Origin of the sequence: Corynebacterium lubricantis DSM 45231, assembly GCF_000379425.1 — a bacterium.
GTDB lineage: Bacteria > Actinomycetota > Actinomycetes > Mycobacteriales > Mycobacteriaceae > Corynebacterium > Corynebacterium lubricantis.
On the sequence record NZ_KB902181.1, the window covers coordinates 230,687 to 281,027 of the forward strand.

44 protein-coding genes and 7 tRNA genes (1 of these 51 only partly in view) are annotated in these 50,341 nt (G+C 57.1%); 29 read left to right on the forward strand and 22 right to left on the reverse strand.

The features are described 5' to 3' along the window. The 6 genes from thrS to A37O_RS0101135 all read right to left on the reverse strand — a co-directional run. Positions 1-1,998, reverse strand: partial view of a threonine--tRNA ligase gene (gene thrS, locus A37O_RS0101115; RefSeq protein WP_018295651.1) — the 5' portion only. 69 nt of this gene lie to the left of the window's left edge; only the first 1,998 of its 2,067 coding nucleotides appear in the window; it begins with the start codon at positions 1,996-1,998; its stop codon lies off the left edge, out of view. A gap of 115 nt (positions 1,999-2,113) precedes the next feature. Further along, complete coding sequence (locus A37O_RS0101120) at positions 2,114-3,397, reverse strand: Dyp-type peroxidase (RefSeq protein ID WP_018295652.1); 1,284 nt, start codon at positions 3,395-3,397, stop codon at positions 2,114-2,116. A 46-nt stretch (positions 3,398-3,443) separates the two neighbouring features. Then, positions 3,444-4,055, reverse strand: a complete 612-nt coding sequence (locus A37O_RS0101125; protein WP_018295653.1) for a copper chaperone PCu(A)C — start codon at positions 4,053-4,055, stop codon at positions 3,444-3,446. Between the two features lie 24 nt (positions 4,056-4,079). After that, complete coding sequence (locus A37O_RS0101130; RefSeq protein ID WP_018295654.1) at positions 4,080-4,649, reverse strand: copper resistance CopC family protein; 570 nt, start codon at positions 4,647-4,649, stop codon at positions 4,080-4,082. Between the two features lie 113 nt (positions 4,650-4,762). After that, positions 4,763-5,068 (reverse strand): hypothetical protein, encoded by a 306-nt coding sequence (locus tag A37O_RS16355; RefSeq protein ID WP_156802450.1) that lies wholly within the window; start codon positions 5,066-5,068, stop codon positions 4,763-4,765. 86 nt (positions 5,069-5,154) lie between these two features. Beyond that, a tRNA-Val gene (locus A37O_RS0101135) sits at positions 5,155-5,226 on the reverse strand. 225 nt (positions 5,227-5,451) lie between these two features. Here A37O_RS0101135 and A37O_RS0101140 point away from each other — a divergent pair. The 9 genes from A37O_RS0101140 (at position 5,452) to msrB (ending at position 8,359) form a co-directional block, all read left to right on the forward strand. Further along, positions 5,452-5,524: transfer RNA gene (locus A37O_RS0101140), tRNA-Gly, on the forward strand. A 31-nt stretch (positions 5,525-5,555) separates the two neighbouring features. After that, positions 5,556-5,630 (forward strand) — tRNA-Val (locus A37O_RS0101145). A 19-nt stretch (positions 5,631-5,649) separates the two neighbouring features. After that, a tRNA-Gly gene (locus tag A37O_RS0101150) sits at positions 5,650-5,725 on the forward strand. Between the two features lie 33 nt (positions 5,726-5,758). Then, positions 5,759-5,832 (forward strand) — tRNA-Cys (locus A37O_RS0101155). A gap of 11 nt (positions 5,833-5,843) precedes the next feature. Continuing rightward, positions 5,844-5,918, forward strand: a tRNA-Val gene (locus tag A37O_RS0101160). A gap of 21 nt (positions 5,919-5,939) precedes the next feature. Further along, positions 5,940-6,015 (forward strand) — tRNA-Gly (locus tag A37O_RS0101165). 44 nt (positions 6,016-6,059) lie between these two features. Further along, complete coding sequence (locus A37O_RS0101170; RefSeq protein ID WP_018295655.1) at positions 6,060-6,740, forward strand: dihydrofolate reductase family protein; 681 nt, start codon at positions 6,060-6,062, stop codon at positions 6,738-6,740. Positions 6,741-6,744: 4 nt separating this feature from the next. Next, positions 6,745-8,007, forward strand: a complete 1,263-nt coding sequence (locus tag A37O_RS0101175) for a glycosyltransferase family 87 protein (protein WP_026196024.1) — start codon at positions 6,745-6,747, stop codon at positions 8,005-8,007. Then, positions 7,958-8,359, forward strand: a complete 402-nt coding sequence (gene msrB, locus A37O_RS0101180) for a peptide-methionine (R)-S-oxide reductase MsrB (protein WP_018295657.1) — start codon at positions 7,958-7,960, stop codon at positions 8,357-8,359. The genes A37O_RS0101175 and msrB overlap by 50 nt, the downstream gene beginning before the upstream one ends. An 85-nt stretch (positions 8,360-8,444) precedes the next feature. On the opposite strand, the gene hemQ is transcribed toward msrB, so the two are convergent. Further along, on the reverse strand, positions 8,445-9,113 hold the full coding sequence (gene hemQ, locus A37O_RS0101185; RefSeq protein WP_051077927.1) for a hydrogen peroxide-dependent heme synthase: 669 nt from the start codon (positions 9,111-9,113) through the stop codon (positions 8,445-8,447). A 240-nt stretch (positions 9,114-9,353) separates the two neighbouring features. On the opposite strand from hemQ, the gene A37O_RS0101190 reads away from it, so the two are divergent. Both A37O_RS0101190 and A37O_RS0101195 read left to right on the forward strand, forming a co-directional pair. Continuing rightward, positions 9,354-9,992 (forward strand): DUF3000 domain-containing protein, encoded by a 639-nt coding sequence (locus tag A37O_RS0101190; RefSeq protein ID WP_018295659.1) that lies wholly within the window; start codon positions 9,354-9,356, stop codon positions 9,990-9,992. A gap of 10 nt (positions 9,993-10,002) precedes the next feature. Then, on the forward strand, positions 10,003-11,187 hold the full coding sequence (locus tag A37O_RS0101195) for an HRDC domain-containing protein (protein WP_018295660.1): 1,185 nt from the start codon (positions 10,003-10,005) through the stop codon (positions 11,185-11,187). 3 nt (positions 11,188-11,190) lie between these two features. On the opposite strand, the gene dxs is transcribed toward A37O_RS0101195, so the two are convergent. The 4 genes from dxs to dut form a co-directional block, all read right to left on the reverse strand. After that, entirely contained in the window at positions 11,191-13,113 is a 1,923-nt protein-coding gene (dxs, locus tag A37O_RS0101200; RefSeq protein WP_018295661.1) for a 1-deoxy-D-xylulose-5-phosphate synthase, read from the reverse strand. Positions 13,114-13,180: 67 nt separating this feature from the next. After that, a complete protein-coding gene (locus A37O_RS0101205) occupies positions 13,181-14,413 on the reverse strand; it encodes a class I SAM-dependent RNA methyltransferase (RefSeq protein ID WP_018295662.1) in 1,233 nt (410 codons plus the stop codon). Further along, entirely contained in the window at positions 14,410-15,276 is an 867-nt protein-coding gene (locus tag A37O_RS0101210; RefSeq protein WP_018295663.1) for a DUF3710 domain-containing protein, read from the reverse strand. The genes A37O_RS0101205 and A37O_RS0101210 overlap by 4 nt, the downstream gene beginning before the upstream one ends. A gap of 31 nt (positions 15,277-15,307) precedes the next feature. Further along, positions 15,308-15,784 (reverse strand): dUTP diphosphatase, encoded by a 477-nt coding sequence (gene dut, locus A37O_RS0101215; protein WP_018295664.1) that lies wholly within the window; start codon positions 15,782-15,784, stop codon positions 15,308-15,310. Positions 15,785-15,836: 52 nt separating this feature from the next. On the opposite strand from dut, the gene A37O_RS0101220 reads away from it, so the two are divergent. Beyond that, a complete protein-coding gene (locus A37O_RS0101220) occupies positions 15,837-16,388 on the forward strand; it encodes a DUF3093 domain-containing protein (RefSeq protein ID WP_018295665.1) in 552 nt (183 codons plus the stop codon). An 83-nt stretch (positions 16,389-16,471) separates the two neighbouring features. Here the strand turns inward: A37O_RS0101220 and A37O_RS0101225 are convergent, their stop codons facing one another. Together A37O_RS0101225 and A37O_RS0101230 are read right to left on the reverse strand one after the other, a co-directional pair. Further along, on the reverse strand, positions 16,472-16,762 hold the full coding sequence (locus tag A37O_RS0101225; RefSeq protein WP_018295666.1) for a DUF4193 domain-containing protein: 291 nt from the start codon (positions 16,760-16,762) through the stop codon (positions 16,472-16,474). Between the two features lie 146 nt (positions 16,763-16,908). Next, positions 16,909-17,790: an inositol monophosphatase family protein gene (locus tag A37O_RS0101230; protein WP_018295667.1), complete on the reverse strand. Its 882-nt coding sequence runs from the start codon at positions 17,788-17,790 to the stop codon at positions 16,909-16,911. 65 nt (positions 17,791-17,855) lie between these two features. Between A37O_RS0101230 and ppgK the strand changes: the two genes are divergently transcribed. Then, positions 17,856-18,614: a polyphosphate--glucose phosphotransferase gene (gene ppgK / locus A37O_RS0101235; protein WP_018295668.1), complete on the forward strand. Its 759-nt coding sequence runs from the start codon at positions 17,856-17,858 to the stop codon at positions 18,612-18,614. A gap of 197 nt (positions 18,615-18,811) precedes the next feature. After that, positions 18,812-20,251 carry an RNA polymerase sigma factor gene (locus A37O_RS0101245; protein ID WP_018295670.1) on the forward strand — a complete coding sequence of 480 codons (1,440 nt, stop codon included), beginning with the start codon at positions 18,812-18,814 and terminating at the stop codon, positions 20,249-20,251. A 77-nt stretch (positions 20,252-20,328) separates the two neighbouring features. On the opposite strand, the gene A37O_RS0101250 is transcribed toward A37O_RS0101245, so the two are convergent. The 4 genes from A37O_RS0101250 to A37O_RS0101265 all read right to left on the reverse strand — a co-directional run bounded on the left by A37O_RS0101250 (position 20,329) and on the right by A37O_RS0101265 (position 24,444). Then, positions 20,329-21,600 (reverse strand): DUF418 domain-containing protein, encoded by a 1,272-nt coding sequence (locus A37O_RS0101250; RefSeq protein ID WP_245533763.1) that lies wholly within the window; start codon positions 21,598-21,600, stop codon positions 20,329-20,331. Between the two features lie 14 nt (positions 21,601-21,614). Continuing rightward, the gene (locus A37O_RS15755; RefSeq protein ID WP_018295672.1) at positions 21,615-22,346 is read right to left on the reverse strand and encodes a hypothetical protein; all 732 of its coding nucleotides are present in this window, start codon (positions 22,344-22,346) and stop codon (positions 21,615-21,617) included. A 95-nt stretch (positions 22,347-22,441) separates the two neighbouring features. Further along, positions 22,442-24,196, reverse strand: coding sequence for a DEAD/DEAH box helicase (locus tag A37O_RS0101260; protein WP_018295673.1), 1,755 nt, complete (start codon positions 24,194-24,196; stop codon positions 22,442-22,444). Next, a complete protein-coding gene (locus A37O_RS0101265; protein WP_018295674.1) occupies positions 24,193-24,444 on the reverse strand; it encodes a DUF3039 domain-containing protein in 252 nt (83 codons plus the stop codon). The genes A37O_RS0101260 and A37O_RS0101265 overlap by 4 nt, the downstream gene beginning before the upstream one ends. Positions 24,445-24,492: 48 nt before the next feature. Here A37O_RS0101265 and A37O_RS0101270 point away from each other — a divergent pair, with 48 nt between their 5' ends. The 6 genes from A37O_RS0101270 (at position 24,493) to galE (ending at position 29,885) form a co-directional block, all read left to right on the forward strand. Beyond that, positions 24,493-24,981: a DUF3099 domain-containing protein gene (locus tag A37O_RS0101270; RefSeq protein ID WP_026196027.1), complete on the forward strand. Its 489-nt coding sequence runs from the start codon at positions 24,493-24,495 to the stop codon at positions 24,979-24,981. 30 nt (positions 24,982-25,011) lie between these two features. Further along, positions 25,012-26,538: a DUF7782 domain-containing protein gene (locus A37O_RS0101275; RefSeq protein ID WP_018295676.1), complete on the forward strand. Its 1,527-nt coding sequence runs from the start codon at positions 25,012-25,014 to the stop codon at positions 26,536-26,538. Positions 26,539-26,547: 9 nt separating this feature from the next. Then, positions 26,548-26,982, forward strand: coding sequence for a D-aminoacyl-tRNA deacylase (gene dtd, locus A37O_RS0101280; protein WP_026196028.1), 435 nt, complete (start codon positions 26,548-26,550; stop codon positions 26,980-26,982). Between the two features lie 91 nt (positions 26,983-27,073). After that, positions 27,074-28,063 carry a sigma-70 family RNA polymerase sigma factor gene (locus A37O_RS0101285; RefSeq protein WP_018295678.1) on the forward strand — a complete coding sequence of 330 codons (990 nt, stop codon included), beginning with the start codon at positions 27,074-27,076 and terminating at the stop codon, positions 28,061-28,063. A 133-nt stretch (positions 28,064-28,196) separates the two neighbouring features. Then, positions 28,197-28,883: a metal-dependent transcriptional regulator gene (locus A37O_RS0101290; protein ID WP_018295679.1), complete on the forward strand. Its 687-nt coding sequence runs from the start codon at positions 28,197-28,199 to the stop codon at positions 28,881-28,883. Between the two features lie 9 nt (positions 28,884-28,892). Then, positions 28,893-29,885, forward strand: coding sequence for a UDP-glucose 4-epimerase GalE (galE, locus tag A37O_RS0101295; protein WP_018295680.1), 993 nt, complete (start codon positions 28,893-28,895; stop codon positions 29,883-29,885). Positions 29,886-29,901: 16 nt separating this feature from the next. Here the strand turns inward: galE and A37O_RS0101300 are convergent, their stop codons facing one another. After that, positions 29,902-31,083 (reverse strand): DUF4192 domain-containing protein, encoded by a 1,182-nt coding sequence (locus A37O_RS0101300; RefSeq protein ID WP_018295681.1) that lies wholly within the window; start codon positions 31,081-31,083, stop codon positions 29,902-29,904. Between the two features lie 231 nt (positions 31,084-31,314). On the opposite strand from A37O_RS0101300, the gene A37O_RS0101305 reads away from it, so the two are divergent. The 3 genes from A37O_RS0101305 (at position 31,315) to A37O_RS0101315 (ending at position 38,549) form a co-directional block, all read left to right on the forward strand. Further along, complete coding sequence (locus tag A37O_RS0101305) at positions 31,315-32,385, forward strand: PAC2 family protein (protein WP_018295682.1); 1,071 nt, start codon at positions 31,315-31,317, stop codon at positions 32,383-32,385. Between the two features lie 85 nt (positions 32,386-32,470). Further along, positions 32,471-34,999, forward strand: a complete 2,529-nt coding sequence (locus tag A37O_RS0101310) for a DEAD/DEAH box helicase (RefSeq protein ID WP_033377642.1) — start codon at positions 32,471-32,473, stop codon at positions 34,997-34,999. 100 nt (positions 35,000-35,099) lie between these two features. Then, the gene (locus tag A37O_RS0101315; RefSeq protein ID WP_018295684.1) at positions 35,100-38,549 is read left to right on the forward strand and encodes a bifunctional proline dehydrogenase/L-glutamate gamma-semialdehyde dehydrogenase; all 3,450 of its coding nucleotides are present in this window, start codon (positions 35,100-35,102) and stop codon (positions 38,547-38,549) included. Here A37O_RS0101315 and A37O_RS0101320 read toward each other — a convergent pair. Then, positions 38,546-38,986 (reverse strand): Lrp/AsnC family transcriptional regulator, encoded by a 441-nt coding sequence (locus tag A37O_RS0101320; protein WP_018295685.1) that lies wholly within the window; start codon positions 38,984-38,986, stop codon positions 38,546-38,548. The genes A37O_RS0101315 and A37O_RS0101320 overlap by 4 nt on opposite strands. Before the next feature lie 130 nt (positions 38,987-39,116). Here A37O_RS0101320 and A37O_RS0101325 point away from each other — a divergent pair, with 130 nt between their 5' ends. Both A37O_RS0101325 and A37O_RS0101330 read left to right on the forward strand, forming a co-directional pair. Then, positions 39,117-40,352: an NAD(P)/FAD-dependent oxidoreductase gene (locus A37O_RS0101325; RefSeq protein WP_018295686.1), complete on the forward strand. Its 1,236-nt coding sequence runs from the start codon at positions 39,117-39,119 to the stop codon at positions 40,350-40,352. Positions 40,353-40,502: 150 nt separating this feature from the next. Then, entirely contained in the window at positions 40,503-41,459 is a 957-nt protein-coding gene (locus tag A37O_RS0101330; protein WP_018295687.1) for a hydrogen peroxide-inducible genes activator, read from the forward strand. A gap of 9 nt (positions 41,460-41,468) precedes the next feature. Here A37O_RS0101330 and A37O_RS0101335 read toward each other — a convergent pair whose 3' ends face one another. After that, complete coding sequence (locus A37O_RS0101335) at positions 41,469-42,488, reverse strand: hypothetical protein (protein WP_018295688.1); 1,020 nt, start codon at positions 42,486-42,488, stop codon at positions 41,469-41,471. A 99-nt stretch (positions 42,489-42,587) separates the two neighbouring features. Here A37O_RS0101335 and hrpA point away from each other — a divergent pair, with 99 nt between their 5' ends. Next, on the forward strand, positions 42,588-46,478 hold the full coding sequence (hrpA, locus tag A37O_RS0101340) for an ATP-dependent RNA helicase HrpA (protein WP_018295689.1): 3,891 nt from the start codon (positions 42,588-42,590) through the stop codon (positions 46,476-46,478). Between the two features lie 14 nt (positions 46,479-46,492). Here the strand turns inward: hrpA and nrdR are convergent, their stop codons facing one another. Then, positions 46,493-46,951: a transcriptional regulator NrdR gene (nrdR, locus tag A37O_RS0101345; RefSeq protein ID WP_026196029.1), complete on the reverse strand. Its 459-nt coding sequence runs from the start codon at positions 46,949-46,951 to the stop codon at positions 46,493-46,495. Positions 46,952-47,676: 725 nt separating this feature from the next. On the opposite strand from nrdR, the gene lexA reads away from it, so the two are divergent. The 3 genes from lexA (at position 47,677) to A37O_RS14360 (ending at position 50,092) form a co-directional block, all read left to right on the forward strand. Further along, complete coding sequence (gene lexA / locus A37O_RS0101350) at positions 47,677-48,360, forward strand: transcriptional repressor LexA (RefSeq protein ID WP_018295691.1); 684 nt, start codon at positions 47,677-47,679, stop codon at positions 48,358-48,360. Positions 48,361-48,534: 174 nt separating this feature from the next. Continuing rightward, positions 48,535-49,314 (forward strand): DeoR/GlpR family DNA-binding transcription regulator, encoded by a 780-nt coding sequence (locus tag A37O_RS0101355; RefSeq protein ID WP_018295692.1) that lies wholly within the window; start codon positions 48,535-48,537, stop codon positions 49,312-49,314. Positions 49,315-49,495: 181 nt separating this feature from the next. Further along, complete coding sequence (locus A37O_RS14360; protein WP_018295693.1) at positions 49,496-50,092, forward strand: PfkB family carbohydrate kinase; 597 nt, start codon at positions 49,496-49,498, stop codon at positions 50,090-50,092. A gap of 37 nt (positions 50,093-50,129) precedes the next feature. On the opposite strand, the gene A37O_RS15970 is transcribed toward A37O_RS14360, so the two are convergent. Beyond that, on the reverse strand, positions 50,130-50,341 hold a 212-nt coding region (locus tag A37O_RS15970; protein WP_018295694.1), incomplete at its 5' end, for a transposase.

Below are 50,341 nucleotides of genomic sequence, written 5' to 3' on the forward strand. Positions count from 1 at the left end.
GATCAGATCGACTGCTTCTGCAACTGGAACGCCGTTGACCTGAGTGCCATCGAGGAAGCGGAAGCTCACTGCGTCAGCTTCAACGTCGCGTGCGCCTGCGAGCAGCATGAATGGAACTTTTCCGGTGGTGTGCGTGCGAATCTTCTTCTGCATGCGATCATCGGAGGTATCCACGTCGGCGCGGACGCCGCGCTTGCGCAGTTCCGCAGCGATCGTCTCCAGGTGAGGCGAGAAATCATCGGCGACGGGAATGCCCATGACCTGGTGTGGTGCCAGCCATGCCGGGAAAGCACCTGCGTAGTGCTCAAGCAACACGCCGAAGAAGCGCTCGATCGAGCCAAACAGCGCACGGTGAATCATGATCGGCTGCTTCTTGGTGCCGTCCGAGGCGGTGTATTCAAGGTCGAAGCGATCTGGCATGTTGAAGTCCAGCTGAACCGTGGACATCTGCCAAGTACGGCCGATCGCGTCGCGAGCCTGCACCGAAATCTTCGGACCGTAGAAGGCGGCACCTTCTGGGTCAGGAACGAGTTCGAGCCCGGAGTTGGTAGCCACACGGTTCAGGATTTCAGTGGAACGCTCCCAGATCTCATCGGAGCCCACAGACTTCTTTGGGTCGCGGGTGGACAGCTCGAGGTAGAAATCATCCAGGCCGTAGTCGCGCAGGAGCGACAGGATGAAGTCCAACACAGTGGTCAGCTCTTCTTCAAGCTGGTCCTCAGTGCAGTAAATATGCGCATCATCTTGGGTAAAGCCACGCGCACGAGTCAGGCCGTGGATTACGCCCGACTTCTCGTAGCGATAGACCGTGCCGAACTCGAACAGGCGCAACGGCAGCTCACGGTAGGAGCGACCACGAGAGTCGAAGATCAGATTGTGCATGGGGCAGTTCATCGGCTTGAGGTAATACTCTTGGCCCGGCTTGGTTTCGTGGCCGTCCTCGTCGTATTCCGCATCAACGTTCATTGGCGGGAACATGCCTTCTTTGTAGAAGCCCAGGTGGCCGGAGCGTTCGTACAGGTCGCCCTTGGTGATGTGCGGGGTGTTCACGAAGGAGTAGCCCGCCTCGATGTGGCGGCGACGGGAGTGGTCTTCCATCTCATTGCGCACGATGCCACCGTTGGGGTGGAAAACTGGCAGGCCCGATCCCAGATCATCCGGGAAAGAGAACAGGTCCAGCTCAGTGCCTAGACGACGGTGGTCGCGCTTCTCAGCCTCTGCCATCATCGTCTGGTACTCGTCGAGCTTTTCCTTCGACTCCCACGCAGTACCGTAGACGCGCTGCAAGTCAGCGTTGGCTTGGTCGCCGCGCCAGTAGGCTGCAGACGAGCGGGTAATGGCGAATGCAGGGATGTACTTGGTCGTTGGCACGTGAGGGCCACGGCAAAGATCGTGCCACTCGACTTCGTCGGTACGAGGGTTAACATTGGCGTAGTAAGTCAGCTCACCGGCACCAACTTCGGTTGCTTCATCAGAATTCGGGTCAACATTGCCTTTGTCTTGAACAAGCTCCAGCTTAAACGGCTCGTCCTTGAGGTCTGCAGCGGCTTCCTCAGAAGAGGCGTACACACCGCGCACGAACTTCTGCCCCGATTTGATGATCTTCTTCATCCGCTTTTCCACGGTTTTCAGATCCTCTGGGGTAAACGGTTCTGCAACATCAAAGTCGTAGTAGAAACCGTTCTCAATCGCTGGGCCGATGCCCAGCTTTGTTCCAGGAAACTCAGCCTGTACTGCCTGCGCCAGCACGTGCGCACAGGAGTGACGAATCACGCCACGGCCGTCCTCACTGGAGGCGGGAACCGGGGTGAATTCTGCGTCTTGTTCTGGAACGTGGGAAAGATCTTTGAGGTTGCCCTCAGAGTCTTTGACACACACGATTGCGTTCTCGCCTTTATTCGGGAGATCGCGCTCGCGCATGATTGCGCCGACGGCAGTGCCCGCGGGAACCGTGAAAGATGAAAGATTGACGGGCGACGAAGCCAGATCGTTAGCCATAGATTGTGCGCTCCTTTTGCGCTCACGCGTTCGCGGCATACCTGGCCGCGAACGCTCAACTAGCAAATAGACCCCTATTGGGTACTCGCACAGTCTACTCGTAGGCCCCGAAACTTTAGGACTCAGCGTCGGGTTTGGCTTCGTCGATAAGCAATGACTCTGCCCAGAACTTGTCGCGCTCGCCGTCGACCGAGACCCCTGGTGGTACCCAGTACACGGCAGACCCGATATGCGAGATCCAGGTGTTCAGGCGATCTGATTCATCCAATCGCTGCTGCACGGGAACGTACTGCACGTCAGGATCCTTTTGGAAAGCGATGAACACGAGTCCTGCGTTAGACAATTGCCCAAGCGCTGGGTCGGGTTGAATGTCGTAATTGTAGGGTCGGCGCTTGAATTTTTGCTCCGGGTGATCGTATGGAGCCTTTGCCCGCGCCATGTGACTGTTCTTATCAATCACCGGTAGACCGTATTTGTCAATGGCGTCGTAATCTGGGTCGTCGAACTCATCAGTGCCGGTGAGTGGAGCACCATTGGTCAGGTTGCGTCCCATCGAGTTTTCGCGTGAGACCCGATCCAACATCTCCCACGTATCCAGGTTCATGTTGATCCGGCGCACGATCATCGATGTGCCGCCTCGGGTGAAGTCGGCACCCTCATCGATCCACACCTGCTCGGAGTATTCTTCGTCGATACGCGGATTAACCGTGCCATCGACTTGGCCGAACAAGTTGCGTGGCGTGGAGTCTTTGGGCAGGGCGCCGTCGGCAGACAGGAAGCCTTGCTGCAGCCACCCCGTGTCCACATAGTCCGTGCCGGAGCGCACCATGTGACGCATAGCAAAAGAGGCGGTAGTGGGATCATCGGAACAGATCTGGAGGACCAGATCCGACTGTCCCCACTTGTCCTCCAACTGGTCCAAGGAAAACTCCGGCAGCGGCTTCAGCCAACCGGGCTTTTGATCGCTTACATCCGCGGCATCGAAAGCACCCGGGCCGAAACCCACCGTGATGGTGAGGTTCGCAGGGGTCTGCGCCATCTCAGGCTCAAGAGAGCCCAGCGGAGGATCACCAGCGCACAACGCGCGCGCATCTTCCGTCCACAGCCGCATGAGGCGCCGCAGACCTGCACGGTCCACATCGTCCTTGAGGTTGAACGCCACAAGGTTGAGGTGGGCCGGTTGTGCAGTGGCGATTCCTGCCTGGTGCTCGCCGTCAAATTCAACGGTTGCCTGACCCAGACGCTTACTATCCGCCTCGTTGGTTGATTCTGGCTCGTCCGCCGGCATGGATGCGCTGGCGTGCGCCTTATTCACGCCGGAATTCAATCCGGAGGCCAACGCGACCGAGGAAGCTGCAACAGTCACACCGGATATGAATCCGCGACGTGACACAGACATGTTTACTCCTACCTTCAATTTCCCTTAGTAACTCAGTTGGTGAAAATTAGTGCTGCATCTCCATATCACCCATGTCAGAGTCACCCATCTCTGCGTCTGGATTGTGTCCTTCGAGACCTCCGTCTTCGCCGTAGTTCTCGTCGCCAGGAAGAAGGGTGCGCACTGGGACGTCGGCGACGTCGTAGGTGTTGCCCTCGGAATCTTCGATGGTCACGTCGATCACGTCACCCGCTTCGATGGCTTCTTCGTAGTCCATGATCATCATGTGATCGGCGCCGGGGGCTAGCTCATAGGTGCCGTTGGCAGGTACGACGAAACCGCCGTCCTTTTCTTGCATAACACCGTCAACTACCTCGTGGAGCTCATTGACTGGCTCACCGAGGCTGGTGCTGAAATCGACGATGTTGATGTCTTGATCGGTGGAATTGACCAGGGTGCCGAACACGCCGGTCATTCCCTTACCCGCTTCCATGGCGCGGACTACTGGCTCCTCCAAAACGATTGCTTCCGCATTGGCAGCAACGGTCTCTTCGGAGGCAGTAGTTTCAGCTGCGGTGTTTGTAGCCGAATCTGAAGTGGCATTGGTGGAATCTCCACAAGCTACCAGTGTGACGGCAGCAGCGAGTACAGCAATACCAGTGGTCAGACGACGGGACATGTTTTTCTCCTTGTTGGAATGAAGTTACTTGCGGTTCTTGGAAGCGGCCATGATGCCGCCTACCGCGATAACCACAAGCACGATGCCACCAACCGCCCACACCCAGGGCGAAATTCCAGATTGCTCAGCTTGTTCAGTCTCGGAGGCTGCCTCTGCAGTCTCCTCTGAGGCCGACTCCCCTTCGGTTGCGTTCGCAGCAGGAGCCTCTGTGGCGCCTTCGACGCTAAAGTTGGTCATTCCGCGAGTCGCGTGACCGTCGGAGGACGTAATCTGGAACCCAATTCGGTAGTTGCCCGGACCCGGATCAATGCCTTCTGGCACCTCCAGGGTGACCCAACGCTCGTTGACCACTGGCTCGCCAGAGAACAACACTTCGTCGGTGTCCGCATCCGAGATAGCGAAGGTGTTGAAGCCTTCGTTCACGTATCCGGAAAATTCCAGTGCGATTTCCTCGGGAAATTCAGCTACCTGTTCACCGTCTGCCGGGACCCCACCCACCACTGTGTCGTGGGCAAGAACCTGTGGCGCGGAAAACACTGCAAGCAGCGCGACTGCCGAGCCAACAGCAAAACGGCGAAGACGTGGGTAACGCACTGATTGAATCTCCTTTGAAACTACCGAGCAACCTAGCAATCCGATCCGAATCGATCGGCACATGGTGTGGACGAACTATCAGTAAACATCGTAGTTCTTTTGGACGATAAACCCTAAGCAGGATCCATCACACCACTAGTCGAAAGTTGTAGTTCAAAAGTTCCCCGTTTTTGAAAATAATTATCTTTAGCACGGGTTATGCCGGTGGTATTACTTTTTTCCAGAGCGTTTAGAGGAGGACTGGCCAAAAAAACCAATGCCAAAACTAGAAATGGAATCGCCACCGGCCACTGGCCCAAAACAAGAAAGACAATGCCAATGGGAAGAAACGCAGCGCCAAGGGCAAGGTTATTATCTCCGGAGTTCTTGCCGTTCCGGCCTTCACCGTTAGGGTCATTGCTCGCGCTATTGTTAGCCATATCACAAATGGTACCGGTTGGACCCCGGGCTTGGAATAAGAAAAACCCCGCAAGTGCTGGCTTGCGAGGCAACTTCACATCATTTGTGGTCCTAGCTGGGATCGAACCAGCGACCTTTCCGGTGTGAACGGAACGCTCTTCCACTGAGCCATAGGACCTAACTAACAGATAAAAACCATACTCTGCACCCCACTAGACCACCTAATCGGCAGGTCAGGGCCCAAAACAGCCAAATCAGCCTCGATTGGACTACATTCATGTAATTCACAACTTCCCTTACACGGCAGAACCACCCCCTGACCTGACGATTTGTATTCTGGAACATAGCCAGGCTAAAGTTTTGACTCGCACCAAGCTACGCAGTAATGCACAGCGAAGTGCATGCGGATGTAGCGCAGTTGGTAGCGCATCACCTTGCCAAGGTGAGGGTCGCGAGTTCGAGTCTCGTCATCCGCTCTCATTTCACCGGGCCTGGTTGAAATGTTTCGCGCGATTAGCTCAGCGGTAGAGCACTACCTCGACACGGTAGGGGTCACTGGTTCGATCCCAGTATCGCGCACCAAGGGTAAAACCTTGAAAATGCGGATGTAGCGCAGTTGGTAGCGCATCACCTTGCCAAGGTGAGGGTCGCGAGTTCGAGTCTCGTCATCCGCTCCAAGTACATATAGCGTACTTTGGAGGTAACTCCACGGTGGATTGGTCGAGTGGTTAGGCAACGGTCTGCAAAACCGTGTACACGGGTTCGATTCCCGTATCCACCTCCAGCTTTAATTTTGCGCGATTAGCTCAGCGGTAGAGCACTACCTCGACACGGTAGTGGTCACTGGTTCGATCCAAGTATCGCGCACCAAGTACTCGCAAGAGTTCTGATGCGGATGTAGCGCAGTTGGTAGCGCATCACCTTGCCAAGGTGAGGGTCGCGAGTTCGAGTCTCGTCATCCGCTCCATCAAAGGCCACCCTTCACGGGGTGGCCTTTACTAATGTGTGGGTATGGAAACTCGCACGTATATCTCTCCCACCGAGCTCATCGGGGACTCCCCTGACAGCGAGGTCCGCGCCGTGGCCATTGCCACGCTGGCCGGCGCCATTTCCACCGACGGGACCAGCCAAGCCCTCGGCAATCAAACAGACACCGATCTTCTCCTCGGTCTGCGCACGTGGGCCGATTGCATCCTGGTCGGTGCGAACACGGTGCGCGCAGAGGGCTACGGCCCGTCCGATACACCTTTCGCGATACCGTCCAAGTCACTCGGCTTCGACACCAACTCCCCGTTTTTCACCGAGGCGCGCCACTCGCCGTTGATACTTACACCCCGAGCATCGCTTGACGACGAGGCGCTGGCCCCTCGTCGCGAAGCACTCCGCAAAGCGGGCGCCACACTCATCGATGCGGGCACGGGCAGCGCCGAAGAGTGGATGCAGATCATACGCGCGAGGGGCTATGGCCGCATCACGTGCGAGGGCGGCCCTGGAATCTTCTCCATGCTCTTCGACGCCGACCTAATCGACGTTTTCCACTACACACTGGAACCCCTGATACATAGCGATTCCGCATCCCGACTCCTGGCCCCGCGCCCCAACGGGAACGCATATGCACGCAGAATGCGCCTAGAAGATGCCCGCGCTACCGACGATTCGTTGCTGTTCCTGCGGTACCGCCGGGTACGGTAGGCACGTGACATTGCAACGACTAGATTCAGCGTGGAGCGCACCCACTCCGCTCAACGGACCCGCGAGCGTCCCCTGGCACCGAGTAGGCAACGCCATCGGGTGGCCGGTGGCTATCTTTTTGGTGACCCACCGCCTCGTCGTGCTGGCCTGGACTGGCTCTGCCACCGACGACTTCACCACGGTGCAAACGGCTGCACGGCGCTTCGTCGAGCGGGTGCCGGTCTACGACGAGATCTACCACCACGTCAACCCGCACTACCTCTATAACCCGGGCGCCACCCTATTGCTCTCGCCGCTCGGGCTCGTCGCGGACTCGGATGTGATCAGGCCGTGGTTCATCTTGTTGAACGCGGTAGCCATCATCGCGGCCTTGGCAATTCTCACGCGCATGGTGGGCCACCGCTTGAGTTCACCGCTGTTTCCCATCTCGATCGCGCTTGCCTTCCTCACCGAGTCGGTGACGAATACACTGGTGTTCTCCAATATCAACGGCATTTTGTTGCTCGCCCTGGTCGGGTTCTTGTGGTTGTTGCTGCACCGTCGGTCCTGGGCAGCGGGCATTGTGTTGGGGCTGGCGATCGTCGTCAAGCCGATGTTCTTACCTTTGCTGTTCCTGCCACTAGTGAAACTGGATTGGAAGGCCCTGCTGGGCGGGATCGCGGTGCCGGTTCTGCTTAATCTCGTCGCATGGCCGCTGACGCCGGGTGCAGGCGAATATACGACGAAGCTTGTGCCCTACCTCGGCGAGACCCGTGACTACGCCAACTCCTCGCTGGCCGGCTTCGCGGAATACTTCGGCATGCCGGCGTGGTTCGAATGGGCTCTCTGGATCTTCCTGGCAGCCTGCGTTGCCGTCGCTGTGCTGGGGCTCGCGCGCTTCCGGCACACCGACGAGCTGCTGTGGGCCACCACCACAGCTGCGCTGTTGCTCACTGGTGTGTTTCTGCTGAGCTCACTGGGGCAGGCCTACTACTCCATGATGCTGTTCCCGGCGATGTTTACCGTGGTGCAGCGCGTGAGCTTGTTCCATAACCCCATGGCCTGGGTCGCAGCAGTGCTGTGTCTGGCGCCTGCGACGTGGTACTCGCCCAACTTCCCCATGGTGGGTACGTGGCTGACCACGTTTTTGCCTATGGTCGGCTGGGCGGCCCTTCTCATCGTGGGGGCAACGTGGGTAGTATTGGTATCACGTCAACAAAAAGCGCAAGGAGTTAATCATGGTCAATTATCAAGACTGGACCGAGGAACAATGGCGCGAGAAGCTTAACGACAAAGAGTTTTACGTTCTCCGCCAAGCAGGCACCGAGCCTCCAGGAGTCGGCGAATACACCGATAACGTAGCCGAGGGTGTGTACAGCTGTCGCGCATGCGGGGCCGAGCTATTCCGCTCGACCGAGAAGTTTGAGTCGCACTGTGGCTGGCCATCTTTCTTTTCCCCGCTGGCGGGAGACAAGATCATCGAGCGCGTGGACAACACGCTAGGTATGCGGCGCACCGAGGTGCTGTGCGCAAACTGCAATTCTCACCTCGGACACGTCTTCGCAGGCGAAGGGTACGATACCCCGACTGACCTGCGTTATTGCATCAACTCGATCTCGATGCAGTTCGACGCTAAATAGCCTCGAAAAAGATATCGACCGATCGTGTCTCAGGGGCCTCCATTGGCCCAAATAGACACGATCGGTCGATTTCTTTCTGTAAAAATTAAGGCAGCGCCTTCACGATCTCGCCGATCTCGGCCACGCGGCGGCCGGAGAAGAATGGCACCTCTTCGCGCACGTACATGCGGGCCTCTGTGTAGCGCATCTTGTACATCAGGTCGACGATGCGGTCCAAGGACGGAGCCTCGAAGGCTAGCATCCACTCATAGTCGCCCAGTGCGAAGGCTGGGACGGTGTTCGCGCGTACATCTGGGTAGTCGCGCGCAGCCTGGCCGTGCTCAGACAAGATCTTGCGACGCTTCTGCTCGTCCATGATGTACCAGTCGTAGGAGCGCACGAATGGGTACAGGGTGATCCACTCGCCTGGCTCCTCATCCATGATGAAGCTCGGCAGGTGGGACTTATTGAACTCTGCTGGGCGGTGCAGTGCGTTGCCAATCCAGTGGAGTTCCAACGACTGGCCGAGCACGGTATCGCGGCGGAAACGAGAGAGCGCATCCTGCAGGGTGGAAAACTCTTCGGCGTGCCACCAAATCATCAGATCCGCATCGGAACGGATGCCCGAAATATCGTAGATGCCGCGGATAATGAGGTCGCCCTCGTTCTCCAGCTCGTCGAGAAGCTTGGTTGCCTCGGCGATGATGTCCTCGCGGTCCTGCGGGAGCGCGCCTGGGATGGCGCGGAAGATCGCCCACTGGGTGTAGCGCTGCATGCTGTTGAGCTTTTCAAAATCGAGTTTTGCCACGTCCTAGTATTCCTTTCAAAAATACGTCTCTTCGTTTCGCACCGGATCTGGTATCAAACGAAAGTACGATCTATCTTAGCCCCTGCCGCTACCCAAAAGTCACGACTCCCCTGAAATTTTCTCAGCGTGAACCTGCCTTCCCAAGCGTGGTATTACCCTCGGCGCGCCTCCCCGTAAATAAGTGGCGCGCTCGATAGTTTGGAGGGCGTGACGAATACCGACTCCAACTCCCAGTCCCCTGCAACTAAGTCGCATGCTGAAGGCGACTCGAATGCGTTGCCAGAGGAGTTTAGTGCTGCGGTGGAATCCATGCATGCGGCGACGCTGCGGAAAGAAATCACCCTAGGCACGATTCGCCCACCTCAACGCCCTGCGCCATATAGCCACGCGATTGGGCTCGAGGTCTCCCACGGTGACGTCGATCTAGAGAATTCGGTGCCTCAAGACTCGTCCGGCGATGCTTTTGGTCGCCTTATCCTGTTGCACTCCCCCGATGCGGAAGAGGCATGGGAGGGCACCATGCGCCTCGTTGCCTATATCCAGGCCGACATGGATGATGCGGTGGCTTCCGATCCATTGCTCCCCGACGTTGCCTGGCAGTGGCTCAACGAGTCGCTGGCTGAGACAGGCGCGGGATTTACAAACCTTGGCGGCACCGTAACGTCCACCGCGTCGGTCCGTTTCGGCGAGATCGGCGGACCTCCTCGTGCGCACCAATTAGAGATGCGCGCGTCGTGGACTGCCGACGGGATCGACCTGTCCACCCACGTGGAGGCCTTCTCGAAGGTCCTGGCTTTGGTGGCTGGTCTGCCTCCAGAGGGTGTCACTCGCCTGGGCAACAGTTAGCATAGAGGGCGTGAAATACGCCGACCATGTAGATTATGAACTCGTTGATTCGCTCGAGGGGTTTAAACGTGCCGCTTCCGCGCTGTCTCGCGGGAGCGGTCGTTTTGCTTTGGACACCGAGCGCGCCTCATCCTTTCGCTATGATGATCGCGCCTTTCTCGTCCAAGTCACCCGCCCCGGGGCACCAACTTTCTTGATCGCTCCCGAAGGTTTGCGCGAGGAGTTCGCCGATGTTTTTGCACCAGTGCTTAACGACGAAGCGTGGATCCTTCACGCCGCGGGCGAAGACATCCCCAGCCTGTCGTGGTTGGGACTCAAGCCTGGGGAGCTTTTCGATACGGAACTCGCAGGGCGCCTCGGTGGGTTTCGGCGGCCCAACCTCGCTGCCATGGTCGAAGAATTCGTGGGTGTGCATCTGGAAAAGGGCCACGGGCGCGAGGACTGGTCCCAATCGCCTCTGCCACAAGAATGGGCGGAATATGCGGCTCTCGATGTCGCTTATCTCGAAGAGCTCGCCACAGCGGAGGCCGAGTTCCTGGCCAACCAAAACAAGTTGAGTATCGCCGAGCAGGAATTTGCGTATCTTGTCTCAACCGGCAGCGCCCAGAGTGAGCAGCGGCAGCGCACCTGGCGTGACCTGAAGGGGATCAAGAGTATTCGCTCGCGGGCCTCGCTGAATGTGGCCAAGCATCTGTGGGAGGACCGCGAGTACATTGCTCGCGTCACTGACACGTCCCCTGGCGCATTATTGTCGAACCGGGCATTGATTGAGATTGCGAAGGAGATGCCCTCGTCGAAACGCTCGGTGCACAGGATTCGTGGGGTGTCCCGGAAGTTTGACCCGTGGGACTCGCTCGTGCAAGCGCGCGAGGATTCGCCTGCGGTGTATCCGCTGATTGAGCGGGAACACTCCTACCCACCCGGGAAATCTTATTGGGAGCGTGAACATCCGGATTCGTGGCAGGTGCTGCAGCAGATTCGTGCGGACGTCCTCGACTTGTCGGAGGACATTGAGATTCCTGTGGAGAATATTCTTGCACCGAAACTGCTCAGTGAAACGGTGTGGGAAACAACGAATGGTTCGTCTCAGAGCGCGTCGTGGACAACGCACCGCATGGCCAGCTTGCTCGGCGAAAAAGGGGCCCGTGAGTGGCAGATTCAACTCACGGCACCCATCATTGTCGGCCAGCTTTAGGGTTTAGCGCGCCAAAAAGTTGGCCCACTCGCGGACCTGCTGCGTCACCGACGCTTGGTCAAGACCGACTTCTTCAAGCACTTGCGGGCGCGTTGCCGGGCGCGGGTAAATACTCGGGAAACCGAGCTGGCGCAGTGGCGTGTCTACCTGAGCAGAAGAAAGCGCCTCGGCGAGCGCGGAACCAACACCGCCGCGGATGAGTCCGTCTTCCATGGTGACCACCAGATCGACGCCTGCGGCAAGCTCCACGAGCTCAGGGGTGATGGGATACACCCAGCGAGGATCAACCACGGTGACCAAGATTCCTTCGTCGCGAAGCGACGCCGCCGTCTCGATGGCAGTTTCAGCGAACGTCCCCACCGCTACGAACAAGACCTCGAGGGTCTCCTCATCGGAATCATCCGCGGCCTCTGGGCGGAACAGCACATCGATGCCCGATTCAAGTCGCTCGACTGCCTCGAGATCGGCGCCGACATCACCCTTGGGGAAGCGCACCACGGTAGGGCCCGTGGTCACCTCGATGGCCTCGTTGAATTCCTCGGCGAGACGTGTGGCATCGCGTGGAGCCGCGATACGGATACCAGGAACGATAGAGACCAGCGACAGGTCCCACACACCGTTGTGGCTGGCGCCATCTGGGCCGGTCACACCGGCACGGTCGAGGACAAAGGTCACTGGAAGCTTGAGCAGGCCAACGTCCATGAGTAGCTGGTCAAATGCGCGGTTCAGGAAGGTCGAGTACAAGGCAACCACGGGGTGAATACCCGCGAGCGCGAGACCCGCCGCCGAGGTCACTGCATGTTGCTCGGCAATGCCCACGTCGTAAAAACGAGACGGGAATTTTTCAGCAAAAGGCTGCAACCCCACCGGTCCCGACATCGCGGCGGTGATAGCCACAACATCGTCGCGCTTCTCGCCGGCCGCCACGATCTCCTTGGAAAACACCGAAGTCCAGTCCGGTTTGGTTGACTTCTTCTGCACACCGGTTTCGGGATCCATCACACCGATGGTGTGCATCTGATCCTTCTCGTCGTTGAAGGCCGGCGCGTAGCCATGGCCCTTCTCGGTGACCACGTGCACGATGAGCGGGCCGTCGTATTTCTTCGCGTACTCAAAGGCCTGATTCAGCGCATTCAAGTCATGGCCCTCGATCGGGCCGATGTACTTCATGCCCAGCTCAGGGAACATCGAAGTTGGCAGAACCTGGTACTTCACACCTTCCTTCAGCGCGTGCAACGCATCAAAGGTGCGCTCGCCGACCCAACCCATGGATTTCAGCGTCTTCTTGCCATGCTCCATGACCTCGTCGTAGGCCGGCTGGATGCGAAGATTCGCCAGCTGCGCGCGCAGGCCTTCGAGGTTATTGGAGAAACCTCCGATAGTCGGCGAATAAGAGCGCCCGTTGTCGTTAACCACGATGACAACGTTGCGCTCACCAGTAGCAATGTTGTTGAGGGCTTCCCAACACATGCCGCCGGTCAGTGCACCGTCACCCACAACGGCGACAACATTCTGGTCGCCCTTGCCCTGCAGCTCGAAGGCTTTCGCCATGCCGTCGGCGTAGGACAATGCAGCCGAAGCATGCGAGGATTCCGTCCAGTCATGCTCGGACTCAGCTCGGTCCGTGTAGCCGGACAGGCCGTCCTTTTGGCGCAGGACATCGAATTGATCGGCCCGACCGGTCAGAATCTTGTGCACATACGCTTGGTGCGAGGTATCCCAAATAATGGGTTCATCAGGCGAATCGAACTGCCGATGCAGCGCGATTGTCATTTCGACGACACCTAAATTAGGCCCCAGGTGGCCACCCGTGGCAGACACCTTTTCCACGAGAAATTGGCGAATCTCATCAGCCAATAGTTCTACGTCTGCTTGAGGTAGCGCCTTAAGGTCCGCAGGAGTTTTGATTTTACTCAGGACACTCATTGGACCTCCATTGCTCTGCTTCACCAGTGCATAGCCTCCCTTTGTGTTAATCGAACATCTTACACTGCTAACGGGTCAGTTCAGCCATCACCTCGAAGTGGTGAGTGTTCGGAAAAGCATCAATCAAGGCCATCCGATTCACGCGATATCCCGCCTCGCCCCAATCAGCAAGGTCGCGAGCAAAAGTCGAAGGATCACATCCCACATGGATGACTTGTTCGGGCGCCTGCGCAGCAATCGTCTCGATGACCTCTTTGCCGGCACCCGCGCGCGGTGGATCCAGTACGACGAGTCCAGGTTTTTCAAGCTTAGCGACGACAGCCTCAACCCGACCATTGACCAGTTCAAGGTTGTATCCGTCCAGCTCGGCCTGGCTTTTATCAACGGAAGCGGAGTAGTCAACAGAAATGATCTTGCCTTCCTTGCCCTCTTTCGCCAGTGCATCAGCGATTGCAGGGACGAAGACGCCAACGCCGCCGTAGAGGTCCCAGCCCACGGTGGACTCGAAGGATTCCTTTGCCCATGAGCGAATCAATTGGGTGTAGGTATCCGGCGCATTGGTGTGCGCTTGCCAGAACGCGGTGGCAGGAAATGTGAACTGGTGTCCGTCGGCACGCTCGATGACCTCGCCGGAGCCTTCGATGACACGGGTGATCTTTTCTACACGACGACCGCGGGGAACCCTGCTCGACTCAACGATGTGTCGGTTCCCATTGGAGTCCATGACGGCCACGACTTCCGCACCGGGTGTGAAATCGAACTGTGAGAGATCGTGGATCAGACCTGGGAAGACTTGGCTGCATGGTTCAGTGACTACTTCGGTGGACTTGCGCTTCCGTAGACCAGCACGGCCTTGTTCATCGACGCCGAGTCGAACTCGGGTGCGCCACCCCAGGGTGGGAGTGAGCTGGACGGGTTCGATTTTTTCGAGGTCGAAGCGTTCCAAGACTCCGGAGCGCTGCGCGAGGGCTCCGAGTTGGCCCGTGAGGACGTCGACTTTGTAGCCGAGCTGCACCTCTGGGGCGATGACCGCGTAATCGCAGCACCCAGCGCCGTGGGCGGCAGCCTCACAGGTGGACGCGATGCGATTTTCCGATGGAGTCAACACTTCGAGGACTTCCGCGCGGGCCCAGCGTTTCTTCGTCTTGGTCACGGAAACTCGCACGGAGTCTCCGGGGACGGCACCCAAGACAAACACAACTCGACCGTCGTCAGCGTGGGCGATTGCCTCGCCACCGTGCGCCATCGAGGTTGCCGTGAGTTCAATAATGTCGCCAGTTTTCATTTCAGCCTCGGTCACGGGCGCTTATTCTCCTCGTCGCCATCCATCAAACGACGCATCGCGTCGGGCATTTGCTGCTGGGCAGGCTGCCCCTGAGCTGGCTGCTGTGCACGTTGCTGCACTGCCTGTTGTACCTGCTGGGCCAATTGCTGAGGCAAGATTACCGGGAGGGAGTTACCTGCAAGAATTGGGTCATTGCCGCGGTAGACAAAAACGCGTGCTGTAAGTTCGCGGCCCAAGGTAGCAAGCTCTACTTCTTTGCCTTCTGGTGAGGCCAGCGTCATACGCAGCATCCAGCGCGGACCGTCAACACCGATAATTCGGATCGAACCGTTGACCCCGGTGCCCACGACTTCCCTGCCCCATGGGCCGAGTTCCATCTTGGTGGGCATGCCCTGTTGCCGCATCCCGTCCGAAATTTCTTCGACGGAGCGCTCCCACTGTCCACCCGAGCTTGGTGCTGCGAAAGCTACCGGTGTGATCCGCCCGTGGCGAGTGACGATGTGCAGCATCTTCGGCCCCTGGTCGCCCATCTCTACCTGGACCTGAGTGTCCTTCGGCAACGGGATCCGCAGGGAACCGAGGTTGAGCACGGATACGCCAAAGTCGGAAAAATCAAAGTCGTTGAACTCAACGGAATCACCATCAAATGGGCCGACGTTGCCGTTGACCGGGTCATGTTCAAAACCCTCGGAGACCCCGGATGCCAAGGGTGCTTCCGTTTCGTTCGCTCCTTTTTCCGCAGGATCGGGTTGAGCCACAGGGGCTTCGTTGTTAAGCGAAGCCTCCGTGCTCTCTGCCGACGCTACCTCGGGCTCGCTCGCGGGCGTGTCCTCGGAGCTCTTCTCCGAGCTCTTCTTGCCAAATGGCCACAAAGCCATAATTGCTACCTTTCTACTTCTCTGGTTTGGGTTAGTTCACGCCTGTAGAACCATGGCCGCCAGCGCCGCGCTCGGTCTCATCGAGCTCATCGACCTCGACGAAATCGCACAATTCAACCCGCTGGATAACCAATTGGGCGATCCGCATTCCACGGGTAATTTCGATCGGTTCCCTGGGATCTAGGTTAATCAGACTGACCTTGATCTCGCCGCGATAACCCGCGTCGACGGTGCCCGGACTGTTCACAATGGACAATCCCTGCTTCGCAGCGAGTCCCGAACGAGGATGCACCAAGCCTACTGTCCCCACTGGGAGTGCTAATGCAACCCCGGTTCCCACCAGCGCGCGCTCGAAGGGAGCCAAAGTGACGTCCTCGGCTGCGTAAAGGTCCACCCCGGCATCACCTTCGTGTGCCCGTTTCGGCAGCGGAAGCTCTGTGTCAAGCCGCTTCAGGGGAATCGGCGAAAGTCCGTCTAGATCGTGTTGATTTTCAGTCACGATTTCCACCCTACGGCAGCGGAATAGAACTTTCGCTTCCGACTAGCCTAAAGTTGTAGACGTGACTGACTCGAATGCCCACGAAGTATCTGTGTCCCCTGCCTCAGCCTCCCCCCAAGCTGCCAAGCCCAAGGTTTTGTACCGCGAGCGCCAGTGGGTGCCATGGTATTGGTGGGCCCTGCTCATCGCGTTCGCCTTGCTCGTCGGTTTCCAATTCAGCCTCAACCGCGACTTTTGGTGGTTTTTGATCTGGCTCGTTGGCACACTGGTTATCGGTGCATGGGTCTTGGTCTGGTTGTCCAAGACGACGCTGACGGTCGAACAAGACGCCGACGGTACACGGTGGCTACTCGCCGATAAAGCGAACTTGCCGGATTCCGTCGTTTCCCGCTCGATGGTCGTGCCCGAGTCGGCAAAGCGCAATGCGCTGGGCCGGCAGCTCGACCCGGCGGCCTTCGTGATTTCCCACGGTTGGGTCAAGCAATTAGCCCTGATCGTTCTCGATGATCCGGAAGATCCGACACCATATTGGCTGTTGTCCAGCAAGAATCCTCAGAAATTGCTTGAGGCCTTCGTGCCCGACAAGATCAGTACCCCGGAGAGCACTTCCTAGTCGCATTCCAGTCAACGAAAAGCAGCCACCTCCCTTTCATTCGCCTTTGGGAGGTGGCTGCTTTTATGTATTTGCGCGCAGTCCTACTCGCAGTCGAGACAGACGGGAGCACCGTCCTCGATATATGCCAGCCGGTTCTTCTTCTGCACGAGGAAACATACCGAACAGGTAAATTCGTCGTCGCGTCGAGGAATTACGGTGACGTTGAGTTCTTCGCCCGACAAGTCGGCCTGTGGGATCTCAAAGGAATCGACGATTTCACCCTCGTCGTCCATCGAACTACCTGCAACCTCAGTGGTTTTTAAGCCTTCAAGCTCTTCGGTTTCAAGTTCGTCGTCAAGGCGGCGGCGCGGTGCGTCGTAATCCGTAGCCATGGTGTAGCCTTCCTGAATTTTCTAGCGGGTCAACTTTGATTCATAAGAAGTTGTCTCAGAGCTGCCCATTCAAGTTACGGGCATTCCTAATTGATAACTTTCGACGCGATACTAAAGCATAGGAAGGCGTATGTCATCTCCGCAGGTCATTGGGGTAGTTGCTGATCTCCCCCACTCGCGGCGAAGAGATCCCGAAACGATCCAGAAATCCCCGGGGCCGTAGCCACCACAGGGAAACCTTTTGTTCCCGAAACTTGCAGGCCAGGGTGACTGAACACTACCCCCGATTCGGTAGCAATCACAGCTCCCGCGGCGTAATCCCAGGGATGGATGCCGTGTTCGTAGTACGCATCGACTACCCCCTCCGCCACGCGACAGATTTCAAGAGCGGCAGCACCCATCCGACGGATGTCGCGGACACGCGGGAGGAGGTGGGTGAGCACGCCTGCTTGAGCTTCGCGACGATTCGCTGTGTATCCGAACCCTGTAGACACTAGGGCGCGAGCGGGGTCTTCCACCTGTGCGGCTTGCAGCACCGATGTCTTGCCGTCACGCGTCACCGTGGCTCCAGCTCCATGGGCAGCCTGGAAAATGTCCCCCGTAGCGACGTTCACTACTGCTCCAGCGACGGGCTCGCTGCCCAGCGCTATCCCAACAGAGACCGCGTATTCCGGGATGTTGTAAAGAAAGTTCACCGTGCCATCGATTGGGTCCACGATCCATTGGTATCCGGTTGCCGATGGCTTGTTGGCACCTTCCTCTCCCAAAATCCCATCATCGGGACGTGCCGCACCGATCCGCTCCACGATGTACTTTTCGCTAGCTTTATCAACAATCGTGACTGGGTCCACGTCAGAAGACTTCGAGTGCGTCTCGGCGCGCAGGCTTCCATCTGCGCTGAAACGCGCACGCTGTGTGCGCACGAGGTCAGCCGCACCGGTGGCAATATCGACCGCTAGATCACGCAGTCGAGCGAATTCGGCGATGTCTTCAGGAGTGAAGTGTGACGAAGTGTGGGAGTCAGACATGTAGTTGATTGTGCCCTTTTTATCCCAGACTGGCAGCGCTCCTAAGTTTTTGTAGGATTGTGCCCATGAGCAACGAGCACATCGGGTTTGGCGTAGATATTGGCGGTTCTGGCATCAAGGGTGCACTAGTCAACCTTGACTCCGGTGATTTTGTCGGAGAACGCGTCAAAATTAAGACTCCATTTCCATCCACCCCGGAGGCGGTTGCGGCCGTGGTCGCCGAGATTGTTTCCCAAAAAGAGTGGGATGGTCCGGTGGGTATCTGTATGCCCTCGGTGATTAAAGACCAGATCGCACTAAGTGCCGCGAATATTGATAAATCGTGGATCGGGACCAATGCTCGCGACGTGTTCGCTAAGGCTTTGGGTGACCGCGAAATCTCTGTACTCAACGATGCCGACGCTGCAGGTATCGCCGAAGTAGAACATGGAATCGCTGAGGCCAGCGAGGGGCCCGTGATCTTCCTGACCATCGGTACTGGGATCGGATCTGCCTTTTTCATTGATGGCAAGCTTTTTCCCAATACGGAACTCGGACACATGCTCGTCGGGAAAAAGGAAGCAGAACATCAGGCCTCTTCCGCGGTGAAGGACCGTGAGGAGCTCAGCTTTAAGAAGTGGTCGAAGCGGATCGATAAAGTGCTTCTGGAGTATGAAAAGTTGTTCAACCCCAAGTTGTTCATTGTTGGCGGTGGAATCTCACGCAGCCACGAGAAGTGGGTCCCACGCCTGACTCTAGAAACTCCGGTGAAATCCGCCAAACTTCGCAATACTGCAGGTATTGTGGGCGCAGCGATGGCTGTAGCGGGGCATGTCACTCCCTAGTCGATTTCGGCTATATTGGAGGACAAAATCTTTAGCCCCAATGCGAGGTAAAGCTGGCAAATACTGTACAGTTGAGCAAGTTCCTCGCGCAAGAGGTAGGGAATAATTTCATTCCCGATTTGGTTCCTACTTACAAACAGGTGCCTACCCAACGCAGTGAGTTGGATCAGCACGATAATTAAGGCGAAAGGGCGTACGTGGCAGCCAGCGATTCTTCAGGCAAGGCAACCGCAGCGGACGTAGAGACGTCCGCCGACGGTCTGGTTAACAACGTCGATAACCAGCAAGCAGCGTCTAGCACGGCAAAGAAAACGACCAAGAAGGTCGCTAAAAAGTCTGCTAAGAAAGCCACCAAAAAGGCAGTAAAAAAGACCGCTAAGAAGTCTGCGAAAAAGACGACGCGCAAGACAGCGGTTAAGAAAGCTTCGACACTTCCCCCCGAAGACAACGTCGCTCCGGAAGGCGTGGAGTCTGAAGATCCAATAGATCTAGACACAGAAGATGCAGTCGAGGAGCAAGACTTCGACCCGAATCTTGTCAAAGAAGACGATTTCGACGATGAGATCGACGGTGAGGACGAACTCGCCACCACCGAACTCGGCGAAGAAGACGATGACGAAGAGGAGGAAGGCTCCTCCGTTTGGGACGTCGAGGAATCCGCAGCGCTACGCCAGGCCCGCAAGGATGCCCAGCTCACCGCATCGGCCGACTCTGTCCGTGCGTACTTGAAGCAGATCGGTAAGGTTGCGCTGCTTGATGCAGAGCAAGAGGTGTCGTTGGCAAAGCGCATCGAAGCTGGGCTCTACGCACAGCACCGTCTCGACGAGATGCAGCGCGCCTCCGACGAAGGCGATAAAGAGGCCAAGCTGACTCCAGCGGTCAAGCGCGATCTTCGTGCCGTCGCGCGTGACGGCCGCAAGGCTAAGAATCACCTCCTTGAGGCGAACTTGCGTTTGGTGGTCTCCCTTGCAAAGCGCTACACAGGTCGTGGCATGGCGTTCTTGGACCTGATCCAGGAAGGCAACCTTGGTCTGATCCGCGCAGTGGAGAAGTTCGATTACTCCAAGGGCTACAAGTTCTCCACCTACGCAACGTGGTGGATTCGCCAGGCAATTACCCGCGCCATGGCTGATCAGGCTCGTACTATCCGTATTCCGGTTCACATGGTCGAGGTCATTAACAAGCTTGGCCGCATCCAGCGCGAGCTTTTGCAGGATCTTGGTCGCGAACCAACGCCACAGGAGTTGGCGAAGGAAATGGATATTACCGAGGAGAAGGTGCTCGAAATCCAGCAGTACGCCCGTGAGCCAATCTCGCTGGACCAGACCATTGGTGATGAAGGCGACTCACAGCTCGGCGACTTCATCGAGGACTCCGAGGCAGTTGTAGCCGTCGATGCAGTGTCCTTCACGTTGCTGCAAGATCAGCTGCAAGATGTGCTGCATACCCTCTCTGAGCGTGAAGCAGGCGTTGTCCGTCTGCGCTTCGGCCTCACCGACGGCATGCCTCGCACGCTTGACGAGATCGGCCAGGTCTACGGCGTGACCCGTGAGCGTATTCGCCAGATCGAGTCGAAGACTATGTCGAAACTGCGTCACCCGTCGCGCTCTCAGGTCCTGCGCGATTATTTGGACTAAAGCTAGTCTCTAGCAAGCAAAGGAAAACACCCATCACTTCCCTTCTACGAAGGATTGAGATGGGTGTTTTCGTTTGCCTATTGCGGCTGAGCTTCTAAGCTTCCTTGTGGGCTCATTTTCGCCGGCAGGCCGTCTTTCCCGTATGACAGTCGGCGGTGAACCCATTCGAAGGGACCTGGTTGATCCAGCTTTTCCAAGGCGTACGCGAGCGCGAGCAGCACAATCCAGACCACGAATGCCACAACTTGTAGGACGAATGCTCCGGCATCGACGAAGAGATTCAACGTAAACGGCAGCATGAGGACAAACAAGATAATGGACTGGAGCAAATAGCCCGTCATCGAGCGCTTTCCTAGTGCCACGGGAGCGGCCAACCACCACGGCACCTTTTGTGTCTGTTCAAATTTTTCCTGCGCCGGGATAAACAGCACTGAGGCCAAGGCTAGGATTGCCGGACCCGTGAAGTATCCGAGGAAGCTATTCAAGCTATAGAAAATTGGCGCCCACTCGGGGTCGATGAATCCTGCGGATGAAAGGCCCCAGGGCAGACCGACGAACAAGACAATAACGGCTCCTACCGCAATCCAAGTACCCAAGGTTTTCAGGTATTTCCTCGGCTCGTGCAAGACGCGTGAGCGAGCGAAAATGAAACCAACCAGCATCACGGGCAATAGATTAAATGAGGCGTAGAGCACCGAGGCAACATATCCGGCTGCATATAGTGCGCCCATACCCATGTAATCCACGTACGTATCGGGGTTAATGATCACCTGAGATGCCATGGTATCTTCCGGAAAATACACGGTGTACACGAATGACATCGCTCCGATGATGACGCCGATGGCAAACAAAACCGCTGTGATCCACTTCAGCGTTCTGTTGGACAGCCCCATCATGGCGATGATGATCATCGCAAGTAGCCCATAGAGCAGTAAGATGTCACCGTAGAAGATGAATACACAGTGGACGAGGCCGAAAAGCGCCAGTATTCCGTAGCGACGAAGCAGGATATTCCTGGCCTTTGACCGGGGGAAATTCCTCCGGTGCAAACTCACCGAGATCAGGCCAACGCCAAAGCCGAGCAAGGTCGCGAACATCGGTAGTCCACGCACGTGCACGAACATCCCCGAGAACACCATTGCCAACTGATCGAGGAAGTGCTGAAACACTGTTGCCCCAGGCCGAAAGCCACCGAGCGAGAGATCGCCGGTGGCGTTTTCGTACCCAGCCCATGCCGTAGGCATATTAGCAGCAGCGATTCCGAGGAGAGCTAGTCCGCGAGCAGCATCGGGTGCGAGGATACAAGGTGAAGTAGTCCCCCTCCTGACTGGGCTTTCAGTGGAAGACATGTCCGGCTCTCCTACTAGTTTGTTTGAGAATTGATAGCGTCAGTTACGCACTGTTCGTAGGCAGCCTGGTTGGGATTGTCGCCTTCGAGATGCACAATGCAGTCAAGCGCCCCGGATCCTTCAAACAAGGTCAGCCCGGCGACAACCATCAGCACAATCGCAATGGATGCGAGGATAGCCAATATGCCGGTGACCAAACCGGTGATAGCCATTCCCTTTCGCTTCTCGGGTCCGACCATTCTATTGCCCCTGCGGATCCCCAGGATGCCGAGGACTACAGCAACAATTCCAAGTACTGACCCCACCGGGAACAGGGCGATGGTGACCACCAACAACAGGGCGATAATGCCCAGGATCATTGCCCACAGAGCCATGTTGTTCTTCTCAGCTACGCCGCCTGGGTAGGCGCCAGGATATCCAGCTTGGTATCCCGCTTGATTCCCACCTGGGTAGCCCGCGCCGTAGGTGTTGTCGCCATACGAGTTAGCACCGTATGAGTTAGCTCCATAGGAGTTGTCTTCGGTGCCGTAGCCTGCTGACGAACCGTACTGTGGCGCTCCGTATTGAGGGGTTCCATAACCTGAGGTGTCCTGCTGATCGGGCGAACCTTGAGAAGGACCCTGAGAAGACCCCTGGGAATAAGGACCTTCGGAACCATACGACGAAGAATCCTGATTACCGGAGTCCGGGAAATTCTCGGGGTGTTCGCCCCGATAAGGGTCGTTGGGGTTTGACTTATCAGTCATCGTTCGCTGGTCCTCACTTGGTTCAGACTGTATTAATTGCTCTCATCCAGACTACCTACAGCCACCCTCAAACGCCCCCTTAAGTGATAAAACCCTTACCAGTCTCGTAGGTAGGCGATCCTGTCTCGAAGTTGCTCCGCAGAACACAAGGCCGTGGGAGGTCCGCCGCAGGCCTTCCTCACTTCGGTGTGGATGGAACCGTGTGGTCGCCCAGTTTTACCCGCCCGGATGGACACCAAGGTGTTCAATTCCTTTCTCAGCGCGGGAATCTCGTCTGAGGCCACCCCAGAACCTTCGTTCTGCTTTTTCGACCCAGTAGTAGAGACACCAAGGATTTCCTCTTTTTCACGCTCAGCGCGCTCCTGTGCCTTCCGCGCCTTCTCCTCAGCTTCATGGGCGTCTAGCTGATCGCTCTGCCGCTTACGCAGCAAAGTCTTCACCTGTTCAGCATCAAGCAAACCAGGCAGGCCAAGGTATTCGCGTTCTTCATCCGAACCCGCCACCGTCGGCGTGCCGTAGGTTGAACCGTCAAAGATCAACGAGTCCAGTTCCGCTGAAGCGCCGATCGATTCATAGGAACCCGGCTCGTCTGGCTCGTCCTGGTTCCGATTCGCCTCAGCAACTAAGTCATCGTCCCAGCCTTCTTTTTCGCGATGCGGCTTACCCAAAATATGATCGCGGGAGACTTCCATCTCCTCGGCAAGTTTCAACAGCACCGGAACCGACGGCAGGAACACCGACGCCGACTCGCCCGGCATACGGGAGCGCACGAAACGTCCAATAGCCTGAGCAAAGAACAATGGAGTCGATGCCGAGGTTGCATACACACCCACCGCAAGGCGCGGCACGTCGACACCTTCGGAGACCATACGGACAGCGACCATCCATTCGTCACGGGAGGCCGAGAACTCGTCGATACGCTCAGAAGAGCCCGGCTCGTCCGAAAGAATCACCGAGACCGGGGTTGAGCTCAGCTGGGACAAGATCTTTGCGTAAGCACGCGCCGTCGTCGTATCCGTGGCGATGACAAGCCCGCCAGCATCAGGCATGTTGGTACGAATCTTCAGCAGACGCGTATGCGCCGCCTTGAGCACCGAAGCGATCCAATCGCCCTTCGGGTCGAGCGCCGTCTTCCACGCACGGGCGGTTTCCTCTGGGCTGAGGATCTCGCCGAGGCGTGCGGAATACTCCTCGCCAGCAGAGTCTCGCCATTGGGCTTCGCCGGAATAGGCCAAAAACACCACGGGGCGGACGACACCGTCACGCAGCGCCTCGGAATACCCATAGGTGTAATCGGCTCGCGAAATCTGGTGGCCTTCTCCATCCTCTTCGTAGCGAACAAACGGGATCATCGAGTCGTCGGAACGAAAAGGCGTACCGGTCAAGGCCAGGCGATGCTCCACATCGTTGTAAGCCTCGCGGACACCATCGCCCCAGCTCTTCGCGTCACCGGCGTGGTGGATCTCATCCATAATCACCAACGTGCGTCGCGCGGAGGCCACGGCATGGTGCTTGAAGGGATGCATGCCGACCTGGGCATACGTCACCACGATGCCGTCGTACGCCGGATTCACCGCCGACGAATTGGTGAAATTCGGATCCAACGAAATGCGGAACCGCTTCGCGGCGTCGCTCCACTGGTGCTTGAGGTGCTCCGTTGGCACGACGACGATGACGCGGTTGACTGTCTTATCCCCGAGCAGCGTGGAGGCAAGCGTCAATGCAAAAGTCGTCTTACCTGCACCCGGCGTAGCTACTGCGAGGTAGTCTTTCGGCTTCGTGTTTAAGAATTGGTCAAGGGCCTCCTTCTGCCAGATACGCAGATTCGGCCCAGGAGCAGCTTGTGTCACTTCTTGCGAAGCCCCTTATAAATTCGCTCGCAGTCAGGGCAGACCGGTGAGCCTGGCTTCGCCTGCTTCGTCACAGGAAATGTCTCACCGCACAGCGCGACGACCATTTTCCCGTCGATTGCCGAATTAATAATCTGGTCCTTCTTCACATAGTGGAAGAACTTCGGGGTGTCGTTGCCTGTCGAGGTGTCTTCTCGAATATCGGGGCGCTGAATAGTTTTCGTCGTTGTTTCCACACCACCCATCATGCCCCACTTATCGCAATTTATTAAGCCAGAGGGCTACCCTTGGTCTTTATGGTAGAAGGCATGGATCACGATTGGGTAGACGCGGACGAACCCGCCAAATCCCGATCTAAGCGTTTCCGATTCAAAACTTCCCCGGCACAACTCATTACCGATGCGATTCGTACGCCCGAACAAAACCGACACTCACGCGAAGTCCGCTACCTTATTCTGCAGCTCTCGCGCATCCCCTTCATTTTGATCAGCATGGTGCTCGCGTTCACCGGCAACTGGGGTCTCGCTGCAATATTCTTCATCATCTCGATTCCCCTGCCTTGGATCTCCGTCGTGATTGCCAACGGCAAGGGCGAAGTCCGCGACAAGCGCACGCGAAACGTCTACAAACCAGCAGCTGCGCGATACATGGCCATGGAAGCCGAGCGCCGCGCCGCCTTGGAAGCGGGCGAGTCCTCAGGTGAAGCTTCAGACCCCGCAGACGATGAACCTACTACTATCGATCACGAAGATCCCGACGATCCACATCCTCAAGATGAACGTTAGTTTTTAGTCCTAGCCAGAAGGAGACCGCGAGTGCCTCTCAACCCCGACCTCGTCCGCGAATTGGTGGAATCGCTGAAAAAATTCGGATTCACCGCGGATGGCATCGCAGCTCACCTCGGCCCACAGGTCACCGAAGCCCTCTATCGCGGCGAGCCCGGGGTGGTCTCCTACACAACCCGCGACGGTTCCGCGCTCTCCCACCTCATTCGCTTCTTCCTCCTGCGCCAGCCGTGTAGTGGTGAAGCACTCGCCGACATTTTGGGGGCACGCTTAACAGAATCGCTTTACGACGAGGGCGTGGTCTCCCAAACTCCTGCCGGAGAATTACAGGTGGCCTTAGATGTCCGCCCCCACGTCGTCGCGGGCCAAAATCAAATCATTTTCTCCGATCTGGACGCTTCTATGACCGATCACGTTCCCGATAGTGATCACGTACTGGGCGTCGGTTCCGCAAGCGTCTCTCTCCTTTCTGCGACTCCCCTGACTCCTGTGGAATCGGTTCTGGATCTAGGCACAGGCTCTGGAGTGCAGGCGGTCGCACAGGCCGGCTCCGCATTACGGGTCGTCGCCACCGACGTTCATAAGCGAGCCCTCGACCTAGCTCAAGCCACTCTCAACGGCGCTGGCATTGATAACGTCGAACTTCGCCACGGCGCCTGGTTTGATCCGGTTCAGGGGCAACGCTTCGACCGGATCGTTGCCAACCCACCGTTTGTCGTTGGCCCTCCTGAGATCGGGCATATCTACCGCGACTCCGGCCTTGATCTGGACGGTGCGACGGAACTCGTCGTCAGTCAAGCACCCGACCATTTGCAAGATGGTGGCACCGCCTACATGCTTGGCTCGTGGGTACTTACTCACGATCAGTCGTGGGCATCCCGCATTGCTTCCTGGCTTCCGAAGCGAGGTGTGTCCGCGTGGGTCATTCAGCGCGACCTCGCCGACCCCGGGAAATACGTCAGCACCTGGCTCAAGGATGAATCCGTTGATCTGCGTTCCCGTGCTGGCATTGTCCGCACGGAGCAGTGGCTGGATCATTTTCAGCGCAACGACGTGGTCGGAATTGGATTCGGCTGGATCTTCCTCCGCTCAATTGGAGACCAGCCAACGGAAGTCACTGCAGAGGAAATTCTTCAACCCTTTACCGACCCACTCGGCCCAGAAGTGGATGAATATTTCCAACGCATGGACTGGCTACGAGACAAAACTAGCGACGATATCTTGGCCGCACGTTTCACCGTCCGCCCTGGTGTCGCCCGCGAGGACGTTCAGGTCGCAGACTCCGAGGTTGGTATGGGATTTAATTCTCGGGTTATTCGCCTCACGCGCACCGATGGTCCACGCTTCTCCCACGAAGTGGACGCACCGTTGGCGTCGATCATTGCAGGACTCCATCCCAGCGGTCTGAGTCTGGGAGAAACCATAAGTCTGTGGTCTGCTTCTCAAGGCATCGAAGATGACGCCGAATTGCTCGATTCTGCTGCTACCGCCGTCGTTGATTTGATTCGTCACGGTGTTGTTTTGCCTGCAGAGATCGCCGAGATCAACGGAATCTAGGGGGCACACTTGATCAGCGTTTTAACACGAGTGACCGAGGCACACGTCACCGTTGACGGCGAAACTGTCGGCTCGATTACGTGCCCAGACACCCGCGGGATTCTCGCTCTGGTAGGAGTGGGGCGCGAAGATGCGGAGGACGCCTGGGAGACCACGGCGCGGAAAATTGCAGAGCTCCGCATTTTGCCCGATGAAAAGTCCGTCACTGACGTCGGAGCTCCAGTCCTTTTGGTCAGCCAGTTCACTTTGATGGGACGTACTGCCAAGGGACGTCGACCCTCGTGGAGTGACGCAGCTCCAGGTGACGTGGCAGAGCCTGTCATTGAGAAAATCGCCGCGTATCTCCGCGATCGAGGCATCACAGTGGAACAAGGATCCTTTGGGGCGATGATGAAAGTCCACAGTGTGAATGACGGCCCCTTCACCGTTCTTGTGGAATCTTGAGCGGGAAAAACTCTTCTTTTTTGCTCCGGGAACAATTTGCAGACGTGGATCGTTGTGTAACTAGACTGCAAATTCTTCAAGGAGGCTTTGAATGACTCAACCGTCGCTCAACGAGGAAAACAATGAAAAGGTTGACCGCGGTAGCCGCCGGAATCAAACCAATGACAATCCCTCGGCCGACCTCGTGCGTGTATACCTCAACGGCATTGGCCGTACTGCGCTTCTCAATGCCGAAGAGGAGGTTGAATTAGCGCAAGATATTGAAGTTGGCTTGTATGCACAGCACCTTCTTGATGATCCAGATACGGAACTCACCCGCGCAAAGAAGCGCGATCTTAAGATCCTCGCCAAGCAAGGCCGTAAAGCACGCGCCCACTTGCTTGAAGCAAACCTTCGCCTCGTAGTTTCTTTGGCTAAGCGCTACACCGGTCGTGGCATGCCACTGCTTGACCTGATTCAAGAGGGCAATCTCGGCTTGATCCGCGCGATGGAAAAGTTTGACTATTCCAAGGGCTTCAAATTCTCCACCTACGCAACGTGGTGGATTCGCCAGGCCATTACTCGCGGTATGGCAGATCAATCACGCACTATTCGCCTCCCAGTTCACCTGGTCGAACAGGTAAACAAGCTTTCTCGCATTAAGCGAGAAATGTACCAATCACTCGGTCGCGAACCGACGAATGAAGAACTCGCAGACGAATCTGGGATCGAAGAATCCAAGATTGAGATGCTGCTTCGTCAGTCTCGTGACCCAGTCAGCCTGGATATGCCCGTCGGTGCCGATGAGGAAGCCCCTCTGGGAGACTTCATCGAAGACTCAGAAGCAACGGATGCGGAGTCCTCTGTCGTCGCAACCTTGCGCCATGATGACATTCAAAAGGTCATTGGTTCCCTAGAGCAACGCGAGCAGGATGTTATTCGTCTGCGCTACGGCCTCGACGATGGAGTCCCACGTACGCTGGACCAAATTGGACGTAAGTTCGGCTTGTCGCGGGAACGTGTACGCCAGATTGAACGCGAAGTGATGGCAAAGCTGCGCGTCGGCGATCGGGCTGACAAACTGCGAGAGTACGCGAAATAAGGTTAACCCTATAATTCTCCCCCGAATTATTGCCTGAGTGACCACATGGTGCCCCGATGGGGTACCATGTGGTCATGTTCGTTTCGGCTAACTTTCGCCGAATCTAAGAAAGAATGCGAAAAGGGGTCTATACATGCGTGATTTGGTTGATACCACCGAGATGTATTTGCGCACTGTGTACGAGCTTGAAGAAGAAGGCATCACTCCCCTGCGGGCACGCATCGCCGAGCGCCTCGACCAATCGGGGCCAACGGTGTCTCAAACAGTCGCCCGCATGGAGCGCGACGGGCTGCTCGTCGTAGAAAAAGACCGGAGCCTGAGCCTAACTACGGAAGGCAGGGAGCGAGCAACACGAGTGATGCGCAAGCATCGCCTGGCTGAGCGCCTTTTGGTCGACGTACTGGGCATGGATATCGGCCAAGTCCATGACGAGGCCTGTCGCTGGGAGCATGTGATGAGCGATGCCGTCGAGCAACACGTGGTCAGCGTTTTGAATAGCCCAAAGCGTTCCCCCTTCGGTAACCCAATTCCTGCGTTGGATGAACTGGGCGCGGTACCGGCTAAGGATCTCGACCTTGGGCAGCGCGCCGTAGATGTGGATTTGTCCTCTCCGGTCAAGGCGGAGATCGTCCAAATCCACGAAATTCTTCAACTCGATCCCGTCGAGTTTGCCGAGCTTGTTGCAGCCGAGGCCAAGGTCGGCGCAGCCGTTGAACTCACCCACACAAATGAGGGACTAGAGATAACAGGTCCGAACGGAAAAACAATTGTGGTCGATGACGCACTCGCCCATGCAATTCGTGTTCGCACCATTGATTAGAGTAGGAGCATGACCAAACTCCTAGTTACCGGTGGCGCTGGCTACGTAGGCAGTGTGTGCGCTGCCGTTCTCATCGAGGCAGGCCACGACGTCACCATCATCGACAACCTATCCACGGGTAACGCCGATGCACTTCCAGCGGACGCTCGTTTTGTCGAAGGCGACGTCCGCGACGAGATTGATTCCGTCTTAAGCGAAGGCGGCTTCGACGGCGTTTTGCACTTTGCTGCACGCTCGCTTGTCGGTGAATCCATGGAGATTCCGGAAGTGTATTGGAACGATAATCTCATCACTTCCCTCGCCTTGCTCGATGCGATGCGCAAGCACAACGTTGGATCACTCGTCTTTTCCTCGACCGCTGCAACCTACGGTGAGCCAGAACAGGTGCCCATCACCGAGGATATGCCGACGAAGCCGACAAACCCCTACGGTGCCACCAAACTTTCCATCGATTATGCAATCACGTCCTATTGCCAGGCGCATGGGATCGCGGCTACAAGTTTGCGCTATTTCAATGTGGCCGGCGCCTACGGTCTCATCGGTGAAAACCGTGTCGTAGAAACCCACCTGATTCCCCTCGTGCTGCAGGTAGCTCTGGGCCACCGCGATAAGATTTTTATGTTCGGCGATGACTGGCCGACGAAAGACGGGACTCCGGTCCGCGACTATATTCATATTCGAGACCTCGCCGACGCTCACCTTCTGGCGCTTGAAAACAACCGTCCGGGCGAACATCGTATTTTCAATTTGGGCAGTGGTGATGGTTATTCGGTGCGCGAAGTCATCGACATGTGCCGTGAAGTTACTGGCCATGCAATTCCCGCTGAGATCGCACCGCGACGCGCAGGCGATCCTGCGACCTTAATTGCGTCAAGCGATAAGATTCGCGCTGAGCTTGGATGGAATCCCACACGTACGGACCTGCGACAAATTGTCACTGACGCCTGGGCGTTTACCTCTCAACTCGGTGACAAGGCACACTCCGCTTCGCGACGAGCATAGTCTTGGGCACCCTTTTCTAGCGGGCCTGCTGTTCTACCTCGATTAAGGCCCGCTGGAGCAAGCTGCCGTTTACGACTGCTTGAAGCAGTCCCGCATGGTCACCCATGTTCAATCCGCGCAGCAAGACATCAGAAAGGGAATGTCCGCTGAGTTCGTCCTGCACCACAAGCAACGCGGCTGTGGCCATTGAGCTCACACCGAGTTTTGTGGCAATGATCGCCCAGAGGCTCAGCGCATTTGCCCGAATCACTCCCGAAAAATTCGTGGCGATTGCGAGAAATACCGTGGCAAAGTGTCCAGGTTGTTCAAGAGCCGGCGCCACTAAACAGTCACGGAGTTTCGAGCGGGCCAGGACTGTCGCCACGGCGACTAATTGGTCAATGCGAGCAATCGTTTCCTCTAGGCGCGGCGGATCATCCAACGAGATCAAAGCTTTGACTGGCGCTGAAGTAATTACCTCGCACGCGGAAATTATCGCATCTGCAGCTCTGCTGGTGTCCGTTTCCAATGCGCGCAGTAATTCGTCGGCACGCAAATACGCCTTCTGTGCGACTGCCTCGATGTTCCCGAACTTGCCTCCGTTGCGCTGCGTGGAGGCGAAATAGCCCAGCGCTTCTTCTCTGGTGAGAGCTGGCAGGCCCCCATTATCTAGGAGCGGGCGCATGGACGGTGACAATGCCACGTTGGAAACCACGCCTCCATCCCAGCCACGAGGCACCGAGTATCCAATGTCGCGCCAGTGCGTGGCCTCAGCGCCAAACTCAAGACGATACGGGCTGCCAGACGCAATTTCTGACACCGACCAGCATACGTTGATGATGGGACCTTTTCGTTCGTCGGAGAGATCATAGAGAACATCGATCGCCTCTCGTACTAGGCTCGACTCCAAAGCACGAGAGACAATCAACGCCACGAAGAAGTCATTCTCTTGTGAAAACGGCACATCTAGTGCGTGCGCGAGTTTGGAAACATTTGACAGGTCGGCCCGCATCACTGGGCCGATCTCTAATTGGCGAGAGTGCGAAAGTTCCATTCGCCCTACGCCGTGGTGGTTTGTGTCGTTGTCATCGGCGGCTTGGAAACCTATGACGATGACAGATTCTTGAGGGAAGAAGCCGAGAATTCCAGGGAGTGCTGCGATTAGATCGCCTGTGCCGTACAGGCTGTTGTCGGTGGGCTCGTATTCTCTATTGTCCATGCTCTCATGGTGTGGGAATCACTGCGGTGACATGGGGAGACGCAATGAATTGCCCGTATTCTGTGGAAAACAACATTAAAGGGCATAGATTGGGGGGGTAGTAGCGCAAAAATGCAGCGTCGTGGACAATAGTTTATCCACAGCGGGTTCACGGGAATCATTTCGCGCCCTACACCGTTGTAACTATTAACAAACAAATGCAGTTAGTTTTTTTAGTTTAGGGAGGATTCCATGGACGAAGATAGTCGTCAGATGTATGAAATGGAGTACCCAGCTCCGGCTGTTGAGACAAATGAAGCTTCGGGGCCAACCCTAGTTATCTCGATGCAAGGCTACGCCGATGCGGGCCACGCCGTCGAGTGCGTTGCCAACCACCTCAAGGCAGCCTTGGACAATAAGGAAGTTGCCACTTTTAACACCGATGAACTCATCGATTACAGGTCGCGGCGTCCTTCGGTACAGATGGCCTCTGGTGAAATCACGAATTTAGAAGAGCTCGATCTCGATATGCGCGTGGTTCGCGATAGCGCGGGGAAGTCGTTCCTTCTTTTGTCTGGTCCCGAGCCTGACCTGCGCTGGGAAGCGTTTAGCCGTGCCGTTGCGGATCTCGCAGACAAGTTCAATGTCAGTGAAACCATCTGCCTGTACGGGGCACCGATGGCAGTTCCACATACCCGTCCATTGGTAGTTTCTGGCCACTCGAACGATCGGGACCTGTTAGGCAAGCTGTTCACCATTGACACGAAGTGGACAGTTCCGGGTTCTGCGCAGATGATGATTGAGCGGGAGCTGCACAAGCGTGGTCGAAAGGTTGCTGGCCTGACTGCGCACGTTCCCCATTACCTTGCGCAGTCTCCGTACCCGCCTGCTACTTACCAGCTCCTGCAGTCGATCTCTGACGTGGTCAAGTTGGAGTTCCCGCTCAAGTCCCTCGAGCACGACATTCAGCGGGTCAATCAGCAGCTCACTGAGCAGACCATGGGTTCTGAAGAGATCATGCATGTGGTCACCCAGCTCGAGGAGTATTACGACGCTGAGCTTGGCAAATACCGTAATGAGCACCCGAACGCGATGATGCCAGGTGAATCCCAGGTGCCAAGTGGCGAAGAGATTGGTGAGGCATTCGAGAACTACCTTGCTGCCCTCGACGATCGCGATGCTCCGCGCGGTGAGCTGCCTCAGGCTAACCAATTATTTGATCTTGGTGGCTTCGACATCACTAATGGGGATCAGTCTGAGGGACCGGAGGAACCTGAGGACAAGCAAAAGGACTCGGACGATCTGACCGACGACGACGAATAACCCACGGGTTAATCCACTGCGCAAAACCTAGTGAAAATATTCAGGGAGCATCTCGGCTACGGTAGATACCGTGAACCTTGCCGAAATGCTCCCTGACTTGTCCGAGGTCCCAGATTCGCTTTACGACGAGGCGATCTGGGATTCCTTCATCTCCTGGACGAAGGAACGTGGAATTTCCCTCTACCCTGCCCAGGAAGAGGCATCGCTGGCAGTGTTGACGGGAGATAACGTCATCTTGGCCACTCCCACGGGGTCGGGTAAGTCCATGGTGGCCAACGCAGCGCACTTCATTGCTATGGCGCGCGGCCAACGCACCTTTTATACCGCACCGATCAAGGCCTTGGTCAGCGAGAAGTTTTTCGCGCTCTGCGAAATTTTCGGCGCCGAGAACGTGGGCATGATGACAGGTGATGCCACTGTCAACGGTAATGCGCCGATCATTGCGGCCACAGCGGAGATCGTCGCTAATATTGCTCTGCGCGATGGCAAGCATGCCAATATCGATCAGGTTGTCATGGACGAATTCCACTACTATTCGGATCCCGAACGTGGTTGGGCGTGGCAGGTACCGCTGTTGGAACTTCCCAAGGCGCAGTTTTTGTTGATGTCGGCCACGCTCGGCGACACGCAGTGGCTCCAAGATGATCTCACGGAGCGTACCGGGCGCCCAACAACTCTTGTCTCTGGGTCCGAACGCCCCGTGCCTCTAGATTTCCACTATGTGTTTACTCCGATTCATGAGACGATCGAGGAGCTTTTAAGCACGGGGAAGGCACCGATTTACGTCGTGCACTTCTCTCAGCGCGAGGCCACCGAGCGTGCTCAAGCTCTCACGAGCATGACCATCGTGAACGACGAGGAAAAGAAGCGCATCGCCGAGGAGATCGGGGATTTCCGCTTCACCACCACGTTTGGCAAGAATTTGTCCAAGCTGGTGCGTCGCGGGATCGGGATCCACCATGCCGGCATGTTGCCGAAGTATCGTCGTCTAGTGGAAAAACTTTCGCAGACCGGAATGCTCAAGGTGATCTGCGGTACCGATACCCTCGGTGTGGGCATTAACGTGCCCATTCGCACAGTGCTGATGACCGGTCTGGCGAAATATGACGGTACGCGTCAGCGCATTGTGAAATCGCGCGAGTTTCACCAGATTGCCGGCCGTGCTGGCCGCGCCGGGTATGACACGGAGGGAACCGTTGTCGTCGAGGCGCCCGAGCACGAGATTGAGAACGTCAAGCTGCGTCGCAAGGCAGGCGACGACCCTGCGAAGCTGAAGAAGATCCGGAAGAAGGCCCCTCGCGATGGCCAGATCTCCTGGTCGGAGAATACCTTTGAGCGGCTCACCACTGCCGAGCCGGAAGAGTTGACCAGTCATTTCAAGGTGTCTAACTCAATGCTTCTTAACGTAGTCGCACGCCCCGGCAACGGTTACGAGCACATGGAGCATCTGCTGCGTACAAACCATGACACCCGCGCAAAGCAGAACCGGGACATCCTTACCTCGGTCGAATTATTCCGCGGCTTGATCAACGCGGGAATTGTAGAACGCACCCCGGATTCTCCCGCATCGCGTCCGTACACTCTCACCGAAGAGTTAGACCGCGACTTTGCGCTGAACCAGCCGCTCTCCCCTTTTGCTTTGGCCTTTTTGTCTCTGCTCGATCAAGAATCCGAGACGTACACCCTAGATGTGGTCTCTACGTTTGAGGCCATCTTGGACGACCCACGCCAGCTGCTCCAAGCACAACAATCGGCTGAACGCGGTGAGGAAATTGCCGCGTTGAAGGCCGACGGCGTCGACTACACGGAGCGCATGGCCTTAATCGAGGATGTCACCTACCCGATGCCGCTTAAGGACGAACTCGACGAGGCCTTCGAGACCTTCCGCGAGGGAAACCCCTGGGCGAAGGAGTTTGAGCTCTCTCCGAAGTCCGTGGTGCGTGACATGATCGAGCACGCCATGACCTTTTCCGATCTCATTTCCACCTACGGGTTAGCGCGCTCGGAAGGCGTGGTGTTGCGCTACCTCACCGACGCGTGGCGCACTTTGTCGAAGTCCATTCCGGCGCAGTACATGACGGAGCAGTTGGACGACGTTGTCGCATGGCTCGGCGAGTTGATCCGTCAGGTCGATTCATCGCTTATCGACGAGTGGGCACACATGGCCGACGAGGACACTCCAATCAGCCAGGAAGCCCTCGATCGCGAGCTTGCTTTCGGAGTCGAAGATCCGTCGGCGCTCACGGCGAACCGCCGCGCCTTCAAGATCATGGTGCGCAATTACTTCTTCCGCTTGGTGGAGCTCTTTGCCTTCGAAAAGGAAGATCAGCTGGCCACGATGCTGGACTACCTCGACTCGGCAGATACGCCCGACTGGGGTGAGGCACTCGATGCCTACTTCGATGACTACTCCGACATTGGAACGGGTCAAGAAGCCCGCGGCAACGAGTTCTTCCAGATCACCGGTGAGGAGTCGCGCTCGTGGCAGGTGCGCCAAATCATTCAGGACCCCGAGGGCGATAACTCCTTCCAGCTCTATGGTGTGGTGGATCTGGATGCCTCCGATGAATCCGGTGAGGTGCGTTTGAGCCATCTGGAGCTGAAGCAGGTGTAGAAAACCATTCACGGCCCTTTCCCGGCGCGCTACTATTAGCCACATCACGTCACGCCACCTCTGTGATGTGCAGCACGCACCTAAAGAAAGGACCTTTCTGATGGCTCACTCCCCCGATCACGACGTCGAAGCCGTGGTCAACGCCGCCGTCGAGCGAGCGTATGGCTGGATCAACTCCACGTCCACAGCCGATCACAATGACGGTGCTACTCAACAATTGGCCGCGCTGTTGCGCGACCCAGCCGGTGTGAATTTCACCATGGATTTCGTCGACCGAGTCATGCGTCCGGAAGACGATAGGGTCGCAGCCCACGCGCTGCGCAAGACCGCTCGTGGCGTGGACGCTTCCTTCCTCGGAAGAATCAACGGGCTTCTTGTTGGGGCCGGTGCCTATTTCGGCCCAATTCTTCCCAAGATGGTCATGCCCCTGGCGCGCAAGCGGATGCGCCAGCTAGTCGGCCACTTGGTCCTCGATGCGGAATCTGAGGCGCTGAACACCGTCTTGGATAAAGCTGCGGCTTCGGGCGAACAGCTCAACCTCAATCTCTTGGGCGAGGCCGTCCTCGGTGAGAAGGAAGCCGCGGATCGGGCTGCGAGGACCCTCGCGTTGATTGAAAATCCCCGGGTCACCTATGTCTCGGTGAAGGCGTCGTCGATGGTGGCGCAACTTAATCCCTGGGATGTCGAAGGTTCTGTGGAGCGGTTGAAGGAACGCCTGCGCCCCTTGTATCGCGCGGCCGCGAGACGCACACCCCAGGTATTTATCAACCTGGATATGGAGGAGTATCACGATCTGCACCTGACCATCGAGCTGTTTACCCAATTGCTCAACGAGTCGGAGTTTCGCGATCTGGAGGCGGGCATCGTCTTGCAGGCGTACCTGCCAGATACCTTCGCTGCGCTGACTCGCCTGGCCGAATTTGCCAAGCAGAGAGAGGAAGCGGGAGGCGCGCGGATTAAGATCCGGCTGGTCAAGGGGGCGAATCTTTCGATGGAGCGGATGCAGGCCGAGATTCACGGCTGGGAGCTTGCGCCTTATCACTCGAAGGAGGACACCGACGCGAACTACTACCGCCTGCTTGATTTCGTGATCAACGAAGAATACGCGGATGCGCTGTCCATTGGCGTGGCCACCCACAATCTTTTTACCGCGGCGTTGGCCTATGAGTTAGCACAGCGGCGCCGGGTATCTCGCATGGTGGATTCGGAAATGCTGCAGGGAATGTCCCCCTCTCAGCAGGAGGCCGTGCGCGGAGTGTTCGGCAAGCAAATTCTTTATACCCCGGTGGTCCATCGCGATGATTTCGATGTCGCCGTGTCCTATCTCATCCGGCGCCTCGAGGAAAACGCGGCCCCAGAAAACTTCCTGCACGCGCTTTTCGCCCCGTCTCCAGCGACACCCCGTCCGGGCGGATCTGGCCCGATTGGGGACCAAGAACAGGCGTTTCGCAGGGCCGTTAACCGGCGCTGGGAGGTATTTGCTGGCGCTCACCGTGACCAGGACCGTGAGGCGAACCCAGAACGCGCAGCTCGAGCGCCCCAGCAGGACACGGGCATGTTTGTTAATGAGCCCGACACGGATCCTGCGCTCGGCCCCAACCGGGATTGGGCCAAGTCCCACCTCGCGAGCGCGCCTCACGCCGTGGAACATGAGGAAGTCCGGGAGGTGGCAATCGTCGATAAGCATGTTGCTCTAGCCAAGGAACAGGGTGCTGCTTGGGCGGCGACACCGGCCCACGTGCGTGCCGAGGTGCTGGAGTCCGTCGCGGATGAGCTCGCCGCCGCGCGGGGAAAGTTCGTCTCGGTCATGGCGCATGAGGCGAATAAGACGATTACGCAGTCGGATCCGGAAATCTCGGAAGCGATCGATTTCGCTTCCTACTATGCGCACAGCACTCGCCTGCTGGATGGGTATGACGCAGAGTTTGTGCCGCACCGAGTGGCCGTGGTGGCTCCTCCGTGGAACTTCCCCGTGGCCATTCCTACCGGTGGCATCCTTGCTGCTCTCGGTGCGGGATCGGCGGTCATCGTGAAACCTGCCCCACAGGTCGTGGCGTGTGCCGAGACAATCGTCGATGCTATTCACAAGGCGTTGGATGCGCATGGCCTGCCTCGAGAGTTGGTACAATTTCTCCCCACCGACGAAGCAGATGCCGGCAAGCGCCTGATCTCGCACGAGGACGTCGACGCTGTCATCCTCACCGGCGCCTCAGAGACTGGTGCGCTCTTTCGGTCCTGGAATCCCCGCATGCGCCTGATGGCGGAGACCTCGGGGAAGAACGCGCTCATCATCACGCCGTCAGCGGATCCTGACTTGGCGGTGGCGGATCTCTACCAGTCCGCGTTCGGGCATTCGGGACAAAAGTGCTCGGCGGCCTCCTTGGTGATCTTCGTCGGCTCTGCCGGAACCTCGCAGCGGATCCGCTCGCAGCTCGTCGACGCCGTTACCACCCTCATCCCCGGCGCGGGCTCCGATATCCGCACCACCATGAACGGTCTCATTGAAGCACCAGGTGACAAACTCCTGCGCGGGTTGACCCGCCTCTCGCCAGGCGAACGATGGTTGCTTGAGCCAAAAAAGCTTAACGACGAAGGAACACTCTGGTCCCCGGGCATCCGCGACGGAGTCAAGCCCGGAAGCTGGTTCCACCTCAATGAGTGCTTCGGTCCGGTGTTGGGCATCATGCATGCCTCCACGCTTGAAGAGGCTGTACAGTGGCAAAACTCCACCGGCTACGGGCTCACTGGAGGCATTCATTCGCTTGACGACGACGAGATCCGCTACTGGATTGACCATGTGGAAGTGGGCAACGCCTACGTCAATCGTGGGATCACCGGTGCGATTGTGCAGCGCCAGCCCTTCGGCGGCTGGAAGAAGTCGGTGCTCGGCCCCGGCGCAAAGGCAGGTGGCCCGAATTACGTGGCGCAAATGGGTCAGTGGCATGAACCTGCCGACTCGCATGTGGGAGGTGCCGGCGCGAGTATTGCGCCACGCGTCACCCAGCTGCTGCGAGAACTCACGACCAGCCTCGACCAGGAGTCAGTTGCCTGGTTGTGGCGCGCGGCGGCGCTGGATCAGGCGGCGTGGGACTCGGAATTTGGTCGCGAGCACGACCCCACAGGGTTACGCACGGAGGCGAATATTTTCCGCTACCGCCCAGTGCTCTCCCCGCTCAAAATTCACGTCGACGAACACTTTGCGCCCAAGGATGTGCTGCGCCAAGTCATCGCTGCGGAGGTAACCGGTGCCCCGGTGGAATTTAGTGCCGAACCCGAGTCCGTGGATGCAGTGCGCGACCTGCTTCACCCTGTGGGCATTAGGGTGCAAGACAGGTGCGCGGTGGGCGAATCGGACAGGATCCGGGCGATCGGCGAGATCTCCGCGGAGCTGTACCTCACAGCGGTGGAGGCGGGCGCCGTTGTCTTAGATCAGCCCGTTATTGCCGAGGGCCGCAGGGAGTTGCTGCCCTACCTCTTGGAGCAATCAGTCACGGTGAGCATGCATCGATTCGGCATTGAGCGCAATGTTGCGGGAATCAGGACCGCCTAGAGCCGCTCGAAGATCAGCGAGGTGTTGGTTGATGCCACCTCGGGGCGGGTACTGATGACATCGGAGACGAAATCGCGCAGTGCTGCGGAGTTGGCCACTGCCACATGCGCGACGAAGTCACTGCCCCCAGAGACGAAATACACCTGCTGAATTTCGGGCAGCGACTGCAAAAACGACGCGAACTCTCGCAGCGCGCTGCGGGCACCTTGGTGCAGGCGGATCTGCACCAAGGCCTCAGTGCTCAAACCGAGCGCGGTCGCATCGATCTCGGCGCTGAACTTGGTGATCACGCGATCGTCGATAAGCGAGCGAAGCCTGCGATGCGCTGTCGACTCGCTCACCTTGACCCGCGTGGCGATCTCGGCGATCGGCATCCGGGCATTGTCGCGCACTGCTTGGAGAATGCCACGGTCGACCTGATCCAATGGGCGATTCATGCACCCTCCCTGTCCCCTGTGGTGGATTATTGCAACTCATCTTATTACCTGGCTGATTCATCCAATCCTCTGGTCTATGTCTGAGGAAAGGTCCATAGTAAAGGGAACATACTTTTGTGAGGAGGAACACATGAAAAAGGCGATTGTGGTCGGTGCCGGCATGACGGGACTTGCTACGGCATGGCACCTGCAGGAATACGGCTATGAGGTCGAGGTCCTCGACCGTGTTGGTGTGGCAGGCGGTGCCTCCTGGGGTAATGCTGGCTGGCTCGCGCCGGGCAAGACCATCCCGCTGTCGAATGCGGGGCTGTGGGCATACGGTCCGACGGCACTGTTTGATCGGCATGCATCGCTGAGCGTTCCCGCGCGCATCGACCCGAAGCTGTGGGCCTTTGTGGCGCAGTTTATGGCACGCGCGAACTCCCGGTCGTGGAATAAGACGATGGCTGCGCTCACTCCCGCTGATAAGGCCTCACTTGCGGCATTCGACGAGCTCATCGATGGCGGTGTTGATGCCGTGACCCATGCTGGTCCGTTCATCGTGGGATTTGAGAAAGAGTCGGAAACGAAGGGCTTTCTCGATGAGGTCGCGGGCGCGCAGCGCCACGGCCAGGACATCCCCTTCGAAGAAATCAGCAGTGAACAGGCCCGCGAGTATGCGCCGATGCTCTCCGATCGGGTGCAGGCACTGTTCAAGATGGGTGGCCAGCGTTATATCGAGCCCATGGTGTTCTGCGAGGCGTTGGCAGAGTCGGTGCGCGAGCGTGGCGGTGTGATTACGAGCGGTGTCGAGGTGACAGACGTGCATTCCACACGCACCCCGGCAGTCAAGCTCGCCACCGGTGAATGGAAACAAGCCGACGCGGTGGTCCTGGCTACCGGCGCGTGGCTGCCTTCCCTGGCTCGTGAACTGGGAGTGCGCACGATGGTCCAAGCTGGTCGCGGATACTCGTTTACCGTGGCCACGCAGCAAGAGGCAAAGCACCCTGTGTACCTGCCGGCCTCTCGCGTCGCATGTACGCCGGCGCCTTCGCGAGGCCGCTTTCAAATCGCCGGCACCATGGAGTTCCGCGGGCCTGACGAAGCTTTCCAACCAGCGCGCATTGACTCGATTATTAAGGCAACGGAGCCGATGTTCCAGGGCATCGACTGGTCCGATACCGAAGATGAGTGGGTCGGGTCGCGTCCTGTGACCCCCGACGGATTGCCACTTGTTGGGCGTACCCAGGTCCCGAATGTGTATACCTGTGGCGGACATGGAATGTGGGGAATCATCCTGGGGCCGATCTCTGGCAAGCTTCTGGCGAAGCAGATTGCAACCGGCGAAACCGATCCAATTATCCAGCCGTTTGATCCGCTGCGCTAACTTCTCGAAAGCTGTGTGTCCCTCAGTGTCCCTCAGTGTCCCCCTGTGTCTACGTGCCGGTATTCACATTGATCGACTATTAGGTGAGAAGACAACAAATATGGGTCTGCCAATAGCACAACCTATGGGCCGTGCGATAAAGTCATAAGTATGAACAATAAAGAGTACCGGCCGACACTCGCACAGCTGCGCACTTTTGTCACCATTGCTGAGAACAAGCATTTTGGAACTGCAGCGAACAAGCTGTCCATTTCCCAGCCGTCTCTTTCGCAAGCTCTCGTCGCCTTGGAAACTGGACTGGATGTCCAGCTGATCGAACGGTCGACGCGCAAAGTGATTGTCACGCCTATCGGCGAGGAATTGCTTCCCTATGCGAAGGCCACCCTTGAGGCCGCTGACGCGTTTCTTGCGCGTTCTCGGGGTGCGCACGGTCTGCTCACCGGCCCGCTTACCATTGGAATTATCCCAACCTTAGCCCCATATATCCTGCCTCAGTTGCTGCAAAATCTGCAGGATGGCTACCCCGATTTGGAGCCGCGGATCGTCGAGGAGCAAACGCGGCACCTGCTCAATCAGCTCCGTGACGGCCAGATTGATGTGGCCGTTATGGCCCTGCCTTCCGATAGCGCCGGAATGATCGAGCAGCCACTATTTAATGAGCCGTTTACCATTGTCGTGCCCGAAGACCATCCGCAGGCAGGCGAGAACAATCTCAAGCTTGACGTGTTGGAGGACCTCGACCTTTTGCTTCTCGACGATGGCCACTGCCTACGCGATCAGGTCCTCGACTTGTGCCGCACCGCAAACATTAACCCCACCGAGGCAAGCGATTCAGTGACTCGAGCGTCTTCGCTGACCACGATCCTGCAGCTGGTCGTGGCAGGTCTTGGCAGCACACTCGTTCCCCAGTCTGCGCTGGCTACCGAATGCCGCCGGCCAGGCCTTGCACTGGCCCATTTCGATGAATCGGTTACCGCGCAGCGCACGATTGGTCTGGTGTACCGCTCGTCGTCGTCACGCGCCGAAGAGTACAAGGCCCTTGGTGAACTGATCACGCAGGCCTACGAAGAAGCAGTGGAAGCCAGCCAGGAACTGATCCTGGCGTAGGCCGTTTTCCTAAAGAAAACCGTTGTAATTCTGGTTTTGTGGGCCCTGGTTCTGATCAAAGTCGCGCGATTGATCATAAGGAACCGGGCCACCCGCGGCTTGGCGATACATATGCGCATCGATCAAGATAAGCGCAGGCAGAACGATCAAAGCGGCCAGTCCGAAGGTGACCACAATGATCATCATGGCAAGCACACCCGCCACGATGTTGTAGCCCAGCAGGCGAAGGTAGTTTCGCTTGCCTGCCTCATAGGACAGCACAAATGCCTGGCCGATGGACGTGGCACGACGTTCCACAATGAAGTGCACCGGAAACGCGAGCAGCGGACGCACCAGAACGGCGACAATGCTGGCTAGGAACACACCGAGGATGGCGCGCCCGCTGATATCGGCGGGATCCGTGATGGGTGTGCTGCTATAGCCCATCAGCGCCAGGGCTTGATCGCCACCGATGAGCAACGCCAGCCCACCAGAAACGACTAGCATCGCAAGCGACACGAGCAATGAGGTGGCGAAAGCCGGCCACATGTTGACCTCTGTAATCAGGTCCCGGTAGGTAATCTTGCGCTTGTCCACCTGCCAGATCGCGCCGCGGAGCAGGAACAACGACAAGAACACTCCCACTATCGCAGCCAGGGCATCCATGAAGAATGATGATTGGCCGCCACCACCCGCCGCCAGCGCCATACCCATTGGGACAGCCAGAATGAAGATGACCACGCCGGTTAACAGCGCCCCGAGAATCCACACCACAGCATTGGAAAACATTGTCGGGAAGGCCCAGGAGACGCTTCGGAACACATCAATTTTCCCGTTGGTATTCACCATCGGCTGCATGTGCTGGTTCCCCTGCCCGAACTGCGGGTCAGCGCTGCCATAGCCTCCGTAGCTGTAGTAGTCCGATTCCCCATAGCGCGCCCAGTGTCCCTGATCTTGCTGTGGATCTTGTTGTGGGTACTGCGGGTACTGATTCGACTCCGCGTCGTCGTCGGAGTTATACGGGTACCCGTTATTCGGCGGGTTAGACATAGTACTGGCCTTTCCAAGGGATCGTTGTCACGACCTTTAGTCTACGTGCCATGAGAACTACACCTAATGAGCCAGTGCGACTAGACTTCACAACCAGTCATGACTACTACTGCACCCACGCGCGAGGAACTTCAATCGCGCCTTAATACGCTATCGCTTGTCAACGAGCGCAGGTTCGCCCGCAGGCTCCGCAAAGCACGTGCGCCCGAAGCCTTAAGCGCGATCTCCCGCGATATGGATAAGGCCGCCGCATCTGTTGAAGCCATCGATGCTGCGGTTCCTCTCATCGAGTACCCTGAGCAACTCCCCGTCTCAGCGCGCCGCGATGACATCATGTCCGTTATCCGCGACAACCAGGTCGTCATCATTGCGGGGGAAACCGGCTCGGGTAAAACTACCCAGATCCCGAAGATGCTGCTTGATCTCGGGCGGGGTCGGCGCGGGTTGATTGGACACACGCAGCCTCGTCGATTAGCGGCGCGAACAGTGGCCGAACGAATCGCGGATGAACTCGGGCAAGAGATCGGCGACACCGTTGGATATGCCATCCGTTTCGACGATCGAGTCTCACCGACAACGGCCGTGAAGCTGATGACCGATGGTATTTTGCTCGCTGAAATGCAGCGCGACCGTTTCCTCAATGCCTACGACACGATCATTATCGACGAGGCCCACGAGCGCTCCCTCAACATCGACTTCCTCCTGGGGTATTTGAAGCAACTCCTGCCGAAGCGCCCCGATCTCAAGGTGATTATCACCTCAGCGACGATCGATCCGGAAAGCTTCGCGCAGCATTTTGCCGATGCTGCGGGCGACCCGGCGCCGATCATCGAGGTCTCGGGACGTACCTACCCGGTGGAAATCCGTTATCGTCCACTGGAGCAGCAGGTCGGCGACCGCGTCGTGGACATTGATATGCACGAGGGTCTGATTTCGGCCATCGAAGAGCTGATGAGCGAGGGCCCCGGCGATATCCTGTGCTTCTTCCCTGGCGAGCGGGATATCCGCGATGCGATGGAAGCCATCGAGGCAAAGCATTGGCGTGGTGTCGAGGTGACCCCACTCTTCGGTCGGCTTTCCAACCAAGAACAGCACCGCGTGTTTTCACCGCACTCGGGCCGCAGGATCGTGCTGTCGACGAATATCGCCGAAACGTCGCTGACCGTGCCTGGTATCCACTACGTCATTGATACCGGTACCGCGCGTATTTCGCGTTATTCCACGCGCACCAAGGTACAGCGCCTGCCCATTGAGGAAGTCTCGCAGGCATCCGCTAATCAGCGCTCGGGTCGCTGTGGTCGTGTCACCGACGGCATTGCGATTCGCCTGTATTCCGAGGAGGACTTTAATTCCCGGCCGGGCTTTACCGACCCGGAAATCCTGCGTACCAACCTTGCCAGCGTGATTTTGCAGATGATTTCTTTGCGCCTCGGCGCCATCGAAGACTTCCCCTTTATCCAACCACCGGAATCAAAGGCCATCCGCGATGGGTTGGTTTTGCTGGGCGAGCTCGGTGCCCTCGAAGAATCCGAGCAACCACAACTGACCGCAATCGGCCGTGATTTGGCGCGTATCCCGGTGGATCCGCGGATGGCACGCATGCTTGTCGAGGCCGAAAAACTCGGCGTGCTCGACGATGTCACCGTCATCGTGTCGTCGATGACCATCCAGGACGTGCGCGAGCGACCTTTGGAATACCAAGCCCAAGCCGATCAAGCGCACGCCCGGTTTAAGGACACGACCTCCGACTTCCTCTCGAGCTTGAAGCTATGGGATTACATCAACGAATCACGCGACGAGCTGACAGGTAACGCTTTCCGGAAGCGGATGAAGAAGGAATATCTGCATTACATGCGAATCCGCGAGTGGTATGACCTCGTGCGCCAGCTGCGCGACGTGGAGAAGCAACTTGGTTGGTCCCACGCAGAAAACGTGGTGAGCAAGCGCAACGACGATGCTATCCACCAATCGCTCCTTTCCGGGCTCCTGTCCAATATCGGAGCAAGGGATGGTAACTCTAAGGAATTCCATGGCGCCCGTGGCACGAAGTTCCTCATCTTCCCTGGCTCGGCGCTAGCGAAGAAGCCACCAGAGTTCATTATGGCCGGCGAACTCGTGGAAACCTCGCGGCTTTGGGCTCGCGACGTGGCCAAGATTCAACCTGCCTGGGTGGAAAAGCTCGCGGCCGGATTGTTGAAGCACTCCTACTCGGAGCCATTGTGGTCGCGGAAGCGCTCGGCCGCGATGGTGCATCAAAAATCCATGCTTTATGGCGTCACCATCGTCGCCGATCGTCTTGTGCCCTATCACCGTGTGGACAAGGCAGCTGCGCGGGAAATGTTCATCCGCCATGCTCTCATCGCAGGCGAATGGGATACTCACCATAAGTTCCTCAGCCATAACCAGGAGCTGCTTAGCGAGGCAGCCGCCGTCGAAGACAAGGTCCGACGTCGCGGTCTCGTCGTCGACGAGGAAACTCTCTTCGATTTTTACGATGCTAAGCTCCCCGAGTCTGCTACCACCGGGCGATACTTCGACTCATGGTGGAAGAAGAAGCGTCACGAGGATCCTTCCTACCTCGATTTCGATCCCACGGCACTTATCGACGATTCGCACAGCACTGATGCCGCGACGGACTTTCCCGATACGTGGCGTCAGGGCTCGGTGACGTATGACTTGAGGTATAAATTCGAGCCGGGAGACCCCTTCGATGGTGTCACGGCGCTTGTTCCCATCCCTTTGTTGGAAAATGTCGATGAAGAAGCGTTCCAGTGGCTCGTCCCAGGTTTACGATTCGAACTGGTCACCGAACTCATTCGTACTTTGCCCAAGGCGCTGCGGAAAACTGTCGTTCCCGCACCAGATTTCGCAGAGCGGGCAACCCCCAAGTTGATTCCCTTTGAGGGAAGCATCACTGATCAACTGGCGGAGGTCTTGCGCTCGCTGGGCGGTTCGGGGATCAATGGCTCGGATTTCCGAGTCGATGCTCTGCCACCACATCTTAAAATCACGTACGCGGCCATTGATCGCCGCGGCACAATCGTCGACCACGACAAGGACCTTTTCGATTTAAAGCAGCGTCGCTCTGTTCAAATCAAGTCCTCGATGTCCAAGGCGAGCCGGAAATCCGAAACCAAAGCAGTCAAAGAGTGGACTCCTGAAACACTCGGCACCGTCCCCTCTACTGTTTCAACATCGGTCGATGGCAACCAGGTCGAAGCATACCCAGCACTGGAGGCAACCCCTGACGGCGTGAAAATTACAGTCCACCCCACGAAGGCTGCCGCTGACGCATCGATGATTACCGCAACATTGACGCTCTTGTTGCGCAATATTCAGGTACAAACTGCGCCGATGACTAAAGGCCTTCCATTAAGGCAAAAAGTCGCCGTAGATAATTATCCTCACGGTCGCGCCGAAGGATTGGTGGAGGACGCGCGCGTAGCTTCGATCCGCGATCTCATGTTTGAGCACGGTGGTCCTGTTCGTTCGCCTGAGGAATTCGATGCTTTGTGGCTTAAGGTCAAGCCTGAAGTGGCTGGCCGGGTGCGTCGCGCCATTGTAAGCATTGCACCTGGATTAGTGGAATATGCACAGGTGGCAGATGAACTGGCTAAGTGGGACGGACCTGCCATCGATGATATGCGTGAGCAGCTGGGGTTCTTTTTGCCGAAACATGCCATCACCGTTCATGGCATGCAACACCTCCAGCATTTGCCACGCTATTTGGCTGCAATGAAGATTCGCCTCGACGAAATGACACTTGATCCGGACAAAGATGCGGACCGCCAGGAGGTAGTGACACAGACGAAGAACTACCTGCAGGCAAAGTTGAGGCGTCTTCCCTCTGGGCGCGAAAAGTCGCGCGACGTGAAAGAAATTTTGTGGCAGATCGAGGAGCTGCGCGTCAGCCTCTTTGCGCAAAGACTAGGTACACCGAAGCCAGTCTCCGAACGCCGTATTCAAAAGATGGTGGACAAACTCCAATAAAAACTGGAGCACGCTTAGTCTAAGTCGCGGTCTCGGCGTCGCATGAGACGGATTTCTGATTCAAAGTCATCGGCGCTTTCGAAAGACTTATAGACAGAGGCGAAGCGCAGATAGGCGACTTCGTCGAGCGCGCGAAGTGGTTCGAGGATGGCAAGGCCAATTTGGTTCGCATCAATCTGTGAACTGCCTTGGCTACGTACTTTCTCTTCCACCTCCTGTGCGAGGCGTTTGAGCGAATCATCGGACACGTCACGTCCTTGGCATGCACGGCGCACGCCAGTAATGAGTTTGTCGCGGTCGAATGGTTCGGATAGACCATTGCGTTTCACCACGGTGAGAACCGCTTTTTCCACGGTAGTGAACCTACCGTGGCAGGATGCGCACTCCCGACGCCGGCGAATCGAGGTTCCGGAATCAATGATGCGGGAATCAATCACGCGGGAGGAGTCATTGTGGCAAAAGGGGCAATGCACGAAGGAAGCCATCCAGTTCTATCAGCGAGCGAAACTTGCAAGACAAGATGGTATTCTACCTGCCAGCCGACTCTGCCCCAAGGGCGAGTTAATTACCGAGTTGTCGGGGCGATTTCTGCTACGTAGTCCACGGGTGCGGACGGCTGCGGGTGCTCAGGTTCGAACGCTCCGCTTACAGCCGCACCAAAGATTATGCTCATTCCCATCATCGCACCGGCGACCAGAGTGCTCAACCGCTCGCGTCGACTTTCGATTCGGCGAAGTCTTGCTGAAGGTGCCTTTAACGAAGGTTGATATTCCCGCCCAGGCGTTCGAGGCGAAGATGGAAGAGTTCGAACAATAGAAGAATTCCGATAGGTTTCATTGAGCTCTCCGGGAGCCCCGAGATCCCAGATGGAAGCAGATGGAACTACCTGAGCGTAGACTTTGTTTACCGAATTACGTGTTGTTACCTTGCTATTTAGAACGGTCATCGTTTCTCCTCGATTGATTTAACTTGATAATAAACACCAGGATCGACGCTTTCGAACAAAGATCTCGCTCGCCTGTTCGATAGTTCGTATGTTCGATTTATATCACGCTCAGAAAGTTTTGTCCACGCTTCGAACAAATATGTCGAACAAACTTGCAGTTTCGTGATAGACATAGAGGGAGGAAACAATAATTTGAGGATTCGAGACGAGTTTCTCCGCAGACGCGGACAGCTCTAGTTACTAGGAGTAGACATGCCCGCAAAAAAGAACGAGGACAAGAAGCCGAACCAAGCCACCCTTTCGGCCCGACAAAAGCGCATTCTTGAAGTTATTCAGGATGCCGTAGTGCTTCGCGGTTACGCCCCAAGCATTCGTGAGATCGGCGACGCTGCGGGCCTGCAGTCCACGTCTTCCGTGGCGTATCAGCTCAAGGAATTGGAGAAGAAAGGGTTCTTAAGGCGAGACCCCAATAAGCCACGCGCAGTGGACTTACGTCACCTTCCTTCAGCTCCGCTCAAGAAGCGAGAGAAGCCAGCACAGGAAGCTCCACCAGAATCCGTACAGACGAACTTCATTCCGGTTGTAGGCCAGATCGCGGCTGGCAATCCCATTCTTGCCGAGCAGCATGTCGAAGAGTATTACCCAATGCCCGCTGACGTCGTCGGTGACGGCGAGCTGTACATGCTGCAAGTTGTTGGGGAATCCATGCGGGATGCAGGAATTTTGGACGGAGATTGGGTCGTTGTCCGCGCACAGCCAGTCGCAGAAGAGGGTGAGTTTGTTGCCGCGCTGCTCGACGGTGAAGCCACGGTTAAGGAGTTCCATAAGGATTCCACTGGTGTGTGGCTCCTTCCCCACAACTCTGCTTTTGCTCCCATCCGTGGCGATGAGGCCGAGATCATGGGCAAAGTCGTGTCAGTGATGCGGAGCCTCTAACCCACTCGCACCCCTCCTTCTCGAGCCCTTTTCCTCACCAGACTTTCTGTCCCTGGTGAGGAATTTTCTCTTTTCACACCCTACCGGGGGGATACGGAAGGATTCCCACGCATTCGGAAATAGAACTTTGAAACAATGGAGGTTCAACGGTTCCCTAGATTGAGAAGGCCAACTATGTATGCAGAGGAACGTCGTCGCCAAATTGCTTCGTTGACCGCCGTCGAAGGCCGTGTCAATGTCACCGAGCTCGCCCAGAAGTTTGATGTGACTGCGGAAACCATTCGTCGAGATCTAGCGGTGCTCGACAGGGAGGGAGTCGTGCACCGCGTCCACGGCGGTGCTGTGGCTAGTCAATCGTTTCTCACCACCGAGTTCCCACTGGATACGAGATTTAGAACCTCCCCTACGGCCAAATCCGCCATCGCCCGCGCAGCCCTCGACCAGCTTCCCGCGCCAGGCGGCTCCATCTTCCTGGATGCGGGAACCACGATTAATGGGCTTGCCGATCTACTCGCAGACAACCCACAATCACATGAGTGGTCTATTGTCACCAACTCACTGCCCATCGCTCTAGAACTCTCGGGAGCAGGATTAGATAACGTCCAACTCTTAGGCGGGACCGTCCGAGCTATTACCCAAGCAGTCGTCGGCGACACTGCCTTGCGCAGTCTGGCACTGATGAGGGCTGACGTTGCATTCATTGGCACCAACGCACTGACCATTGATCATGGCTTATCTACAGCGGATGCCCAGGAGGCAGCGGTGAAATCATCGATGGTGACGAACGCTCGAAAAGTCGTGGTGCTGTGCGACTCTACAAAACTAGGAAACGATTATCTAGTGAGCTTCGCGTCCCTGGATCAAATTGACGTTGTCATCACCGATTCCGAGGCACCTGAGACATTCTCCTCCGAGCTCCGCGAACGCGGAATCGAAGTAATTCTCGCATCCTAATCGCAGGTCGCACGCAGGTTTCCTCTGACGCCCTGGCGATAAGCGGAGGAAAATTGTCACATTTTCAAAAAGTTCTTGGAAATTCGGACACAATCGGGCATACTTAGGTTGTCCCGCATTATGGCCCGTGCCACTAAATTCCCGAAAGTCTACGGATATCACTCCACAAAAGAGGTGCACCGTGATCCTTACCTTTACTCCGAACCCCAGCAACGATGCCACCCTTGGCCTCTCCGAACCCCTCACGCGAGGCGCCGTCCTTCGACCGACAAACGTGCAGCGTAACGCGGGTGGCAAGGGGGTTAATGTCGCTCACGCACTCTTTTTGTCGGAAGTGGATTCTCTCGCGTTATTTCCAGCCGCAAAGAATGACCCGTTCATCGCGTTAACAACGACGATCGGCATGAAATTCGAGGCAATTCCCATAGAGGGAAATGTCCGAACAAACACTGCGATCACGGAACCGGACGGAACCACAACAAAGCTCAACGAACCCGGGGCCCAGCTTTCTCCAGAGAATGTGCGTGAGATTGAGCGTCGACTCGGAGAGTTAGCCCAGCAGTCCGACATCGTTGTCCTCGCAGGATCACTGCCACCAGGGGCACCACGTGATTGGTACGCCACTCTGGTCCAGCTGATTCACAAGAATTCACCTGGCACCCTCATCGCGGTAGACACGTCCGATAAACCCCTCGAAGAACTTGGACGCAGATTTCCCGAATCTGCTCCGACGATTATTGGTCAAGTCCTTTTGAGTGGTGTATCCGCCAGCGGTTGACTCAGCGATGAACTGACCGCTGACGGAACAGGATTCCTTACGCCACCAGAGCCTCCTGACCGTCACCGACAACGACGCCGACGCCGTCAGCTGCCCGGGCCTTCGCCAGCATCTCCGCCGTCGAGGACAGCATCGCCAGAGGCATGTACCGACGCTGCTGCATCCAGTCCTCATGCTGCTCAGCCAGCACTGCCCCGACCAACCGGACCACCGAATCACGGTCAGGGAAGATCCCCACGACATTGGTCC

Excerpts from the sequence above, each read along its gene's own strand:
- A37O_RS0101325 (WP_018295686.1), top strand. The coding sequence starts at position 39,117 with ATGAAAAAGGCGATTGTGGTCGGTGCCGGCATGACGGGACTTGCTACG.
- hemQ (WP_051077927.1), bottom strand. The coding sequence starts at position 9,113 with ATGCAGCGCTACACCCAGTGGGCGATCTTCCGCGCCATCCCAGGCGCG.
- A37O_RS0101330 (WP_018295687.1), top strand. The coding sequence starts at position 40,503 with ATGAACAATAAAGAGTACCGGCCGACACTCGCACAGCTGCGCACTTTT.
- A37O_RS16355 (WP_156802450.1), bottom strand. The coding sequence starts at position 5,068 with ATGGCTAACAATAGCGCGAGCAATGACCCTAACGGTGAAGGCCGGAAC.
- A37O_RS0101310 (WP_033377642.1), top strand. The coding sequence starts at position 32,471 with ATGCTCCCTGACTTGTCCGAGGTCCCAGATTCGCTTTACGACGAGGCG.
- A37O_RS0101290 (WP_018295679.1), top strand. The coding sequence starts at position 28,197 with ATGCGTGATTTGGTTGATACCACCGAGATGTATTTGCGCACTGTGTAC.
- A37O_RS0101225 (WP_018295666.1), bottom strand. The coding sequence starts at position 16,762 with ATGGCTACGGATTACGACGCACCGCGCCGCCGCCTTGACGACGAACTT.
- dxs (WP_018295661.1), bottom strand. The coding sequence starts at position 13,113 with ATGAGTGTCCTGAGTAAAATCAAAACTCCTGCGGACCTTAAGGCGCTA.
- A37O_RS0101355 (WP_018295692.1), top strand. The coding sequence starts at position 48,535 with ATGTATGCAGAGGAACGTCGTCGCCAAATTGCTTCGTTGACCGCCGTC.
- A37O_RS0101305 (WP_018295682.1), top strand. The coding sequence starts at position 31,315 with ATGGACGAAGATAGTCGTCAGATGTATGAAATGGAGTACCCAGCTCCG.
- A37O_RS0101315 (WP_018295684.1), top strand. The coding sequence starts at position 35,100 with ATGGCTCACTCCCCCGATCACGACGTCGAAGCCGTGGTCAACGCCGCC.
- A37O_RS0101270 (WP_026196027.1), top strand. The coding sequence starts at position 24,493 with ATGGTAGAAGGCATGGATCACGATTGGGTAGACGCGGACGAACCCGCC.
- A37O_RS0101285 (WP_018295678.1), top strand. The coding sequence starts at position 27,074 with ATGACTCAACCGTCGCTCAACGAGGAAAACAATGAAAAGGTTGACCGC.
- hrpA (WP_018295689.1), top strand. The coding sequence starts at position 42,588 with ATGACTACTACTGCACCCACGCGCGAGGAACTTCAATCGCGCCTTAAT.
- A37O_RS0101300 (WP_018295681.1), bottom strand. The coding sequence starts at position 31,083 with ATGGACAATAGAGAATACGAGCCCACCGACAACAGCCTGTACGGCACA.
- A37O_RS0101230 (WP_018295667.1), bottom strand. The coding sequence starts at position 17,790 with ATGTCTGACTCCCACACTTCGTCACACTTCACTCCTGAAGACATCGCC.
- ppgK (WP_018295668.1), top strand. The coding sequence starts at position 17,856 with ATGAGCAACGAGCACATCGGGTTTGGCGTAGATATTGGCGGTTCTGGC.
- A37O_RS0101265 (WP_018295674.1), bottom strand. The coding sequence starts at position 24,444 with ATGATGGGTGGTGTGGAAACAACGACGAAAACTATTCAGCGCCCCGAT.
- A37O_RS0101120 (WP_018295652.1), bottom strand. The coding sequence starts at position 3,397 with ATGTCTGTGTCACGTCGCGGATTCATATCCGGTGTGACTGTTGCAGCT.
- A37O_RS0101335 (WP_018295688.1), bottom strand. The coding sequence starts at position 42,488 with ATGTCTAACCCGCCGAATAACGGGTACCCGTATAACTCCGACGACGAC.
- A37O_RS0101170 (WP_018295655.1), top strand. The coding sequence starts at position 6,060 with ATGGAAACTCGCACGTATATCTCTCCCACCGAGCTCATCGGGGACTCC.
- msrB (WP_018295657.1), top strand. The coding sequence starts at position 7,958 with ATGGTCAATTATCAAGACTGGACCGAGGAACAATGGCGCGAGAAGCTT.
- lexA (WP_018295691.1), top strand. The coding sequence starts at position 47,677 with ATGCCCGCAAAAAAGAACGAGGACAAGAAGCCGAACCAAGCCACCCTT.
- A37O_RS0101250 (WP_245533763.1), bottom strand. The coding sequence starts at position 21,600 with ATGTCTTCCACTGAAAGCCCAGTCAGGAGGGGGACTACTTCACCTTGT.
- A37O_RS0101125 (WP_018295653.1), bottom strand. The coding sequence starts at position 4,055 with ATGTCCCGTCGTCTGACCACTGGTATTGCTGTACTCGCTGCTGCCGTC.
- galE (WP_018295680.1), top strand. The coding sequence starts at position 28,893 with ATGACCAAACTCCTAGTTACCGGTGGCGCTGGCTACGTAGGCAGTGTG.
- A37O_RS15755 (WP_018295672.1), bottom strand. The coding sequence starts at position 22,346 with ATGACTGATAAGTCAAACCCCAACGACCCTTATCGGGGCGAACACCCC.
- A37O_RS0101210 (WP_018295663.1), bottom strand. The coding sequence starts at position 15,276 with ATGGCTTTGTGGCCATTTGGCAAGAAGAGCTCGGAGAAGAGCTCCGAG.
- A37O_RS0101320 (WP_018295685.1), bottom strand. The coding sequence starts at position 38,986 with ATGAATCGCCCATTGGATCAGGTCGACCGTGGCATTCTCCAAGCAGTG.